The following is a 57402-nucleotide window of genomic DNA, read 5'->3' on the forward strand; positions in this document are numbered from 1 at the left end:
TTGCCGGTCCGCTACGCCATGGCGGTGGATCAGCGCGACGTCGATACCTGGGTGTCGCTGTTCGTTCCGGACGTCCGGCTCGGTCGGCACGGATCGGGCCGGGAAGCGCTGCGTGGGATCATCGAACCGCAGTTGCGCTGGTTCTATCGGTCGATCCATCTGATCTGCGGGCATCGCATCGAACTGGGACCCGAGCACGACGACGGCGGTCCGGTCACCGCCACCGGGCAGGTCTACTGCCGGGCCGAGCACGAGGTGGACGACCGCTGGGTGGTGATGGCGATCCGATACGACGACCGCTATCGACGCGACGGCGGGCAATGGTTGTTCGAGCAGCGCATCGAACGACATTGGTACGCAGCCGATCTGCTCGAACGCCCGCAGCAGGCCGGGTTCGACAGCTGGCAGGTCGGACCACCACCCGCGCTGCCGGGCCATGATCCGGCGTGGGCGGCGTTCTGGTCGGCGCACCACGCAGCTCCCACCGGCCGGCCTGTCGTGAAAGGACCAGCGTGACAGCACAAATGAAGGCAGGTGCGACGAACTCGCCGATCGAGGTGGGCCTGTACTTCGATCTGCGAAAGCCGCAGCACCTCGCGACCAGCGCCGCACGACTGCACGGCTTCACCCTCGAGATGTGCGAGGAAGCGGATCGGCTCGGCGCGGGCTCGCTGTGGTTCTCCGAACATCACCTCTTCGACGACGGCTACCTCACCCAGCCGTTGACCTTCGCTGCTGCCGCGGCCGCACGAACCAGAAAGGCGCGCCTCGGCACCGCGATCCTGATCGCACCGCTGCACTCCCCCGTCGAAGTCGCCGAGCAGGCCGCGCTCGTCGACCTGATCTCCGACGGGCGAGTCGATCTCGGTATCGGTGCGGGGTACCGCAAGCCGGAGTACCAGCTGTACGGAATGCCGGACAGCAAGCGCTACGCCACAACCGACGACATGGTGAGACGGCTGCGACAACTGTGGTACGACGGCGGGGTCACTCCCCGACCGGTACAGGACCCGCTCCCGGTGTGGCTGGGATATCACGGCCCCCAGGGCGCGCGCCGTGCCGGTTTACTGGGAACGCCACTTCTGACACCGAATCACGAGAGCTGGCCCGCATATCGCGAGGGACTGGTGGCCGGTGGGCACGATCCCGCGATCGCACGCATGGCAGGCGGAATCCAGGCCTGGGTCACCGAGGACCCGGAGCGAGATTGGCCGCTCGTCGCGCCCTATATCGGCTACCAGACCGACTCCTATCGCCAGCACATGGTGCAGGGCACCGATGCCCCACCGCCCCGGCCGGTGGATCCGGTGAAATTGGCCGCCCGCGAACCCCGAGGTCCCTTGACCTACTTTTGGTTCGGCACGCCGGAGGACATCGCCGGACGTATTCGCACGATGACAGGTGACGCACCGGTTTCCACCGTCTTCCTCTGGGGTTCGGTCGGGGGCATGCCCGAAGACATGGTCGCCGAGCATGTCCGCGTCGTATGCACCCGGCTGGCTCCGTTGCTGCGATGACCGCCCCGATGACCGCCCCTCACAGCTGTGAGGGGCGGTCATCGGACCACAACTCGATGAAAGCGCTCGCCCGGTGCCCTGGTTCAGCTGCCCGCAGTGGGACCAGGCAGCAGGATGACCGACGGATGCTCTGGATCGTGGAATATTTCCTGGTCGGCCACGTGCAGAGAGGTGCCGGTGAGGCGTTCTCCGATGCTGCCGACGTTGCGGGCGTACACCGGGTGCGCACCGCTGGATATTTGTACACGGATACGGTGCCCTCGGCGGAAGCAGTGGGCGGTGGGCCAGACGGGCCCGACCACCTTGGCCGGCTCCTGCGTGTTCGGCTCGGGTGTCTCGACCACGGAGATCCCGTCACAGACGTTGATCGAACGCCCGCGTGGGTCGACATCGCAGATGCGGACGAAAAGGTCGGTGCTCGGCCGACTGGAGCGAAGCCAGATCTCGGCGGTGACGTCACCGATAACTTCGTAGTTCTGAGTCATCGGGGCAGACGTGAAGGTCAATACGTCTGCGCGGCTTTCCAGTTCGCGGTTGTCGCGCGGGCCGGCCTGCTGGGCGACGAGTTTGGACATGCCGAGCGATGGTGTGGGGTCGGCTGGGTCGTAGCGATAGGTGTCCGGTGCGCTCGGCACCGCGGGGTCCCTGTCGAGCGCGGCGTGCGGGTGCAGGTGCCAACGGTCGGTGATCCGGTCCGGCGGAGGCCAGGATGGGAAATTGCGCCACTGTTCACTGCCGGTGACGAAGAGCCGGACGGGGTCTTGTTCGGCGACCTCACCGCCGCGCGCGAGCGTCAGTCCCCACTCGATGCCTTCTCGGATTCCCGCACCACGGAGGCCGGAATCGATGTGCGTCCAGGGGCCGACCGTCAAGCGTGGTTGCCGGCCGGCATCGACGAGTGTGCGGTAATCGCGCAGTGAGTGCGGGAGGAACAGGTCATACCAGCCGGCGACAATATTGACCGGCACGGTGGTTCCGGCGATCGTTTCTCGATGATCGACGTCGATCGTGGACCAGTGGGGGTCCTCACTGTGGTGTTGCATCACCTCCTGGAAGAACGGCCACGACTGTCCGACGAGGCGTGCTTCGGAATCGACGACGGGCCCTGCGGCGAGCGCTTTTCGGATTCGTCGCACAATCCGTGTTTCGGTGAGCAGCTGGGACCAGACATTGGGGGCGAATCGGATGGCGGTCCAATCCAGCAGATTTTCCACCAGCATGCCCTCGGGACGGTGGAAAGCGTCGATGACGTTCGCCGATGTCGTCACCGGCAGGATGGCTTTGACCTGGGAAGGCACCTTGTCGGCGACCGCCCACTGGGCGTAGCCCATATAGCTGGGACCGGCCAGCACGAGGTTGCCGTCGAACCACGGTTGCTCGATCACCCAGTCGATCGTCGCGAGTCCGTCGGCGCGTTCGTGCCGCAACGGCTCGTACTCGCCACCGGAACCGAAGGTGCCTCGAGTGCTCTGCACGAGCACCTGGTAACCGCGTTCGGCGAAAGGCCTGACATAGAGGCCGAGCATGCCGCGGCGGCCGTACGGAGAACGCACCAGTAGGGTGGGCAACGATCCCGAATGTGTCCCGGGCCGATAGAAGTCGGCGAGCAGCACGGTACCGTCGGGCATCGAGATCTCCAGATCTCGTTGCACCACAATATTTCTGGTCAATGGCTTCGGCAACGACATCTGCTTCTGCGCGACGCGGCTCATGACTCGCCAGCCCAGTCGCCCAGCAATCTCATACATTGATATTCTCCATTGAATTTCGTCGGTTATCGCAGTTGGTCGACCGCAGTGCGTGGTGACGATCGCGTTCGAGGCTGCGACCGTCACCATCAGCCGAAGTGCCTCAGCGCGACGGTGGCGTGAACAACGCCGGATCCGTCTCGAGAATCCTGTAGTCCCCGAGCTTGCCGCCCCGGTCCGCCATCGCCACGATGACATCGGATGCACAGACATTCGGCGACATCGGGAACGCCTTACCGTTGCACTGGAAATCGATACCGTTGGTCAACGGGTACTTCTGCGGCGGGGCCGTGCGGAGGCCTTCCAGAATCGACTGCCTGGTGACATCCGTACCCGGGGCGGAATTCAACGCCTCCGCGAGTGCCAGGACCGGCGCCCAGCCACCGGCCGACGTGGCGTTGACCGGGGTACCGGACGCGTACTGGTCGAGGGCCGCCTGGAACAACTTCACATCGTTGTTCGCCGGATCCAGGTTCGACGTAGTGCCGACCTGCACGCCCTCGAAACCTCCGGGAATCGAGGAACTGATCGATGGACTCACGCAGCGATCATTGACGACCACCGGCGCATCCGGCGCAGCCGTTCTGATCGCCTTCAGCGCACCACCGCAAAAGGTTGTCTCGCCCAGAACGGCCCACATACCCGGGTCGTTGCGCTTCGCCGCCGCGATTTGAGAGGTCATATCGGGCGTTCCCGGCGGGATGGTTACCACGTCCAACGCCGCACCGGCATTAGCGAACGTCAGCTTTCCGATCTGCTTCGCGGTTTCGGTCGCGCCGGGCACATCGATCGTCACCATCGCGGCCTTGGTGATGCCCTTTTCCTTCGCCAGTGCCGCAGGAGTGGCGAAAATGGCGGCAGTCCCGTTCATCAGGCTGAAAACGTTCGGCGCGGACAGCGACTTCGGCGTCGTCCCATAGTTGAGCAGAAGCGGGACACCGGCCGGTGACAGAACATCGATCGTCTGGTCGGCGAGCCCCAGCGCCCCTTCAGCGACGGCAACTGCGCCGCCTCCGACCATCTGATTCGCACAATCGGTCGCGGCTGCCGGATTGCCCTTGGATTCACAGGTTTTCAAGACGACCTTGTGTCCCCGCAAGCCGCCGAGATGGTCGTTGATATACGAAACTGCCGCGTTCGCCGCGGCTATTTCCGCACTCGTGTCGTACGCTGCGGCTTTGCCCTCACTGATGAAGCCGATCGTTACGGGCTCACCGGTGGCCACGTTCTGAGCCCCGAGAATTGCGGGATCGACTTTGGGGGCGCCGCTGGACGTATTGTCGCTGTTCGAACTGCAGCCTGCTGTCGCTGCTGCGGCGACTGCACATGCGGCAACTGCCGCACCGACAGTTCGCCAGGGATGTCCGACCTTCATTTCTCTCCTTGCGTTGACACCGATATGGATCGCGGCTCTCAGGACCCTGCTGGGGCGAGGCCGCATGCGGACCGCCGACTGCCCCGCAGTCGGCTGTCGCGTCAGCCCCCCAGATAGACCTCGCGCAAACGTGCGGGGTCGGTGCGCAATTCCTCGGCCGAGCCGCGCAACCGAACCTGTCCATGCACGAGGACAACGGCTTCGTCAGCTACTTCGAGTGCCAGCTGAACGTGCTGTTCGACGAGCACGACCACCGCGCCCGTAGTCTCGGCTATGTGACGAACCACGGGGAGTAGTCCTTCGACGATGACCGGCGCCAATCCCATGCTCATCTCATCGATGAGCAAAACTTTCGGCTTCTGCACCATCGCTCGCGCGACGGCGAGCATCTGCTGCTCACCGCCCGAAAGATCACCGCCCCGCACCTTCAGTCTCTTGTGCAGGGCAGGGAAGAGATCCAGCGTGGAACCGATCGTCTGATCGTTCTTGCAGGCGACCTTCAAGTTCTCTCGTACGGTGAGGTCGTTGAACAAGGCCCTGTCATCTGGAACCAGCACCAATCCGTGCCGGTTCGCATGTCGCGGGTCACCGTTGTCTAGGTCGGTCGTGCCCACCCGCACCGAACCGCTTCGTCGTTTGAGGAAGCCTGCGATGGTGTTGAGTAACGTCGTCTTACCTGCACCATTCGGTCCCAGAACCGCCAGCACGGTCGACTCGTGCAACGTGATGTCGATATCCCGGGCCACCGTGTTGGATCGATAGCCGACCGCCAGTTCGACGCACTCGAGGACCGGCATCGACGTCGGTTTTTGCAGTGTGTCATGCATCGGCGGGCACCTCGCCTCCCAGATAGGCCGCTACGACCTTCTCGTTGTTCCTGATCTCCTCGGGCGAGCCGACGGCTATGACTTTTCCGAAATCCAGCACGTAGACCAGATCACACGATCCGAAAATGAGATCCATATCGTGATCGACCATCAGGACAGCGATTCCGGATTCGGCGATACGACGCAAACGCGTTCCGAGCCATAGACTTTCGTCGCTGTCGAGTCCACCTGCCGGTTCGTCGAGCAACAGCACCGACGGATTCCCGGCGAGCGCTCGGGCGATGGACACGAGCTGTCGTTGTCCCTGTGACAACTCGCTGACCGATCGCTCACCCGCCGCCGACAAACCGAGCATGCCCAGGATTCGTTCCAACGACGACGGTTGTGCCAGCACCCCCTCGGATCCGCCGGCTCGGAGAGCCACCTTGACGTTTTCGGTCACCGACATGTCGTCGTACAGCTCCAGTGCTTGGAAGGTCCGGCCCAGCCCTCGCCGCACTCTCTGGTACGGCACCAGTCCGTCGACCTTCTCTCCGAGCAATCGAACATTGCCCGTGTACTCGGAGAATCCGCACAGGGCGTCGATGAGAGTGGTCTTGCCCGCGCCATTCGGGCCGATCAGGCCGACGAGTGCGCCTGCCGGGACTTCCAGGGCCGCTTCATCCAATGCGACGACGCCTCCGTAGTGGACACTCACGCCGTCGGCCTGCAACGCCGTCTGCGCATCCCCCGACACGGGTGTGCTCTCGATGTCGAGATCGTCGTCGCGGGTCATGTCCGCCACGACACCTTTCGATCTGCGTCTGGCGATCCAGCTGTGGATGGGCCCGACAATCCCCTCGGGGTTGACGATCACAACGATCACAAGAAGGACTGCGGCGATTGTCGAGTACCAGCCACCAGCTCCGACCGTCTCGTCGATGACGATGTACAACAGGCCGCTCGTGGCCGCCACGCCGGCCAGCACGCCGCCCGACAAGGACGTGACTCCCGCCAGATATACCGTGGCGAAGAATGCGACCGAGTTCATCGCGGAGAAGGGCTCGAAGATCACAGACTGCTGCTGATAGGCCAGCAGCGATCCTCCCAAACCGGCTATGAACGATCCGATCGCAAAAGCGAGCACTTTGACGAAGACAACGTTGACTCCGGCGGCAGCGGCAGATTTCTCGTTGGCGCGAACAGCGAGCATCTGGGAACCGAGCCTGCTGCGTCTGAGCATGGCGGTCGCGAAACATACTGCGGCAAGCACGATTACGCATATGACTCCGAACCGGACCCGCGGGTAGTCCGCGCCGGCGCCGATCCCGAGGTCCCATCCGAACAGGCTCGGCGAAGGCACCGCGACACCGGACGACGTAACGAAATCGGTATTGCGGAACCACACGGCCTCGACTGCGAACGCCATCGCCAGCGTCACGACCGCGACGGAAAGACCACGAATTCGTAGCGCGGGTAACCCGATCAGTACCCCCACAGCGGCAGCGATGAGGGCGGAGACAAGGGGCGATAGCGGAAAGGGCAGATGCCACGCTCGCGTCAGCGGCCCCACGAGGAATGCGGCAACTCCGGCAATTGTCAGCTGCGCCAACGAAATTTGCCCGGCATACCCTGTGACGACCACGATCGACAGAGCGATGACGGCCATGATCGCGCTAGTGATCAACCCGTTCCGCAGCCGGTCGTCGAGGACCGGAAGGAGCGCTATCGCAACGATCGCTACCGCGGCCGCACCGATCAGCGGTCTGGCCGGCCTGGGCGCGGAACCAAGAGTCTGTACGACGACCGCGCCGCGGCTGGGCAGCGGGCGAGCTCTGACTACGAGCACGGCCAGTATCAAGATCAACGGCACGAGTTCGGCGAGACCGGATGTCGGCAACACCGAGAATTGTGTCGTGAGGTATTGAAACCATGATTGGACCATGCCGATCCCCAGACCGGCCGCAACCGCCACCAACAACAGTTCGAAGCGAGCGACTACCGCGGCAGCGAGTGCGGGCACGATGAACAATGTGTAGGAGACGGGAGCCAGCGGCGCGATGGGTGCGATCAAAATGCCGGCGAGCCCGGCGACGACCGAACTGAGCATCCAGTTGTAGGCAGCCACCCGATCGGGCGACATGCCGCTCAGATAGGCGCCTCGCTCCGAGGAAGCAACCGCCCGAGTGGCGAGACCGAATCGACTGAACCGTAGCCAGACCACCAGCGCGACGGCCAGCAAGATGATGGTAATCGCCAGATATACCCGATCGTGCGGCAGTGAGAAGTCCGAGGACCGGTACACGCCCGACGGATAGATCGGATCGACCACGATCGCCGAGGTCCCGAGCCGCGCCGCCAACAATGCTGGTATGAATAGCGATATCCCTAAGGCGGCAACAGCTTTAGCGACCGCCGGCGCCCGCCGCAGCGGCCGGAAAACGAGTAGGTATAAAACAGCGCCCAATACCGCCGAGGCGGCCAGGGCCAACGCTATCGCGGGCCACTGCCCGAGTGGATTACCGAGCTGCACCGTGGCGGGGAACCCCGGTACGAGCACGATGAGCTCACCCTGACGAAGAAATGCGTAGAAGTAGGCCCCGAAGAGCGCAATGGCCCCTGCGGCGAAGTTGACTACTCCTGAGCTCCGATATGTGAGCACTACGGCGAGAGCCAAGGCCCCGAAAACCGCACCACTACCCAAGCCCATGAGCAGAAAGGTCAGGTGCTCCATTCCACTCCATCCGATCGAACCTTGTCGCGATGTCAACCCCGCGTAGACAGTTCGACATCCGCGAATCGGTTAGTTAATTCAGCTGAATGTACGTGAGGTAGGCCACACACACAACGGGTTTGCGACAAGTCGAGTCGGCCGTCATCGAGTCGCCGGGGACCCATCGCTGAACAGCGTTGCAAGGCAGGCTCCTTGCGAATAGACGGACGGGAGACCCGGTCCTGCCACCCAGGGCGGAGACTCCGGCGCGAGCATCGAATCTGGCCGCGTGTGGTGCCGTCGGACGCCTACCGCCGCGACTGGGAAGGCCATTCGATACCGGCGGGACTCGTGCGCCCAGGCGGGCGTTCTCGCTCCACACTTCCCTGGCCGTCACGTCACCGGGGATCGCCCATGCGCCGCAACGCGAGGTTTCCACCACGCCTTCGTCGACAGATCTGAACCACCGAGAGTCAGATCGCTCAGTCAGGCACCTGACCTCAAAATCAGTGCTATAGAGGCAATTATCTGATTATATTGGGAACCTGCCCAGAAGAGGCCACCCATGCTCGACGCGGCGATCGAATTCGATCTGCCAGTCACTTACGGTCTGGGGTTTCCTCGTCGTTCCGGCCAGATGCCGCTTCGACCGGGACGACGAGGTCGGCTGCACCACCAAGCCGCCGGGGCCTCGAATCAGCCTGTGGCCGCTCGCAGCCTGCGGGGCGACCTCGAGCAGGGGAGGTCTCCGGTCTCCCGGTCCCGGGGACCACCGGCGTGCGTCAGATAGCGAACAGCTCGAGAGAGGAACCACATGGGTCTGGTAGATGGCAAGATTGCGTTCATCACGGGGGCGGGTCAGGGATTGGGCGAAGGAGTGGCTCACGCACTGGCAGCGGATGGAGCGGCCGTCGTCCTGGCGGACCGCGTGTTCGCGAAAGTCGAGAAAGTAGCGGGCGACCTCACCTCAGCCGGGTACGAAGCTCTGGCGATCGAATGCGATGTGAGAGACCGAACATCCGTCGACAATGCTGTCGACGCGGCAGTCGCGAGATTCGGAAAGCTCGACATCCTGATCAACAACGCAATGACGCACAACCTCGTGCCTTTCGATGAGGCGACCGCAGAAGACCTGACCGATGCCTACGAGTCCTCCGTGCTCGGGACCTTCAACTGTATGAAGGCATGTTTTCCATATCTCAGGGTGAACGGCGGCAAGGTGGTCAATTTCGGCTCTGCGGCCGGGACCGAAGGCGTCGCCAATATGGCGACGTACGGAGCTGCGAAGGAGGCGGTTCGAGGGCTTACGAAATCCGTAGCAACGGAATGGGGAAAGTACGGAATTACAGTGAACGTCGTCGTGCCGAATGGGTCCTCACCTGCTTGGGAGAAAGTAAAAAGCGAGATGAGCGATGACGACCTCAAGAGGACATTCGCACTGTTTCCGATACAGCGGATGGGCGATCCAGTCGCCGACGTCGGTCGCGTCGTCGTTTTCCTCAGCAGCCCTTACTCCGACTACATGACAGGCCGAACCCTCTTCGCGGACGGCGGTCGATCACACTTCCGGTAGTCGGCGCAGCGCGGATTCTCGTCGGGGTACCCGCGGGCCGTCCCAGCTACCCACTCCCGGCACGTAGTCGAATAATTGCTCTATTTGTAGGAGTTGTAATGCGGTCGTATGACCTCAACGTCGACGTCACCGGAGCCACCGATCTGCCGGGCGAATTGCGCACGGCCGTGACAGTGCACCTACCCGACCGGGTCGACGGTCCGTTGCCAATTCTGTTCGGATTCCCCGGCGGCGGATTCGGCCGACGATACTTCGACATACAGACGTTGCCCGGCTACAGCCAAGCGGAGTATCACACGAGTCATGGCTTCGCTTTCGTCGCGTGCGATCACCTCTATGTCGGTGACAGTGATCAGCCCGACATGTTCAGCCTCACCTACGAGAATCTCGCGGCGGCGAACCACGCCACCGTGGTGGCGGTACTGGACGGATTGTCGACAGGGACCCTGATTGCCGGCGTTCCACCGATGGAGTATGTCGCCGCCGTCGGCATGGGTCAGTCGATGGGAGGCTGTCTGCTGACCGTGCAGCAGGCGAATCACCACACTTTCGACGGTGTCGCCTTCCTGGGCTGGAGTGGGATCTACACCAATTTTCCCGCCCCGGACGGTAGCCGGGTCGATTACCCGATGCCCCCTCGCGGAACCGACCTACGGCCGATCGCGGATCAGGTCCTCGGCCCAACCAGCCCGGACGACTCCCATTACCGATTCTGTTTCCATTGGCCGGACGAAGAGCCGGAACTCCTGGAGGCCGACCTCGCGTCCTTCCGGCCCTACTCCGGGGTGGTGCGAGGCGATGAATCCACGCCTTGGGGTAGCGCGACCATTCCCGCGTGCGCGATAACCATGATGACCGACGGCGCCGTGTCGGCAGAAGCGGCGGCAATCGACGTGCCGGTTCTGGTGGCCAGCGGCGAGCGCGACACCCTGCCTGCTCCATGGGCAGAGCCGACCGCCTATCGCGGAACGCGCGACATCACCGTGAAGATCGTGCCGCGTATGGCGCACATGCACAACTTCGCCCGCACCCGCACCGAATTCTGGGACGCGATCGAGGGCTTCGCCGGAAGGGTCCCACCGAAGAAGACGCGGGCCTGAGTAACTCCTCTGCGATGTCCCCTTATCCTGCCGCCTGGGCCGAGATGACGATGTGGCTCAGGCGGCAGGAGCTGTTACTCCTTGCCCCTTTGCGTCTCGAGCCACTGGTAATGCAGCTCGAAATGGGTGGCCGGACGCTTGATCATGGTCGCGTCGGCTTCGGCCACGATGGCACCGGAACTTTCGAGCTCCAGCGTCGCCCGGACGAAGACCTTGCGGTTCTCCGTTTCCGCAATCCACGCCCGTCCGATCAGCGGCCACCCGACAGGTACCGGACGCACGAACTTGACGGTCAGCGTCCCGGTGACCGCAAATTCGTCTCTCAGTAACAGTGTGTGCCCCACGAGTTCGTCCATCACGCTGGCGGTCCAACCGCCGTGCGCCACCTCCGGCCCGCCCTCGTTCTCAGGCGAGCACACCACGCGGCTCATCACGACACCGTCATCGCCGAGATGTTCGCCCTTGATCCCGAACCGGCAGCGGTTCAGCACACGACACCCGAAACACAGTCGCACCCCATCCGGCGACTCGGGCGCATCCACCGGTGACGGGTCGCGGGAATCCACCGTCGTGGTGGACTGCCCCGTTTCTCTCGTTCCGCTTTCGTTCACATGAGCCCTTTCACGAGAGGGACAGGCAATCCGCCCGACCGCACACTGGCAGCAATACTCTTCGGTGGCCGGCTGCAGCACCGGCCACCGAACCGTCCGGATACATCGGAGCGGACTCGCTACCGTCCGGGATGTCAGGCGGCCGTTACGGCCGGGAAGAGTTCCTCGAACGCACCGTGCAGCACTCGGTCGCGAATCTTCACGTCGACATTGTCGAAGATGGTGTGCAGCGTTTGCTGGGTGTGCCCGTAGGTGCCTTCCAGGTGCGGATAGTCATCGCCCCACATCACGTTGTTGTAGCCGGTGTCCTCGATGACCTGCACGGCGCTGATGTCGTGCTGGAACGAGGCGTACACCTGCTGGCGGATGATCTCGCTGGGCAACCGCGACAGCCGCGGGCGCACGAACATCCCGTGCTGCCGGTACCCCTCGTCCATCCGGTCACCGATGGCGGGCACCCAACCGGCGCCGCCTTCCGCGATCAGCACCTTCAGATCCGGATGCCGGTCGAGCGCACCGCCCGCGACCAGATGCGTGATCACTCGCATCCCCGGGTATGTGGTCTCCATGTAGTTCACGACCGCGCCGCCGGGACCGCGGTAAACGACGTTCGCCGCGCCGGTGCCGATATGCCAGCAGAGCGGGAGTTTCATCTCTTCGGCAGCCGTCCACAGCGGCTCCCACCGATCCAAGCCCCAAGCCCGGTCGTCGTCGATACCGCACGGGAAATACAGCGCCCGGAAGCCCATCTCGGCCGCACGCTCGGCCTCCGCCACGGCCTGCTTGACATCCAGCAGCGGAACAATCGCGGGGGCGAAGATCCGGTCCTGACGGCCCATCACCTCTTCCATCGCCCAGTCGTTCCAGGCGCGGGCGACCGCGACCTCCAATTCCGGGTCGCGGATATTGCAGGTCCAGAAGCCCATCGAGGGGAACGCGAGCTGGTTGCGAACGCCCTCCTGGTCGAGATCTTGCAGCCTGATGTTCAGGTCCTTGAACCCCGGGGGGCGCATGGCGTCCATGAAATCGTTGAGCTGACGATCGATTTGCGTGCCGTCGATGTAGACGATCTCGTATTTCTCGCCGCGTTCCGAGCGAGGTGCTCGGTCGGCGAGACGTTTGGGCAGGCGGGCGGTCCACAGATCTTCCGGCTCCATCAAATGGGAGTCGCCGGAATTTGCCCAGATCTTGCCGTCCTCGTGCTGTTCCTGAACGGCAGCCATCGCCTCAGTCATGGTCTCTCCTCGTTCGAGTGACGTTCGGGTCCGACCGTCGCGGCCCGGCCCGCCTACATACTTTACACTGTAACGAAAAGAAGTCATCCTGTGTAGTGAACGTCGAACGACAGCCTTGGGAGGCGCGATGGAACCCACAACCGGCAGCAGGGGCCTCACCCGCGAACAGCGCGAGGACTACCTCGCCATGTTGAACGCGGAAACCCTGTCCGCACTGATGCGATCCACCTGGACCTGGGACGATCGCGCACTCCGGCGTCGGCTCAGCGAACTGCTCACGGGGCTGACCGCCGTTCGCGAGTTGCGCACCGGCGCAGTCGAGTGCTCCGCGCCGACCCTCGCAGCGGCGGAGAGCCGAGTCCTCGCGTCCACCGGTGAATTCGTCGCCGAAGTGCTGGGCCCGCACCTGCTCGCAGCGACGGGCAACACATTCCGTGCGCGGCTACTGCCGCTCGTCCAGGCCACCGGCCAACTCAGCACCGACGCTTCACGGGCGATAGACGAGCTGGCGGTAGACGTCACCGGACACGTTATCGAGCGCAACGAAGCGCTCTCCGCGATTCTCTCCGAGGATGAGTGGGAAGCCGCCGCGTTCGGCCCGCGGGCCACCGGTCTCGCGCAGGTGGCCTACTCGGCCGGATACACGCTCAGCGAAACCGACTACTTTCCGGCCGCCGGGCTCGCCGCGCAGGCTTTCGCCATCGCCGGTTCGCCGACCGACGACAGCGTGGACGTGCGTCACTCGACACTCGCCGCGGCGGAGAAGTCCGGCTCGTGGGATCCTGCACTGGTCCGAACCCGCGCCACGGCGAGCACTGACGGCTGGCAGCTCACCGGTGAAAAGTGGTTCGTCCCGGGCGCGGAAGCGGCGCGGACCATCTTCGTGGTCGCCCGCAATATCGGTGGCCCGTCGTTGTACCTGGTCGACCGGAATGCACCGGGCATCACCATCGAATCCATGGACTCGCTCGACGAAGCGCGTCCCCTGGTACGCGTCGGCTTCGAGAACACGCCCGCGGTCTTGATCGGCAGAGAAGGAGCGGGCGGCCGCATCATGAACCGCACGGTCGACCGGGCGACGACAGTACTCGCCGGGGAGCAGATGGGGCTCGTCGATCGAGCGCTGAAGTGCTTGTCCGAGGCGCTGCCCTCCTCCGACGACAGCGACTCGTGGCGCGGCTACACCAGGAAGCTGGCGGAACTCGAGCTACTACGGGCCGGCGCGACGGCGCTGTGGTACCGCGCGGTGCGACTCCAAGGCGAAGACGATCTCGACGCAGGCGCGGCGGCCGCGGCGATGGCACACATCGGTTGCTCGAACGCGGCTCGGCAGGTCGCGCTCCGGCTGACCGCGGTGACCGGCGACCTCGATCCCGCTGCCGTCGAAGCCATCGCGACCCGCGCCCGCGGTACCGACCTGTTGCTGGGCGGTCCGGCACTCGCCCACGAACGATTGCTCGAGCGCCTCGGGATCTGATCGTCGTGAGCGACAGGAGCCCGCGGTGACACTCACCGGACCCCGCCGGTCCGGTGAGTACACTGCCCCTGTGGGATCCAGCGATCGGTCGGTAGCCGTCGACGGATCCGTGACGGCATCCCGGCGAGGCAGGGGACGCCCGCCGACGCTGACCGAAGACCAGATTGTCGATGCGGCGTTGCAGATCATCCGGACGGACGGTCTCGACGCACTGTCGATGCGGAGGCTGTCGCAGCAACTCGGCCGCTCGCAGATGGCTGCCTACTCCTACGTCACGGACAAGCAGGCGTTGCTCGACCTCGTCGCGAGACGGACCCTGGCCGACGTCGAGATCCCGGGCGAAGCCGACGGGCCGTGGGATGTCCAACTTCGAGTGCTCATCGACCGCATCGACGCGCAACTCCGTCGCAACCCGGGTATCGCCGGATTGCTGCTGCAACGAATGCTGCACTCCGATCGCCGACTGGTGGATGCGATCATGGCGATCACCGTCGACGCCGGACTCCGAGACAAGCAGGTTCTGCTGGCCTATTCGACGATCCACACCTATCTGTTCGGCCGCTACCAGGTGGCCTTGGCCGACGTGCCGCGCGACGACGCCGAACTGCCGCCCACTCTGGCCCAGGTTGTCCCGCACCTCGGCGAACTTCACGGGGCCGACTATTACAACTTCGGTATCGACATCCTCATCGACGGTCTGCGCGCGCGGGTTGCGGCGAACCGTCGCGACGCGGGCGGCGCCTGACCAGTGCTGGCGAGCGAGGCCTCGATGGCGAGTGCACTATTCGATCGCCAAGCGCCTCTGCCCTCTCGACCGGTTCCGGTGAACGACGAGGTCCGCCACGGGTGTACCCCGTAGCGGACCTCGTCGCTGCCGAAACTTGTGCATGGACCGAGTGATCAGCGGGGGCCGAACCGCTGGGCGCCGTCGAGGCGGACCACTTCTCCGTTGATGTAGCCGTTGGTCAGCAAATGTTCGACGAGGGCCGCGAATTCGTCCGGAGAACCGAGGCGCTTCGGGAACGGAATATTGCTGGTGAACTTCGCCAGCGCCTCTTCACCCACCGATTCCATCATCGCGGTATGCATCGTGCCGGGTGCGACTGTGTTGACCCGGATACCGACCGTGCTGAGGTCACGCGCCGCGGCCAGGGTGAGTCCGACGACACCCGCCTTCGCCGCAGCATAGGCGGATTGGCCGATCTGCCCCTCGTAGGCCGCGATGGACGCGGTGGCGACTACCGAGCCACGCTCGCCCGTCGATTTCGGTTCGCCGGCAGCCATCCGGGCCGCGGCGAGTCGCAAAACGTTATATGTCCCTACCAGATAGAGATCGAGCGTCTTGCTGAAGCCCTCCAGGCTCGCCGGGCTACCGTCCCGATTGACCACCCGCTCGGCAACCCCCCAGCCACCGTGCGCGATCACGACATGGCGCAGCGTGCCCAGTTCCGCCGCCGCGTCGAGCGCCGCCAGCACCGATTCCTCGGAGGTCACATCGGTTCGCGCGTAGTGGGCGCCGGAACCCAGGTCCGCGACCAGCCGACCGGCGCGGTCGTCGGCGAGGTCGGCCACGACCACCGCGATTCCTGCCTTGTGCAGGCGACGGACCACGGCTTCGCCGAGCCCGCCCGCGCCGCCGGTCACCAGTGCCACTTCAGTCGCCGACGTGCTCATATCTTCTCCATTCGGTATGTCTGCTGTGGGGATGCGTTCCGGGTGCCGCTCACTCGCCGGTCCACACCGGTTCGCGTTTCTGCGCGAAGGCTTCGGCGCCTTCGCGGGCGTCCCGGGATGCGAAGACCGGCTCCAGCAACGTGCGCTGCCGGTCGAATGCCTCGGCCTCGGTCCAGTCGGCGGACTCGACAAGAATTCGCTTCGTGGCGGCAACGGCCAGCGGACCGTTACGGCAGATGCGCGCCGCGAGGTCGAGTGCGCCGTCGAGCGCGGCACCGGGCTCCACCAAGCGATTGACCAGTCCGTACCGGTGGCCGAGTTCGGCCGAGAAGGTCTCTCCGGTCAGTGACAACTCCATCGCGATCTGGTACGGAATGCGCCGCGGTAGCCGTAGCAATCCGCCGCCGCCCGCGACGAGCCCGCGCTTGACCTCGGGCAGACCGAAGGCCGCAGTCCGCGACGCGACGATCAGGTCGGTCGCCAATGCCAGTTCGGTGCCCCCGGCCAGAGCGAATCCCTCGACCGCGGCGATAACGGGCTTTCTCGGCGGCGCCTCGGTGAAACCGAGGCCTCGACCTTCGACAGCGATATCTTCACCAGCAAGAAAGGCCTTGAGATCCATACCAGCGCAGAAGTTTTCGCCGGCGCCGGTCAGTACGCCCACCGAGAGATCGGCACTTGTGTCGAGCAGCTCCATCGCGTCGGCCAGACCGTGGCTGACCTCGGCGTTGATGGCATTACGGGCCGCGGGCCGGTTGATGGTGATGACCAGGACACGCTCGCGCTGCTCGACGAGGAGGGCCGCCGTCCGGGACGGCGCGGACACGTCGGAAGTTCCCACGGTCAGATCCGCTCGTAGATCGTCGCGTTGGCGGTCCCGCCGCCTTCGCACATCGTCTGCAAGCCGTATCGCCCACCGGTCCGGATCAGGTGGTGGATGAGTGTGGTCGCCAGGCGAGCACCGGAGCAGCCGAGCGGATGCCCCAAAGCGATCGCGCCGCCCACCGGATTGAGTTTCGCCTCGTCGGCGCCGGTCTCGATCTGCCAGGCCAGCGGGACAGGTGCGAAGGCCTCGTTGACCTCGAAGGCATCGATATCGCTGATGCTCAGCCCGGACCTACGCAGGGCCAGCGCGGTGGCCGGGATAGGGCCGGTGAGCATCTTGACCGGATCATCGCCGGTGACCACCGCGGTGTGGATCCGGGCGAGCGGGGTCAGGCCGAGACGCGCGGCGTTCTCCGAGGTCGTTACCAGCACGCCGGCCGCCCCGTCGGAGATCTGGGAGGCATTTCCGGCGCTGATGACCCCGCCCTCCTTGAAGGGCGTTTTCAGAGTGGCGAGTTTGTCGACGGTGGACCCTCGACGGATCCCCTCGTCCGATTTCACGGTGCCGGCCCCGGTGTCGACCGCGACGATCTCGGTCTCGAAATAGCCGGCGTCCTGCGCGGCGGCGGCCCGCTCGTGCGAGCGAACGGAGTATTCGTCCAGCTGCGTGCGCGACAGTTTCCATTGATCGGCGATCACCTCGGCGCCGTAGCCCTGGTTGAACGCACCACCGAAGCCGGGGTCGGTCAAACGGTCGGCGTAGCGGGTGACCGCAGGTCCTCCCATCTCGCCGGTCCCCGGCACATTGGAGGCCCCCATCGGTATGGCCGACATCATCTCGACGCCGCCGGCAACCACGACGTCGGCTTGGCCGGAGATGACGGCCGCGGCGGCGGTGGAGATGGCCTGCTGCGACGAGCCGCACTGTCGGTCGATGGTGAAGCCGGGGACGGATTCCGGCCAGCCGGCGGCGAGCACCGCCATGCGGCCGATGTTGCCGGACTGCTGGCCGACACTCATCACGTTGCCCCAGTGCACGTCGTCCACGACGGCGGGATCGATACCGGTTCGCTCGGCGATCGATTTCAGTATCAGGGCCGACAACTCGACGGCGTGCACATCGGCAAGGCCACCCCTGCGTTTGCCGATCGGTGTGCGCAGAGCCTCGACGATTACAGCGTCACGCATCTGGAAGTCCTCTCGTGTCCGATCATCGCCCGGAACCCGGCCATGGCATCACAGGTCCGAAACTATTAATTAAATAATTACACTCTAGCCCGCTCGCCTGGCAAGCGCGTGGACCGACGAGCCAACCGCTTACACCCAGGACAACCCCATAGGAACGTTGCCGGGACAGGGTGGGTCCAGCGGTGAGCGCAGTTCGCGGCACCTCTCGGAAATCGAAGCGCCGGCGGGGGCAGTCGAGCTCGGCGTCGACCGGAGCATGTGTCTACGCTCGACGGCGCAGCCCTTCGGCGGTGGCCTCGCCAGTCCGCCGGATCGCCCGGGAAGCGGTGGTCGCACCGCTCTCGGGCAAGCCGTCCCGGCTGTACACCAACCGAAGCGCACCGGGGCGCGGGGCGGTGAGTGGACACCGGTCGACATCGAGTGTCGCCCGAACCAGGGCGTGCGGCTCCGCCGGCAGCAGCACGTCCGCACCGGGCAGCGCGCCCAGCTCCAGCAGGGCCCGCCGGGCCGCATCTACGGGCACTTCGAGCCACTCCGCCAACTCGTCCGAACTGATCTCCAGGACCGGAAGGTCCCAATCGAGCATCAGGTTCACGATCGCGATCACCGGTGCCGGACAGTCCTCGGCGGCACAGAAGGACGATTCCTGGGCAGAGACGTGGTTCATCAGCATTGATTCCTCTCGCAGACCATGATCCCGGTCACATGTCCACGGTGCCCGACGGAACGCCGGGCCGACCCCGTGAAAACACCTGGAATCACTACCCGGTCGGTCGAAGAGGGTGACCGCAGCCGGAATCAGCCCGCCGCTGGGACTGCCGACACCGCCCCGGTGCCGATCGCCACCGCGACGACCACTCCGTCCGGCCGCAGGACCTCGGTGCGCAGCGTCCACAACCGCCTGCCCTTGCGCACGTATGCGGAGCGGAAGCGCAGAAAATCTTCCCCGGGCGCGGGTCGCAGGTAGGAGACGCTCAACCCCAGTGGCCGCAGCGTCGCGCCGGCCGCGCGATGGCAGCGCTCCTGCGCGAGCTGGGCGAGTGCCATGACGACACCACCGTGCACCACACCCCGAGAGTTGAGCATGTCCCCGACGACATCCACCCGCGCCGAGCCATCGGCCTCGGAATGGACCCGGAGAATCGACGGGTCCATCGGGGACGACGGGTTCTCGTCGCCGTAGCAGGGTGGGGGCTTACCGGCGGTGTCACCGACCATCACGCCCACCGCATGAGCGATCAGAGTTCCCCGGTCGTCCCGCAATTCGGCACGCCCGGTTCCGAATTCGCGGGTCGCACCCAGCGCGACGGCGCTGACGTCGAGGTGACGGGCACCCGGCGCGACCGGGGCCAGCTGGTCCACCCGCAGTTCTACGGTGACGCCGGTGGGCGAGCCCGCCGGATGAGCGAACACCGCGGTCGCCACCGCGCTATCGGCCGCCACCGCCAGCAGCGCCGGCGACAGCCGGCCGGCGTCGAGCGAACCCGGCGGCAACGGCGCACGAAGTTCCGTCCGGCCGGGACCGACCCTCCGCGCGGTGAGCCCGACGCCGGCCTCGACCGAGCTCAGCGGCAGAAACTCCCCCGCCATGGTCCCTGCGGTCATGAACGGCACCGCGTGGCCGTCGCACCCACGATCACTACAGGCCCATCGAGCGGCCGATGAGATCCTTCATGATCTCGTTGGTTCCGCCATACACGCGTTGAACGCGTGCGTCCCGCCACAGCCGTGCGATCTCGTACTCGTTCATGTACCCGTAGCCGCCGTGCAGCTGCAGGCACCGGTCCAGGATCTCCCATTGGGTTTCGGTGGTCCACCACTTCGCGCCCGCCGCTTCCTGCGCGGTCAGCTCACCGGCGTTCAGCGCGGCGATGCACTGGTCGAGATATGTCCACATGACCTCGAGCTTGGTCTGCATCTCGGCCAGGGCATGGCGGTTGACTTGGAAGGCGCCGATCGGCTGGCCGAATGCCTGGCGTTCACGCGCATAGGGCAGGGTCAGGTTGTAGGCGCGCTGCGCACCGGCCACCGCGTGGACGGCGATCCCGAGCCGCTCCTTCGGCAGGTTGCGCATCAGATGGTAGAAACCCTTGTTCTCCTCGCCGATCAGGTTCTCCACTGGCACTCGGACGTCCTCGAAGTGCAGCTCGGCGGTGTCGGCGGAATGCTGGCCGATCTTGTCCAGCTTGCGGCCTTTGGTGAAGCCCGGCGTGCCCGCCTCCACGACGATCAGGCTGACGCCCTTGTGCCCGGCCTCCGGATCGGTCTTGCACGCCACCACCACCAGGTCGCACAGCAGACCGTTGGAGATGAACGTCTTCGAGCCGTTGATGACGTAATGATCTCCGTCGCGCCGGGCCGTGGTGCGTATGCCGCGAAGATCCGAACCCGCGCCGGGTTCGGACATCGCGATGGCGGTGATGAGCTCACCCGAGACCATGCCCGGAAGCCAGCGCTGCCTCTGTTCCTCGGTGGTCAGCTCGAGGAAGTACGGCATCAGGATGTCGTTCTGGACGCCGAAGCCCACACCGACCGAGCCCGTGAGCCAGTACTCCTCGTTGAGCACCGCATTGAACCGGAAGTCCTTGATTCCCGCACCGCCGTACTCTTCGGGTGCCTCCCAGCAGAGCAGACCCAACTCCCCTGCCCGCAGCCATACATCACGACTCGTGTGACCGGCCTTCTCCCATTCGTCGACGTAGGGCACGCATTCCTTCTCGTAGAAGGTGCGTGCGGTCTGCCGAAACTGCTCGTGCTCCGGTTCGAGAATCGTGCGTCGCATAATCTGGCCGCCATCCTTTCATTCAGTTAACTCATTATACTGTCCGATGTGAGGAGTGAGGAAGATACCCATGTATGTCGACGTAAAACTGGCAAAGCCCGCACCGGGGACGGACAGCCTGGACGCACTGGCCGAGGAAGGCCGTAGGGCCGAGCGCGAGGGATACGACGCGCTGTGGAGCGCAGAGTCCTCAGGCGACCCGTTCCTGCCGCTGGTCCCCATGGCACAGAGCACCGGACACCTGAAACTCGGCACGGCGGTCGCGGTAGCCTTCGCCCGGAATCCCATGTCGCTGGCCTACACGGCACATCATCTGCAACTGCTCAGCGGCGGCAGGCTGCTGCTCGGACTCGGCACTCAGATCAAACCGCACATCGAACGCCGATTCGGGATGCCGTGGAGCAATCCCGCACGGCGCATGCGGGAATTCGTCGATGCGCTGCACGCGATCTGGACCTGCTGGCAGACCGGTGGCCCGTTGGATTTCCATGGTGAGTTCTACACCCACACCCTCATGACCCCGTTCTTCGCACCCGAACCGAGCCGTTGGGGTCCCCCGAAGGTCTACCTCGCGGCCGTGGGCGACCGGATGACCGAAGTAGCCGGCGCGGTGTGCGACGGCCTGCTACCGCACCCGTTCACCACCGAGCGGTTCCTGCGCGAGCGGACTGTGCCGACGCTACAGAAGGGACGGCAGAACGCCGGGCGCGACCTGCGCGACTTCTCCATCAGCCTGTCCGGATTGGTGGTGACGGGCGCGACCGAGGAAGACATGGCTCGTGCCGCCGCAGCGGTGCGCGACCAGATCGCCTTCTATGGCAGTACCCCCACCTATCAGCCCGTCCTCGCCCTGCACGGATGGGAAGAGCTGGGCCGTGAACTAACGAGGCTGTCCAAGGGCGAGGACGATGATCGTTGGCGACGCATGGGCGAACTCATCGACGACGAGGTGCTCGACACCTTTGCCGTGGTGGCCGAGCCCGACCGGCTCGGCGCGGCCGTGCAGGCCCGATTCGGCGACCTCGTGGAACGCTTCAGCTTCTACGCCCCTTACGACCACGACCCGGCAATCTGGCTGCCCGCGGTTGCGGAACTGAACGCGCGCTCCTGACAAGGCGACAGCACGCGGAGTCCACCGAACGCTCGCTCCGCGATGCCGCCATGGTGATCAGCTCCGCGCGGCACCTGCCCCGGTCACGAACACGGGAGCACGCTTCTCGAGCGCGGCCGCGGCCGCCTCGCGCTGATTCGGTGCGCCGGTAACGGTGCGCAGCGCGGCCCGTTCGGCAGCCAGCCCCTCAGCGAACGACCGCGCCGCCAGAATCGTGGTCAGCGCGCGGACCGCGTCCGGGTTTCGAGCGGCCACGGTGCGCGCCAACTCCATTGCGGCAGTGAGAGGTTCGGCGACCGACCTGGTAGCCAAACCGATTCGCTCGGCTTCTACACCGTCGACCCGCCGGGCGGTCAGGATCATCTCGGCGGCGACATCCGATCCCACGAGGCGCGGCAGCAATTGTGTGCCACCCATATCGGGCGCGACCCCCCAGTTCATCTCCAGCAGTCCGAGCGTGGCAGTGGGAGCCACGAACCGGATGTGCGCGGCGAGCGCGAGCTGGAGGCCACCACCGAGCGCCGGGCCGTGCACCGCCGCGATCACCGGGACCGGAAGGTTGCGGAATCCGAGCACCGCGCGCTGTCCGCGGGTCAGCTCCGGGTCGCCGTCACCGGCGAGCTCCGCGGCCTGGACATCGGAATCCGCCGGGCGGAACGCACGCCCCTCGGCCATAGCGCGGAAGGCGTCCAGGTCGAGGCCGGCGCAGAAGCCACGACCGCGGCCCGAGAGCACTACGACCCGCAGATCCGGCTCCGCGCGCAGCTCGGCGGCTGTACGGATCAGCGCGGTGAACATCTCGTCGTCGAGAGCGTTCAGTTTCTCCGGGCGATTGAGCCGCACATCCGCGATCCCATCGGTGATCGTCCACTCGACCCGCGCTGCAGCCTCACTCATGTCGGTCCTCCTCGATCGGGTGAGTGCGGGATTTGTCACGCATCCACCAGCCACCACGAATTAATAGTTATATCATTTAGTCCTCAACATATGAGGAGGAAAAATGCCCGGGACTCCCTTCGGCAGCGCCGACCCCGCGCAGCCCGCGGTCGTCGTCGAACCGGCCGGTCAGGTCGTCACCTACGGCGAGCTGGAGGCTCGGTCGAACCAGACCGCACATCTGTTCCGCGACCGTGGTCTGACAGCGGGAAGTTGTGTGGCGATCCTCGTGGACAACCGGGCGGAGTACTTCGAACTGGTTTGGGGCGCACAACGTGCCGGGCTGTACTACGTCGGGATCAATACCCATCTCACCGACGACGAGGCCGCCTACATCCTGCGCGACAGCGGCGCTCAGCTGGTGGTCGCCTCGGACGCGCTGGCCCCCCTCGCGGATGCGCTGCTGGCCGACCCCGCACTAGCGCCGCGCGGTCGCCTGATGATCGGTACCGCGCACGACGGGTGGGAAAGCTACGAGCAACAGCGCTCGTTACGGCCGCACACCCCGATTCCGGACGAGTCCGAGGGAGATTTCCTGCTGTACTCGTCGGGCACCACGGGTCGTCCGAAAGGTATCCGCCGACCGTTGTCCGGCCTGCCCCTGGGCAGCCACCCCGACGTGCCAGGACGGTGGCTGCGTGAGCTGCTCGAATTCGCGCCGGGCGATGTCTATCTGTCCCCCGCCCCGCTCTACCATGCCGCGCCACTCGCCTGGACCATGGGCGTACACCGCAGCGGAGGCACCGTGGTGGTCCTCGAACGTTTCGACGCCGAGCGGGCCCTCGCCGCGATCGCCACCCACCACGTCACCCACAGTCAGTGGGTGCCCACCATGTTCGTGCGCATGCTGAAGTTGCCCGCCGAGATGCGCGCCCGATACGACCTGTCGAGCCTGCGCCATGCCGTCCATGCCGCGGCCCCGTGCCCGGTCGACGTGAAACGAGCGATGATCGACTGGTGGGGGCCGATCTTCTTCGAGTTCTACTCCAGCACCGAGGGGGTGGGCGCCACGACCATCACCTCACAGGAATGGCTGCGCAAGCCAGGGTCGGTCGGCAAGCCGATACTCGGGCGGCCGTATATCACCGATGACGAAGGCAACGAACTGCCCGCCGGAGAAGTCGGCACGGTCTGGTTCGCCGACAGCGGCGAGTTCTCCTATCACGGCGATCCGGGAAAGACCGCGGCCGCCCGCGACGCCCGCGGCGGGGCATCCGTGGGCGATACCGGGTTCCTGGACGAAGACGGTTACCTTTTCCTCACCGACCGCCGGACCCACCTCATCATCTCGGGCGGGGTCAATATCTATCCCCGCGAGATCGAGGACGTCCTGTTGATGCATCCCTCGGTCGCCGACGTGGGGGTCGTCGGGCTGCCCGACCCGGAGATGGGCGAACGCGTCACCGCGGCGGTGCAACTGCAGGACCCGGAGGCGGCCGGCCCGGACCTCGCCGCCGAACTGATCTCCTTCGCCCGGGCGAAGTTGGCGGGTTTCAAGGTGCCCCGCGACATCCGGTTTCCCGAGGAATTGCCACGCACCCCGACGGGTAAGTTGCGCAAGCACGAGCTCAAACAGCAACTGATGAATTCGTGATCGACGCGAACGTCGGCGACGGTGAAGCCACCGCCGCCGACGTTCGGGCAATCCGTTTCCGAAGAACCGTTCAGGCCACTTTCTCGAACACCGCGGCAAGGCCCTGCCCGCCGCCGATGCACATCGTCTCCACGCCGTAGCGGGCGTCGCGGCGAACCATCTCGCGCGCCAGTGTGGCGAGAATCCTGCCACCGGTGGCACCGACGGGATGTCCGAGCGAGATCCCGGACCCGTTCACGTTGAGGCGATCGAAATCGGCTGGGGTGAAACCCCATTCGCGAGTGCAGGCCAGCGCCTGCGCCGCGAAGGCCTCGTTGAGCTCGATCAGATCGATCTTCTCGAGCCCGAGTTCGGCCGCCGCGAGCGCACGTTGTACGGAGGGAACCGGGCCGATGCCCATCGTCGCGGGGGCCACGCCGGCCACCCCCCAGGACACCAGGCGCACCAGCGGCCGGAGGCCCAGTTCTGCCGCCTTGGCGGGATGGGTGACGACGCAGACGGCCGCGCCGTCGTTCTGCCCGGAGGAATTGCCCGCGGTGACCGTCGCCTCGGCGTCGCTCGCGCCGAGTACGGGCCGCAGCCGCGCCAGTTGCTCGACCGAGGAATCGGGGCGGATGTGTTCATCGCGGTCGACAACGGTGTCGCCTTTGCGGCCCCGGACCGTGACGGGCACGATCTCGTCCGCGAACTTGCCCGCGGTCTGCGCCTGTGCGGCGTTGTGATGACTGCGCACGGAGAACTCATCCTGCTCCTGCCGGGAAATGCTGTACTGCCGCCGCAAATTTTCGGCAGTCTCGAGCATCCCGCCCGGAACCGGGAAATTCACCCCGCCGGCGGTCACGCGCCCCCTCGCGAGCGAATCATTGAGCAGCACACCGGGACCCGACTTGGCGCCCCACCGCATCGAGGTCGAGTAGAACGGCGCGAAGCTCATGGATTCAGCACCGCCGGCCAGCACGACCTCGCTGGCGCCGGAAGCAACCTGACCGGCCGCGTACAGCACCGCCTGCAACCCCGAGCCGCACCGGCGGTCGATCTGTAACCCGGTGACGCTCACGGGGAGACCCGCGTCGAGCGCTGCGACCCGCCCGATCGCGGGAGCATCCATCGACGGATAGCAGTTGCCGAGCAGCACATCGTCGACCGCTTCCGGTGGAATACCGGTCCGATCGATGATCGCCCGGATCACCGTCGCCGCCAGCTCGTGGGCCGGCACATCTTTCAGCGCACCGCCGAACCCGCCGACCGGGGTTCGCAGCGGTTCGCAGATTACGGCGTCACGCACCGTCGATCCTCGATTCTTGTCGGTTTGTCGATCACCGGGAGAAAATGGACACCGCGGACGCTCCCGGAGAGCCGTACAGGTGGGTATAGCCGGTCTTGGGGTCACCGGGAACCTGCCGATCGCCGGCACGGCCCTGCAGCTGCAGCACGATCTCGTAGACCTGCCGCAATCCGGACGCGCCGATCGGCTCACCGTTGGCGATGAGTCCGCCGTCGGTGTTCACCGGAAGCCGGCCGGTGATCTCGGTGGCGCCGTCTGCGATCCACTGCTCCTGTTCGCCGTCCTTGCAGAACCCGTTCTCCGCCATGTGGATCAGTTCCGATCCCGCATCGGTGTCCTGCAACTGCGCGACCCGGATCTCGTCCGGCCCCAGACCCGCCTGCTCGAAGGCAGCCTTGGCTGCGTCGACCGTCGGGCTCGGCGCGCCGTCCAACGGCATCGACGGGCTGTTCACGTCGAACGCGCCCGAGCGCCGGCTACGCAGCACCGAAGAGCGCAGATACACCGGTGTGGAGGTGAACTTCGAGGCCAGATCCGCCCGGCACAGCACAACAGCCGCCGCGCCCTCGTCGGGGCTGCAGTACATGTACTGGGTGAGCGGATGGTTCACCACGGGTGCGGCCAGGATCTGCTCGGGCGTCAACGGCTTGCGGCGCCACGCGTGCGGCGTGATCGAGCCGTTGCGCAGGTTCTTCGCCGCGATCCGGGCGAGGGCCTCGGTGGAGACCCCGTGGTCGTGGAGGTACCGGGTGGCCTTGGTTCCGAAGAAGTGAGTAGTCATGAACATACCGGTCTGGCCGTACCACGACGGCAGCCCGAGCACCGAGGGGTCCGCGGCGAACGCGCCGCGCGGGTGTTTGTCCATCCCGATCGCCATCGCCACGTCGGCCTCGCCGTGCCGGATCGCCTCCGCGGCCATCTGCAGCGACGTACCTCCCGTCGCGCAGCCGTTGAACACGCCGCGCACCGGAATCCCGGTCAACCCCAGCCAGCCCACGATCGCATCCGGGTTGGATACTTCGTGGCTTCCGACGTAGGCCGTCTGGACCTGCGACCACTGTGCGTTGGCATCGGCCAGGGCCGCACGCGCGGCCTCCGCACCCATCAGCAGAGCCTGTTTGTCGCCGTGCCTGCCGAACGGATGCAGGCCGACACCCACTATCGCAATGTCGGTCATTCGGTTTCACCTCCAGTGGTATCGGCGGGAGCGAAAGCGTAGGTGAGCAGTTCGGTGCCGTCGGCGCGAACCGTGTACGGCACGACCACCATCTCCATCGGCTGACCGATCCGCAGTTTCGCCGGGTCCGACTCGGTGAGCCTGGCCTGCACCAACAACTCCCCGGGCAGCTCGATGTAGCCGAGGGCGTACGGCACGAACGTCTCCGAGGTGTCGTTGCCGTCGTAGGGCGGCGACGGGGGCCGGAACTGTTGTGTGGTGAAGCTCCACAACGTCCCGCGGTTGCCGAGGAGACGTTCCGGCGCACCGGGCTCCGCGGGAAAGGACAGGACGCCGTCTCGTTCCGAGGCGATCAACCGTGGATCGTCGGAGGGCCAGGTGAAGACCCCCTCAGCGACAAGTACTTGCGTGGTCATAAAGGTTATCGTAACAATTGTTTACCTATTTATCTACCCATTCGGCCCCCGTGGCCGCAATCGACAGCCCTATATGGTGCAATGTGATACCTACTAATGGAAGGCGCAACCCATGACCGCACTCGATGCAGGCGCACTGCTGTTGCGGGTGATCGCAGGACTTACCATGGCCGCTCACGGCTATCAGAAGTTCTACTCCGGCGGACGGATCCCGGGAACCGCTCGATGGTTCGACAGCATCGGAATGCGGCCGGGACGGTTACACGCCGTCGCGGCGGCCGGCACCGAGGTCGGGGCCGGCATCATGTTGGCGCTCGGTCTGCTCACCCCGCTCGCCGGCGCGGGATTCGTCGGATTGATGCTGGTCGCCGCGTGGACGGTGCATCGCGCCAACGGGTTCTACTCGGTCAACTCCGGCTGGGAATACAACCTTGTGCTCGCGGCCATCGGCGTCGCTCTCAGCACCACCGGCCCCGGGGAGTGGTCGCTCGACGGCGTGCTGGGGCTCACCGACCCACTGTCGGGCCTGCCCGGATTCCTGATCTCGGCGGTTGGTGGTTCGGCCGCGGGGGCAGCGCTGTTGTGGGCTTGCTATCGGCCCGTACCAGCGGAGGCCCGGTGAACGACCGACTACAGATCGGCGACGAAGCGCCGGCCGCGCGCTCGGGGCCGCTGGCCGGGCTCATGGTGGTCAGCCTCGAGCAGGCGGTTTCCGCCCCGTTGTGCACCCGCACCCTGGCCGATCTCGGCGCCCGGGTAATCAAGATCGAGAATCCGGCGGGGGGTGATTTCGCCCGCGACTACGACGAGGTGGTCCACGGAATGGCGGCACACTTCGTCTGGCTCAATCGCGGCAAGGAATCGGTCACGCTCAATCTCAAGTCGCCGGAGGGGCTCGAAGTCCTGCACCGGCTGCTGGCCGATGCCGACGCGTTCGTCACGAATCTGGCTCCGGGGGCCACGGCCCGGCTCGGGCTGGACGCCGAATCCCTAGAACTGACGTACCCCAGGTTGGTGACGTGCGAGATCTCCGGCTACGGCAGTGGTGGTCCGCTGTCGGACAAACGCGCCTACGATCTGCTGGCCCAGGCGGAGTCCGGCGCATGCTCGATCACCGGACTCCCCGGGGAGCCGGCCAAGCCCGGTCCCCCGATAGCGGACGCCTGCACCGGGCTCTACGGTGTGATCTCGATTCTGGCAACACTTCAGGCCCGGGGCCGAACCGGGCACGGCGGGAAGACTGCGGTAAGCCTGTTCGACACCATGACCGAGCTGATGGGCTACGCCTTGACCTGGAGCGGGTACACCGGCCAGGACCAGGAACCGGTGGGTATGGGGTCGCCGTCGGTCGCGCCCTACAGCTCCTACGCGACGAGCGATGGCCAGGTCGTCGTACTCGGCACCACGAACGACCGCGAATGGCAGCGGCTGGCCACCGAGCTGCTCGGCCGCCACGACCTGGCAACCGATGAACGGTATCGGGACGGTCCAGGGCGGGTAGCCCACCGCGCCGAGCTGGACCGAGTGATCGGCGACTGGTGCGCCCGTCACACGCTGGCCCACATCCAGAAATCCGCCGACGCCGCCGGGATCGGCAACGCGCGCTACAACACGACCACAGATGTCGTGGCCCACCCGCATCTGGCGGCCCGGGGCAGGTGGCGGGAGGTGAGCTCACCGGTAGGCCCGGTGCGCACATTGCTGGCACCCCCGGTGCTCGGCGGATACGATCCGGTCCTCGGCCCGATTCCCGCTCTCGGCGAGCACACCGACACCGTTCTGCGCGGTCTCGGCCTGGCCGGGGAAGACCTCGCTCGACTCCGCGCCGCGGGCGCGATAGGTCCCGCCTACGCCGGTTCGGCCGACTGAAGGCGCCGACCCGGCGCCCGGAGTAGGAAATGAAGGGTACTTGATAAAGTTACTTGCGCTAGAAACCTTCATTTCGAGAACTTCTATCAAGGCAAAGTGGGGCACGACGTGAGCACGCTCAGGGAACGCAACCGCATCCGGGCGCGCAACGACATCACCGCGGCGGCGCTCGTCCTGTTCGCGGAGCAGGGGTACGACGCCACCACGGTCGAGCAGATCGCCCGCGCCGCGCGACTGTCGAGCGCGACGGTGTTCCGGCATTTCCCCAGCAAGGAGGACATCCTCTTCGGGGACGAAGACGACTCCGCGAGGACCATGGTGGAGTACGTGGCAGCGCGCTCGGATTCCTCGGTCGACGTCGCCGCACTGGAAGAACCGATTACGAAGTTCGCGGCCGAACTCCAGGACGAACGCACGCAGACCCTGACTCGGCTGGTCATGACCACCCGATCGCTCGAGGCCCGCAGCCTGCGTACCCGACTGCGATGGGAACGCGAGATCGCTCGGCAACTCGCCACTGAAGAAGGCGCGGCGACGCCCACGCTTCGACACACCCTGGTCGCGTCGATCGCCGTGTCCTGCCTCAGTGCGGCATTGCGCTACTGGGACAGGTCCGATCCGTCCTCGAGCCTCACCGATCTCGTCGAACTGGCCTTCCAGCAGCGAGTGTCCTCGGATCGGTCCCGATGACACCGCGCCCCACCGGTCCGGCCGGCCGCATGTCGATTCGGCCGGCCGGACCGGCCGCGGTTACATGTACCGGCCGCCCGTTACCTCCAGAACCGTGCCGGTGAGGTAGCTGGACAGATCGCTGGCGAGGAACAACGCCACCGAAGCCACCTCGCGCGGCTCACCCGCCCGCTTCATCGGAATCTCCGCCAGTTTCGAGTCCCAGGCGTGCTGTGGCATGGCCTCGGTCATGGCGGTCCGGATGAGTCCGGGCTGGATGGCGTTGACCCGTACCCCCGCACCGGCGAGTTCCTTCGCCGCGGCCTTCGTCAGGCCGACCATGCCCGCCTTGGCAGCGCTGTAGTTGGTCTGGCCGAAGTTGCCGACCTTGCCCGAGATCGACGACATGGTGATGATCGAACCGCGGCCCTGCTCGCGCATCACGGCGCCGGCCGCCCGGGTGCCCAGCCACGCGCCGTAGACGTGGACGTCCAGGACCGTGCGGAAGTCCTCGGAAGTCATCTTCCGCATGGTCTTGTCCCGCGTGATTCCGGCATTGTTGACCATGATGTCCACCGATCCGAAACGTCGTACGGTGTCGTCGATCAGGGCGGTCATCCCGTCTTCATCCGTAACATCGCACCGTCGCGCCGCTCCACCGAGGCGCTCGGCCGCACGCTCAGCGGCTTCACCGTCGAGATCCGCGAGCATCACCTGAGCGCCGTGCTCGACGAACGTCTCCGCGATCGCCAAGCCCAGTCCTTGGGCACCGCCGGTGACAACGGCGACGCGCCCCTTCAACAGGGTCATTTCGGTTGATCCTCCCTCGCATTAAGCACTTATTCATTGCACTATATACGGGGTTACAGCGAGTGACGCGCGGCACCGTGCTCGGCTATCCACACCGCGACCTGCACCCGGGACGAGAACCCGAGCTTGCCGAGAATATTGACCACATGCCCTTCGACCGTCCGCGGGGAAATCACGAGCTTCGAGGCGATATCGCGGTTGCTGGCGCCGTGCGCGAGCAGGTCGGCGATTTCCCATTCCCGCGGCGTCAACCGCACGTTCTCGGAATCCGCCGACTCGGCGGACGACGCCGGAACTTCGCCCAGTGCGAAGGCGATACTTTCGGCGACCGGTGCCCGGACCCCCGCCTCGAATTGCGCCCGGAACGCCCGCTCGCCCAACGCTCGGACCGCCTGATCGCGGCATCTCTCGTGGTGACGCACCGACTGCGGGTCGAACAGCGCATCGGTCGTCCGCCACAGCGCATCTGTGCTGCCGAGCAACCTGGCCGCCCGCGCATGCTCGGCGCGTGCCTCGGCGATCCACGCCAGGGTTTCGATACACCGGGCGATCCCCACGGGGTTGCGGAATTCGCGGTTCAGTCGCAGGCTTTCCAACGCCCGCACAGCAGCCTCGTCGGTCTGGCCTTCGTACAGGCAGAGGTTGGCCAGTTCCCACAGTGCCTCGGCCCGATGCCAATGCTCGTCGTGCCGCTCGCACACGGCCAGCGATTCCCCACACAGCCGCATCCCGGCCGCCGGGTCGCCGAGCTGGTAGACCGCCTTGCCCTTGTGCAGCAGGAGCAGTGCGAGAGCCAGCGGGTCGTCGTGCACCAGCGACTCGAGCGCCTGGTCGAAGAGCTCGATGGCCTCCGTCGAGGCGCCCAACGACATTCGGAGCGCACCGAGGAAAACAGTGGCCATTGCCTCTTCGTGGCGAGCGCCGATGAGCTGCGCGGTCTGCTGCCCGCGGCGTAGGAGCCGCTCGGCGGACTCGAAATCACCCTGATTCCCCGCACACTGGCCGGAAATCCACAGCAGGATCGCGCGTTCGGTGCAGTCCTCGTCGAGGACGGCCAGCACGCGGTCGATCCACAGCCTTCCCTCTCCGAGCCGGCCGGTCAGCAATGTCTCCCCGCCGAGGCCGCTCGCGATAACCGCGGCGGCGCGAGCATCCGTAGGTTCGCCGAGACAGAAGTCGATCGCGGCTCGGAGGTTATCGCGTTCGGCGCGAACCCACGCCATGGTGTCGTATTGGCCCGGACCGAACCAGTGCGGGTAGCGTTCGACGAGCCGGTCACGGAAATAGTCGCGATGCCGCCGACGTAGGTTCTCCTCGTCCCCGCTCGCGGCGATACGCTCCTGACCGAAGGCCCGGATGGTCTCCAGCATCCGATAACGCACCTCCGACGACTGGCGTACCGTAACGACGATCGATCGATCGACGAGCCGAGCCAGCAGGTCGAGAACATCCTCTCGCGCGACGATGGTTCCCGCGCAGATCGCCTCGGCCGCAGGGGCGCTGAAGGACCCGGAGAAGACCGTCAGCCGCGACCACAACTCTCGCTCGGCGGGGGTGCAGAGGTCGTAGCTCCACCCGATCAACGAATGCAGACTGCGCTGGCGGGGGGCGGCGAGCGCGCTATCGGTACGCAGCAGCTGAAATCGTCCATCGAGTCGGCTCAGGATCTGTTGCGGAGACAGATGGCGGATCCGCGCGGCAGCCAGTTCCAGAGCCAGCGGCAACCCGTCGAGACGCCGGCACAACCCGGCAACCGCCGCGGCATTGTCGGCCGTGAGCGCGAAGCCGGGTTCCACAGCAGTAGCGCGCTCGAGAAACAGGCGCACCGCATCGCAGCGCGCCAGCTCATCGAGGTTTTCATCCCCCGCAGCCGGCACCCGCAGCGGCTGCACGCTCCGAATATGTTCACCTTTGACCCCGAGCGGCTGGCGGCTGGTCACCAGCATTTTCAGGTGCGACGCCGCCTTGAGCAACGTGTCGACCAGTTCCGCGCATGCCTCGCTCAGGTGCTCGCAATTGTCGAGGACCAGCAACATCGCCCGATCCGCCAGTTGCCGTCCGAGCAGCCCCGGCGCCCAGCGCGAGGATCCGGTGGGCAGCTCGAGCACCGATGCCACTGTGGAGGCAAGCAGTTCCGGGTCCTGCAACGGTGCGACGTCCACGAACCACACGCCGTGCGGGAACGCGCGCTGGAGGTCCGCGGCCACCTGCAGCGCAAGCCTCGTCTTGCCCACCCCTCCCGGCCCGACCAGAGTGACGAGTCTGGAGGATTCCATCGCGTGGCGGACGTCGCCCAGTTCCAGGTTTCGTCCGACGAACTCGTCCAACCGGGCGGGCAGATTGCCGACTGGTCCCTTTCGTGCGGACACCACCCAGAAGCCTCCTCATGAAGCCCGATCAGATCGGTGACGGATGCGCCGGCACCCGACACTGTGACCTTAACCTCTCAATTCGAGAGAAGCTATCGATCCAGCGGTCACCGCACCCGTCCCCCATGCAACTGCCACCGTCCGACCGGACCGGTCGAGAATCACGGTACGCACGATCCACAGGCGGCGCCCACGCCGTTCGAGCGAAGAGCGCAACACGAGGTGCCAGTCATCGAGTGCCGGCCGGAGATAGTCGATGGTGACCCGCAGCGGCCGGCAACGAACCCCGTGACACTGCTGGAACCACTCCTGAGCCTTGTGCACCAACCCCAGCAGAACGCCCCCGTGGACCGTGCCGCGATCGTTCAGCATATCGCGACGGATTTCCACCTGCACGGAGTCGGAATCGAGCGGCACCAGCCGGGCGTCCGGAGGATCGAAGGATCGTGGGCGTACCCGCGACTGCACCGGTCCACCGTCAGGATCGACGGCCACCACACCCATCGCTTGGGCTACCACGGCCCCCGTGTCGTCTTGGATCGTCGCCCGGCCGGTACCCGTATCCGGCCCGGTCTCGAGCGCCTCCGCAAGTATGTCGAGCGCGGTGGCGCCGGAATCCGGGATGCCGACGTGGTCGATGCACAGCTCGGCCATGACCCCGGCCGCCCGTCCCCTGAGCACCGCGGTCCCCACCGCGGCATCCGCGATGATCGCCAGCGACATCGAATCGACGCGAGACGTATCGGCCGTGGCAAGCGGTCCCAGGGGGAGCCGGAACATCACCCTTCCGGAACCGGAGCCGGTATTCGGCTCCGCAGATGGCATCGACGTGCCGGACGCGCCCGCACAGCCCCCGCATTCCGAATTCGTCAGCTCTGTTCTCATGACCACCCAACTACTAGAACTCGTGCGCCGGAGGCATGTCGAGGTAGCGTCGGCCGGCGATATCGACGACTCTCGGTTCGATGGTCACCAGTGGCCGCGCCGCCGACGCGACCGCCAGTTCGTCCACGTCGGCGAGCCCTGCCAAGCTCCGGCAGGTGTGACTCGTCGGCGCCATCATCGCGAGTTCGCCGGCACGCGCAGCGTCGGCGGCCGCCCGAACCGGGAGCCACAGTGTTCGATCCGCTTCGCGCGGCAGCGCCCCGATCCGCTGGCCTTGCGGCAGTGCCGCGACGAAGAAGCGGGTATCGAACCTGCGGGGTTCGTGCGCCGGGGTGATCCAGTGCGCCCACGCGTGCAGCAGATCAGCGCGCAGCATTAGCCCTTGCGCCAGGAGGAAGTCCCGCAACGACAACTGTTTCGCTTCCAGAGCGATGCGCGCATCCTGCAGTGCCGCGGTCGACGCGTCTGCAACAACGGTGACCTCGTCCGGACCGGCGAGCAATACTCCGGTTTCCTCGAATGTCTCCCGGACCGCAGCGACAACAAGGGAACGGGCGAGTTCCGGCGAGCACCCCAGAATGTCCGACCATTTCTGCGCAGAGGAGCCTGCCCACGGCACGCCGGCCTCCCTGTCGGACTGCTGCACTCCCCCACCCGGAAAAACGTGCATCCCGGCCGCAAAGGCCATGCTGGGCTGCCGACGCAGAAACAGTGACTCCAGCCCGCGTGGGGCGTTCCGCAGCAGCACGACGGTTGACGCGTCACGGGCCTGGACGGCGTTGCCGTCGAATTCCGCCAGCTGTTCGACACCACGTGGCGACAGCGGGCGTAGCGAATTCGGTCGTTCACCTGTCGCAGCTCCATCCTCCGTGTTCATGTACCACCCACTCCACCAGTCGCGGCCAGTTCGTTCGTGCTGTCCGAGGCGCGTTCCCCGAACCCACACCCAGGCGACTATATAGTTATATAATAGATCTATACCATGCTTGCGCGCTCGCCCGAGGCGCGCACGCGGAAAGGGAGCCGTATGTCCACAACGCGATCCGGCCGGGGCCCTCGGGCATGAACCTCGAATATCCGCCGGAGATGGCGGACTTCCGCGCCGAGATCCGAGCCTTCCTCGCACGCGAGCTCCCCGACGACTGGCGTGGCCTGGGTAACCTGGACGAAGACGACGCACGCTCGTTCACAGCGTGGTGGCGTACTCGGCTGGCCGAATGCGGGTATCTCACCCCGAGTTGGCCGACCGAATACGGTGGTGCCGGCCTGACCCGGCTGCAACAGGTCGTGCTGGCCGAGGAGTTCGCTACCGCCGGCGTGCCGTTGAACGGTAAGAACGACGTGTTCTCGATCAAGATGATCGGCAATCTGCTGTTGCGCTATGGCACCGAGCAGCAGAAGCGGCAATTCCTGCCGCGCATCGTCAGCGGTGAAGACCGCTGGTGCCAGGGCTTCTCCGAACCCGGCGCCGGCTCCGACCTCGCCGGTCTGCGGACACGCGCCCGATTGGACGGCGACACCTGGGTGATCGACGGCCAGAAGATCTGGACGTCGGACGCGCGCACCGCGAACTGGATCTTCGTGCTCGCCCGCAGCGACCCGGACGCCTCCCGGCACCGGGGTATCACCATGCTGCTGGTGCCGATGAACCAGCCCGGTATCACGATCCGCCCGATATCCATGCTCAGCGGCGGCGACAACTTCAACGAGGTCTACTTCGACGGTGTCCGCACCGCTCGGGAGAACGTCGTGATCGGCCCCGGCGAGGGCTGGAAGGCGGCGATGGCTCTGCTCGGCCTCGAACGCGGCGACGAGGCGGCGACCAACCCGATCTACTTCCAGGCCGAGGTCGATCGGCTCATCGCGCTGGCGACCGAACACGGTCGCCACCGAGACGAGGCCGTCCGCGACGATCTCGCCCGGGCCTACACGCGAGCGCAGATCATGCGGTATCTCGGAATGCGAACCCTGACGGGGTGGCTGGCCGGCCGGACGCCGGGCCGCGATTCGTCGATCTCGAAGCTGTATTGGAGCGAGCATCACCGCAAGACGACCGATCTCGCGGTGAATCTGCTGGGCGCCGACGCGCTGGCCCCGACCGGCCGGCGGCCGATCCGGCACTACCGCGCGGACGACCCCGACGCCCCCAATTCGTCGGCTTCTTGGGCCGGCACCTGGATGATCGCCATATCCGGGACGATCTACGCCGGCACCTCCGAGATTCAGCGCAACATTTTGGCCGAGTCCGTGCTCGGCCTGCCGAAAGAACCCCGGCCGACTTGATCAGGTTCACCAGCATTTTTCGCAAACCCGTCGCCCCATCCGGAGAGTCCATGTACGAGGATTACCAGCCTTCCCCACTGCAGACCTGGACCCAGCGCGTGCTGGGCCACCTCCGGCAGGACCCGGAGCGGATCGCCTTGGTCGAGGCCACCCCGGACGGTCCACAGACCTGGTCGCGAGCTCGGTTCAGCACGATGATCGCCGGTGGGGCCGAGTTGCTGCGCGGAGAATCGGATACACCCGGCGAGCTGGTACCGGCGCTGCTGACCACCCGGCCGAACTCGATCGCCCTACTGGTCGCGGGGGCGGTGGCGAACCGCCCGCTGGCACCCATGGCACCGCGGATGACCGAGCCCGAACTGGCCGCCTGTCTGGTCCGGCTGGCCGGTGATCTGCTCGTCACCGAACCCGAGTACGCCGACCTCGCCACCCGCCTCGCGGCCGAAACCGGTCGGCGAGTGGTCGTGGTCGAGGGTGAACTCGCTGGGGACGGCCCGCTGGAACCGAATATCGACCCGGACCGGGTCGTGCTGGCGATGCACACCTCCGGCACAACCGGGCTGCCCAAGCGCGTCGAGGTGAAGGAATTCCCACTCGGACGCCGGGCCGACGTCAATGGCTATCTCCTCGGTCTGGCGCCGGAGGACCGAGTCGTCACGACGTCGCTGTTCCATCACGTCGGTGGTCTCGGAAATATCGCGGTGGCACTCGGCAACGGCGTCTCGCTGGCGGTGTTCCCGGCGTTCTCGGTGGAGGCGTGGAAGGCGCTCGAAACCGCGCGTCCCACCCACGCGGTGACGATCCCGTCGGTTTTCGAGATGTTGCTGTCGGCCGGCGCCCTGGCATCGAGCAGTCTGCGAGTGCTCGCCTATGGTGGCGCGCCCATCCACCCGGAGACCATGCGGCGGGTCCAGCACGTCATGCCGGACGCGGAATTCGTCAATCTGTTCGGTCAGACCGAGGGCTCCCCCGTGGCGGTGCTACTTCCGGAGGACCATCGGCTCGCGGCCGGCCCGCGCCCGGAATTGCTGACGTCCGTGGGCCGCGCGGCGCCCGGGACGGAACTGCGGATCAATGATCCGGACGAAGACGGCATCGGCGAGGTGTGGGCGCGGGCTCCGCACTCGTTCCTCGTCGATTCCGAGGGCTGGCAGCACACCGGCGATCTCGGCCGGATCGACGACGATTATCTGTATCTGGTGGGACGGCGCGGCGACAAGATAATCCGGGGCGGCGAAAACGTGTACCCGCTCGAGGTCGAACAGGTGCTTCTCACCCACCCACAGGTTCAGGAGGCGATTGTCGTCGGGGTGCCGGACCGGCGGCTGGGTGAAACCATCAAGGCCTATATCGTCGCCGCCGAAACCGAACCCGACCCTGAGGCGCTGCGCGCCTACACTCGTGCCCGGCTCGCCGGATTCAAGGTGCCCGCGGCATGGGAGTTCATCTCCGACATGCCGCGCAACCCGAACGGCAAGATTCTGCGCCGCGTACTCGCCGAACGCGCCGCAGCGGAGGTCCGCATCTGATACGAGGTCGACGCCGCGCCCGTCGTGTGACTTCGATGCGCGCGGTGCGGTAGCCGGATTCGGGTTCGTCCGGACCGGCTACGACCGAGTAGTGCTTGTCGCCTACCGGCCCCGCCACACAGGCGCCCGTTTCTCGGCGAAGGCCCGGGCCCCCTCCTTCGCATCCTCCGAGAACAGCACCGGGTCGGCCACTGCCCGCTGCCGCTGCCAACGGTCGGCGCCGACCCAATTCCGTGCTGACACAAGGATTTCTTTGCTCGCCTGAACGGCCAGCGGGCCGTTGGCGGCGATCTCCGCGGCGATCTCTCGGGCACCGGCGAGCGCCCCGCCGGGTTCGGTCAGCCGGTTCACCAGGCCCCACCGGGCGGCATCCTCCGCCCCGAACGATCGACCGGTCAGTGCGTACTCCATCGCGATGCCGGCCGGGATCCGCTCGGGCAACCGCAGCAGCCCGCCACCGCCCGCGACCAGTGATCGTTTGACCTCGGGCAGACCGAACGAGGCGTCACGCGCAGCGACGATCATGTCGCACGCCAGGGCGATCTCGCAGCCACCCGCCACGGCATGCCCCTCGACAGCCGCGATCAGCGGCTTACGTGGCGGGGTGATCGCGATGCCGGCCAGCCCACGTCCTTCGATCCGGGGAATTTCACCGTTGAGAAAGGCCTTCAGATCCATTCCGGCGCAGAAGGTACCTCCCGCTCCGGTAATGATGCCCAGAACCAACGACGGGTCCTCGTCGAGCAGATCCGCCGCTGCTGCCACCGCGTGCGCGGCGGCCTCGTTCACAGCGTTGCGAACCTCCGGCCGGTTCAACGTGATGATCAGTATGTTGCCCGCGCGTTCGGTCACAACCTCGTCCGACACCGGTACACCGTCCCTTCGCAGCCGGAGAATAGTGAGCTAATGTATTTAGTTAATATACCTATATTGTGCGCCACAGTGCGGCGATGAGAAGCGTCGTCGAAGGAAGGACAGCCATCCATGCCACAGCCGCAGGAAGTCACGGACCCGATCCCTCCGAACTGGTGGCGCAGCAGGACCACTCCGGTACCGCCCGCCGGCTACGCGGAGATGATCGACGCGGCCCGCGAGCTGCAGGACCGGATCGCCGCCGCGGTCCCCGACGAGCACGCCGCCACCGAAGCGACAATCGGCATCAAGCGCGTGGCCGATCTCCTCGCCCGCTTCGAGCGTGACGAATGGTCGCAGATCAGCGGGTTCTCGGCCGATCTGCCAGGCCGGGGTTCGGTTCTGCTACCCCTGGTCCGCGACGTCGTCATGGACGACAAGAGCGTCCGCGGACGCGTTCGTTTCGGCCGCTTCCACCTCGGCGGCAACGGCGCCGCCCACGGCGGCACGATTCCGCTCGTCTTCGACGACTTGCTCGGCCGGCTGTCCGGGTCCGGCGGGCGCACCGTGGCCCGCACCGCATATCTGCACGTCGACTACCGCAGCATCACGCCGGTCGAGAAGGATCTCGACATCGAGGCATGGTTCGTCAGCGAGGAGGGCCGCAAACGGATCCTGCGCGGCACACTCCGGGACGGCACCACGCTGTGCGCCGAGGCCGAGGGGTTGTTCGTCCAGCTGCGCCCGGGCCAGCACTGACCGCCCCTTTTCAGCACCGACCGCCCCGGGTTGGTGCTGAAAAGGGACCGCTGGACCGGTAACTCACTTACCGCCGGTCAGCATCAGGGTGTCACCGGTCAGATAGGAGAGATCGTCCGATACGAGGGCAACGACGGCGCGGCCGATATCGGTCTCGCAGTCGCCCACCCGGCGCAGGGCCAGCGATTTCTGCACCGCCTCGAAACGCTCGGGGTGCTCCTCGCCGAATTCCACGGATGCCGGCGAATTGGCCACGGGCACAATGACGTTCACTCGAATGTTGTAGCGCCCCCATTCCCGCGCGGCGACCCGGGACAGCCCGCGAATCGCCTCCTTCGCCATGGCATAGGCACCGAAGGTGGCGTTGCCGTCGACCGCCGTGCTCGAACCGAAGTTGACGATCGAACCACCGCCCGCGGCGCGCAGGTGCGGCAACGCCGCCTGCATTCCGTAGAGGGTGCCCATCGCACCGGAGCGCCAGCACAACTCGACGTCGGCGTCGGTGACCTGTGCGAGTGGCTGCTGGACGCTGGAGACGGCGTTGTTCACCAGCCCGGTCAAGCCCCCGAAATGCTCGACCACGTCCGCTACCGCCCGGTCCACCTGGGACCGCTCGGTCACATCGCAACCGAGCGCGAACGCGGTCCCGCCGAAGGCCTCGATCTCCTTCGCGACGACCTCGCACTTCGCCTTCGTCCGACCGGCGAGGGCGACCTGCGCCCCTTCTTTCGCCAACGCGAGGGCGGTGCCCCGCCCGATGCCCTGCCCAGCCCCGGTAACCAAGATGGTCTGTCCGGCTAGTCGTGTCCCTGTCATGAAGCACTCCGCTCTCGGAAAACAATTAGTTGAATATTACGCCTCTTTATGGAAGGCCCTTCCCGGAGGCGCCGTCTATCTCATGCCGTCACGGGAGCAGGTCGGGGACCTCGAGGTGCGGCAGCACCTCCGACTCGAACAGCCGCAGGCTGGCCCACGCGTTTTTCGGTTCGGTCCCACCGAAGAGGGGCCGCAGGACCAGGTGCCCGTCGGGGCCGAGTTCGCGCCCGATCTCGACGCAACGCTCGGGAGTGACGATCTCGTAGGCATTCCCGACACGCAGCTCGTCCACCGACGAGATCGGGGGGTACCACTCGCTTTCCCGCATCGCGGACTGCGCGATCCATCGAGCGTAGGTGTTCGCAGCGTGCAGAAGGTTCGGGCCGACCTCCGCCCATGCCGCGTCGGGATCATGGGTCACGTACAGGAATGTCGGGCTGCGGGGCACCCACGGCCCGGGGTCGCGACCCAGCTTCAGGCACTCATCCCGGTAGAACTCCCATGCCTTGGGTTCCGCCGGGTCGAAGCCGTCGGCCAGGTGGGCGGCCCGCCGGGAGGGCGCCTCCGCCGCCCCGCCCATGATGATCGGCGGGCGGGGATACTGGGCGGGCCGGGGGGTGACGGTGACCGTGGTGCCACGGAAGTCGAACGGCTCGCCGGTCCAAGCGCGCTTGCAGACCTCCACGGCCTCGAGCAACCGCTCGCGCCGCTCACTCAGTTCGACGTGGTACATGTCGAATTCTTGCTTCCGGTAGCCCGCGGCGAAGACCGGGCTCATTCGGCCATTACTGACCAGGTCGGCCACCGCGATGTCCTCGGCAAGGCGGATCGGGTGATAAAGCGGAGTGAGCAGGATGGGCCGGAACCGCATCCGCGAGGTACGCCCGGCAGCCGCGGCCGAGGCGATGAGCGGTGAGGGGAGGTAGTGGTCCTCCGCACCGTGATGCTCGCCGAAGTAGGTCATGTCGAAGCCGAGGCCGTCGGCCCACTCACAGATGTCGAGCATCGTCGCTGCGAGCTCCGCCGAACTGGCGGTGACGAACTCCGGTCGGCGAAGATCGAACGAGAGGCGAAGATGGGGCATACCTATGTGTTCCTTGCGATGTCGGAGGGTTGTGCGCCGGGAAGAGGCTCATTGCGCGGCCGGCGCGCCGACCACAAGGGGCAAGGTCGTCATGCGGACCGCGACCGACACCTCGTGCGTGAGTTCGGACAGATCGCCGACGTAGTAGTCCGGGATACGCCGATGCCATTCCTCGACGAGAACGCGGAGCTCCATCTGCGCCAGGAGCGAACCGGCGCATCGGTGCGGGCCGGCACCGAACCCCAGGTGACGTACCGGCCGGCGGTCCGGATCGAATTGGTCCGGCTCCGGGAAGACGTCGGGATCGGCGTTCGCCGCGGACAGCAGCAGCACCAGCCGGTCGCCCTCCTTCCACGGGATCCCCTGGAAATCGCGGTCGGACCGAACGGTTCGCGACACGATCGGAATCGCCGGGTAGCACCGCAGCGCCTCCTCGACGAGACCTTTGACGATCTCCGGCGTTTCGTTGATGCTCCGTCGCAGCTCGGGTTCTCCGGCGAGCCGTTGGAACATGAATGTCATGGTCGACGCGGTCGTGCCCAGCGAGGTACCGAGCAGGGTGTGGCACAGCTGCAGTACTTCTTCGTCGGTGAGCGGCTTGCCGTCGACGGTCTGGGACAGCAGATAACTCGGGATGTCGTCGGCGGGCCGGCGGCGTCGCTCGGCCACCACCTCCTCGAACATGTCGCGCACTGCGGCTACCGCCGCGGCCAGCTGCGTGCCGTCGGGGTCGTTGCTGGCGTTGAGTTTGCCCGGCAGCAGCCGGGTAGCGGTGATCTCGTCGGCGCGGTCGAGGGGCAGGCCCATGTGCTCGAGGAAGACCTCGGCCGGAATCCGCAGTGCCACATCGGCCATGAAGTCACACTCGCCCCGTGCGATGACCTCCTCAGCGATCCTCGCGACCGAAGCCCTGGCCCGCTCCTCGAGCTTGCGCACCACCGCGGCCGAGAGCAGTGGCCCGATCAACCGCCGGATCTTGCCGTGGTCGGGCGGATCGAGGTTGGCCGGGATATGGAAGATCGGCGGCGGATTCCGGTAGAAGGTGAATGTTTCCTGGTTCGAGAACGCGTCCAGGTCCTGGCTGATCATCCGGCACAGTTCGTGCCGGGTGACGACCCAGAAACCGCGTGCCGCGGTGCTGTAGAAGACGTCGCCGTACCGCTGCGCCGCCAGGATCGTGCCGAGCGGGTCGGCCTTGAATGCCGGATCGCTTTCCGGGTCGAAGTCGACGATCGGCACGTCTGCGGCACGTGCCCGTGCCTCCGCGTCCGCCGACGTCACGATTGCTCGAGTCATTTGACCTCCTGTGAGACCGGCGCGATGACGGGCGGCAACTCGCCGTCGCGCAGTGCTTCTGTGTGGGTGACGAGCATCGCCGCGTCCGCCGGGTCGGTGAAGATGCAGAAACGACGCTCGTCGAGGGCGTGCCGCAGAACGTCGTCCGCCATCGCGCGCGGATCGGCCCCGAACCGGTCGAGGAACGCGCGGCTGGCGCGGGTCACGTCCTCCGGAATCGACGCGCTGCCGTAGTCAGCCGGCCGATGGCGCAATGCGTCCGCCATGCCCGAACGGATCGCGCCGGGCAGCACGACCGAGACTCCGACGTCGGAGCCCACCTCGCGCACATCGTGCTGCAAGGTCTCGGCGACGGCGACCACGGCATGCTTGCTGGACACGTAGGGCGCGAGCGCCGCGAGGGTGGTCACGGCGCTGTTCGACGCGGTGATCAGGACGTGGCCGGTCCCCGCCTCCAGCAAGGCCGGAACGAAGGCACGGATCCCGTGGACGACACCGAAAACGTTGACGTCGTAGACCCAGCGCCAGTCCGAGATGGACAACTCCCACGCCCGCCCGCGCATGGAGACTCCGGCGTTGAGACACACCACGTCCACCCGGCCGAAGCGGTCGAAGGTGCGCGCGGACAGCTCCATCACCGACTCCGCCTTGGTGACATCCGTGCGGACGGCGAGTACGTCTGCTCCTTCCGCACGCAGGCGTTCCTCGGCCGACGCCAGCGCATCGCCGTCGATATCGGCGATCACCACACTCATACCCCTGGACACGAGACTGGCTGCCAGCCCGTATCCGAGACCACCCGCGGCCCCGGTCACGACGGCGACTGCACTGTCGACCACATCAACCTCCACGTCTGCATCGACGAGCTGTAAATAGGTAAATAAATTAATTGGACTCTTAACTAGTAACATGGGCCAGATGGTGACGTCAATCACTCGGATGCAGAAACGCACTCAGGCGCAACGCCGCGGCGCCGCCCGCGCGGCCATCATCGAGACCGCCGTCCGGTTACTCGCCGACAGCGGATACGCCAACATGACGCTGGCAGACCTGGGCGAACGCGCCGGCTACAGCAGAAGCCTGGCCACCCACTACTTCGGCACCAAATCGAAGCTGCTGGCAGCAGTCGTCGAGCACGTGCTGGCACAGAATCCTCTGGACGAAACCCACCGGGGATTCGCGCGCATCGAAGCCGATATCGCCGCGGTGCTCGACGGCTTGGACCGAAATCCGGACGCATGCCGCGCCTACATCGTCATCACCTTCGAGGCGGTGACGGCGTTGCCGGAGCTGCGGCCCGTCGTTCATGCGCAGAACGTGGCGTTCCGGCGCCGGATCGAGGCCGCGCTGCGGGAGGGGACAACACTCGGCACCGTGCGCCGCGACCTGGACACCACCTCGGTCAGCACCGCTGTCATGGCGATGATTCGGGGCGTCGTCTGGGAGTGGTTCACCGACAGTTCACTCGACCTGGACGTCTGCCGGCGGGCGCTACTGAGTCAGGTCGCCACCCTGTGCGCCCCACTCCCGCCCCTGTGACCGACCACTTGACCAGGAAAGGTCAAATCATATTCCGAATAACTGGGCCGATTCCGGCCGCTACAGTGCGGGCCCCCGCGTCATTCCAGTGCGGCCGCCTGTTCGCGCAGCACGTTCTTGAGAACCTTCAGGCTGGAATTGCGCGGGAGGGCATCGAGGGCGATCATGCGGCGCGGACGCTTGAAGTTGGCGATACGCTCGGCCGACCAGGTCAAGAACTCCCCCTCGGTCAGCGTCGCACCGTCGCGGACAACCACATAGGCGACGGGTACCTCACCCAGCCGCGCGTCGGGCGCACCCACGACCGCGATCGACTCCACGGCAGGGTGCTCTCCGAGAATGCGCTCCACCTCCGCCGGATACACATTGAACCCGCCCACCAGAATCATGTCTTTGATCCGGTCGGTGATTCGGAGGTAGCCATCGGCGTCGGAGGTCGCCACGTCACCGGTATGCAGCCAGCCGTCGGAATCGATCGCCTCGGCGGTCAGCTCCGGATCCTCCCAATAACCGGACGTGACGTTGTACCCGCGCACCCAGATTTCCCCGGGCGAGCCCACCGGGACGTCGGTTCCGTCCCCGTCGACGAGCCGCACCTCCACCTCCCAGGCCGGGCGACCGACCGTATGCGCGATGTGGTCGAGGTCGTCGGTCGGGGTCGTCGTCGTCACCAGGGCGGACGCCTCGGTGAGCCCGTAGCCGCTCCATAGCGTCTCGGGCCGCAGCTCCTCCTGGATGCGGGTGATGAGGTCCGGGGTGACAACGGTCGAGGCGGCCATGACGTTGCGGATCGAGGAGAGATCGAACTCGGGCCGTCGCGGTGAGTCCAGAATGGCCTCGAACACCGTCGGCGGTCCGAAAAGGATCGACACGCGTTCCTGCTCGATTCGCCGCATCACTTCATCGACGTCCAGTGTTGCCTGCGGCAGGATGGCGGCGCCGTGCACCAGACAGGCCATCCACCCGGCCTTGTACCCGAAAGAGTGGAAGAACGGCGGGATGATCAGGTACCGATCCGAGCGGCGAAATCCCATCAGCTTCGAGTAGTAGCCGTGAGCGCGCAGGGACTGTCCGTGCGTGAGGGCCACTCCCTTCGGGTGACCGGTTGTCCCCGAGGTGAACATGATGTCCGACACCGACTCCGGGCCCACCGCGTCGATGGCGGCCGTCGCCTGCTCGATCGGCAGCGCCGCACCGCCGGCGAGGAACTCCTCCCAGCCGATCCGGTCACCGCGCGGGGTCCCGGTGAGCAGTACCGTCGCCCTCGGACGCAGCACGGCACTGTCCGGATCCGCGCGAGCCAGCATATCCAGGTAGTCGTTGCCGAGGAATCCATCGGCGACGAAAAGCAGGCGGGCTCCGCTCTTGCGCAGAATGTAGGCCGCCTCCGCCCCCTTGAATCGAGTGTTCATCGGTACCAGGACGGCACCGGCACCGAGGGCGGCGAGGGCGGCGAGAATCCACCGGCCGCAGTTGGGACCCCAGATCGCGACCCGATCCCCTGGCCGCACCCCCAACGCTTGCACCGCCCGTACGGCCAGCATCATGTCGGCCTCGAGTTCGGCGAAGGTACGGTGGCCGTCCTCACCGACAAGCGCAAGCCCATTCGGATAAGACACCGCAGTCCTGCGCAATGCATTCGGGATACTGCGGCAGATGAGGTCGTAGCGGATCCGCAACTCCTGCGGGATGTACCACCAGGGGTCCGGTGCCGTCGTGCGATCGGGCATATTTCCTGTTCTCCCTCACGAACCGATAGGAGCCTAGGGTCGCGCCCCGATTCCGGACTTGGGAACGAGCTGGCTCCCTGCGGCCCGGCGTGCCTCCCGCTCGGCGAATTCGTGCGCCAGCGCCTCAGGCAGCGAGTGCTCGCCGCTGTACCGGTACAGCGACAGCAGTTCACGTACCACGTAGGGATCGTGCGCGGCGATCGCCTCGGCGATTTCGCGCGCGACCGGCATCAGATTTCCGTGCGGGACGACTCGGGACACCAATCCGCTGCGCAACGCCTCCTCAGCGCCGAGGACGCGCCCGGTCAGCGACATATCCAGCGCCAACCGCCGCCCTACCGCGCGCGGCAGCCGGGCACTCATTCCGCCGCCGGGGAGGATCCCGACCTTCGCATGGGTGTCGGCGAAGCGCGCCCGGTCGGAAGCGATGAGAAGATCCAGGCCCAGCGCGAGTTCGAGCCCGCCTGTCGCAACAGCGCCGTTGATCGCCCCGATTGTGGGCTTCGCGGAGTCCGCAAGGGCGGTGATCGCGGCTGTCGCCCCCTGCGGCGGTCGCTGGGTGCGGGTGAACTCTTTGATGTCGAGACCGGCGCAAAAGGCCGGGTCGGCGCCGGTCAGCAGGATCACGCGAACCGACTCTGCTGCCAGCGCCCTGCCCAGGCCGGCGGAAAGGGCGGTGGCCAACGCCGAGTCGATGGCGTTACGCGCAGCCGGCCGGTTCAACGTTATGGTCGCCACCCCGGCGGCCTCGCTGTAGATCACCGCATCGTCGGTTGTTGTCACGCAGTCCTCCTCGCCGGATAGAATATTATCAGATAGATAATTAATCACTTTGCCGGTAGCTTCGCACTCCACGCGCGAGCGGCTCGAAGGGCCCCGGCAACCCGACGGCGCGACGATGGGGAGAGAATTCGTGGGCAAACTCGCTGGGCGCGTTGCCTTCGTGACAGGGGCGGCGCGCGGACAAGGCCGCGCGCACTGCGTGCGTCTGGCCGAAAGGGGTGCCGACATCATCGCGGTCGATGTCGCGGGCGCGGTTGATTTCGCGATAACGGTGCCTGCCACGACGGAGGAGCTGGAGGAAACGGGGCGGCTGGTCGAACGGACCGGACGGCGGGCCCTGGTCGCACGGGCCGACGTGCGCGACCTCGAAGCGCTGACGACGGTCGCCGACGAGGGCGTGCGTCGCTTCGGCCGGCTCGACATCGTCGTCGCCAATGCCGGAACGACCGCGCACGGTCGTATGTGGGAGCTCACCGAGCAGCAGTGGGATATCGCGATCGAAGTGAACCTGAACGGCACGTGGAAAACGATCAAGGCGACCGTGCCACATATGATCGCGGCCGGCAACGGCGGCTCGATCATCATCACCAGCTCCGCGGCAGGCTACCGCGGCTACCCGCAGTCGGGCGGTTATGGCGCGTCGAAGACCGGACTCGTCGGCCTGTGCCGCACACTCGCGGTGGAAGTGGCGCATTACAACATCCGCGTCAACACGATCCACCCGAACGGCGTCAACACCGCGATGGCGGTAGGTCCGTTCGTCGACGGCGCCGCCATCCCGACGCCGACCGACTACGAATCCTGGCTCTTCAAGCAGGTCACCATTACAGCTCTCCCGGAGGGCATGCAAGAGCCGGAGGACGTCGCGGCCACGGTCGCCTTCCTCGCTGGCGACGAATCACGGTTCATGACCGGCACCCAGCTACTGATCGGCGCCGGGAACCAGCTCATGTGACGTGCCAGTCTCGCGCTCAGTGGCGATCGAACCCAGGCTGTGCGCGACAACAGAGCCAAACGTCGTGCGACAAGAGAGAAAGGACCGGTCGATGTCTGATGGAGGGCGCGGCGACATATCCCGCGTTGCCCTCGTGACCGGAGGCACCCGAGGTATCGGTGCGGCCATCACGAGGCGCCTGGCGACACGCGGCATCCGGGTTGTCGCCGTCTACCGTGGCGATACCGCCGCCGCGCAGCGCATGCAGGAGGAACTGGACGGCGTCAGCGTTGTGCGGGCAGACCTCGGCGATCCGGACACATGCGTGCGGCTCGTCGAGGACGTCCACAGCCAGTACGGCCGCATCGATCACCTGGTCAACAATGCGGGCCTGCTGCTCGAATTCCGCTCCTCGGATACGAGTGTCTCCGAGTGGGAGCGCATCGTGGCGGTGAATCTCTCGGCCGCATTCCATCTGTCCCGCGTCGCGATCGCGCTCATGCGGCCTGCCGGCTACGGCCGGATCGTCAACGTCAGCTCGGTGACCGCGGTCATGGGCAGTCCCAGCGAAGCCGCGTATGGCGCCGCGAAATCCGGACTGCACGGATTGACGCGGTCGCTCGCACGAGAGACCGCTCGACACGGCATCACAGTGAACACCGTGGTGCCGGGCGTATTCGAGACCGATATGACCGCCTCGATGCCGGAGAAGACTCGCGCGGCCATTCTCGGAATGATCCCGGTCGGCCGACGGGGTAATCCGGACGAACTCGCGGCCGCGGTCGAATTCTTGCTCGACGCCGGGTATTGCACCGGCTCCGTTCTCACGGTCGACGGCGGCCTGAGTATGGGCGGTTGAGCGCATGACCACGCAGTGGTGGACGGCCCTGCCACCGGTCCCGGCGTTGACCCGCCTCGGCATTCGCAGCTCGCCGACAACCGACGGGCGAGTGCAGACCGCCCTCGACCTCGGCCCCCAGTGGGCCGGAACAGGTGTCGCGGGGCTGGCCGCACTGCTGTGCGACGCCGCGACCGGGCTGGCGGTCGGCGCGCTGGAACCGGACCGAGCACTCTCCACGGCAATGCTCGGTGTACACGTCACCGGCCGCCCACAACACGCCGGGCAGATCCGGGCCGTGGCCGCGCCCGCCGCTCGGCGCGGCGACTACGTACTGGCAACGGCGCACGTGCTGGACAATTCGGATACCGAATTCGCTCGGGCCACCAGCTGGTGGGCGATCCGCGGGCCGCGGACCCCTGATCGCGGCGATACCTCGCCCACGCAGTGTCCGGACCCGCCCACAACGCGCGGGGCGGCCACCGATCCGGCCGATCCCACGAGCACTCCGTTCGGCCGCATGCTCGGCCTCACCCGATTCCGCAAGGACCTCGGCGGCACGTCATTCGAGCTCGCCGATCCGACACCGTTTCACAACCGTTCGAGCACGCTGCACGGTGGTCTCGGCGCGCTGCTGGCCGAAATCGCCGCCGTATCGGCCGTAGACGACGGTGTGCGCACGCCGGAGGTGCTGTCCCTGAACTGCCACTACCTTCGCAGCGCGGGCCCGGGGCCTGAACCGGTGCCGGTGCACGGCATCCGCATACGCAGCGGCCGGACATCCGGGGTAGCTCGCGGAGAGGTCGCGGCGCCCGACGGCCGACCGGCCGTGATCGCGGACGTCATGATGTCGTTCGCCCCGCGCCACTCCCACTACGCCTAAAGCAAAATTAATTACCTCATCATGCCGAACACGCCGCGTCGATCCCGTCAAAAGATGTACACCAGACCACGGAAGCGTCTATATAGTTAACTAATGCCCGTTAGAAGTGGAGCGCATCACCCCGCAGACAGCCAGGGCCGACCAGCCCTGGCACTGATAGAAAGCTCGGTCGGAGCACGGTTCCGTGACATCGCCCGCCACCGTGGCAGTGCCACGGCACTGCTCTGGGAACAAGACGGAAACCTGCATCGCTTGGACTTCATGACGATGCTCGGCCGGGTCGAATCGACGGCAGCGCGGTTGCAGCAGGTGGCCGACCCCGGAGACCGAGTGGCACTGTGGGCTGCCAACTCCGTCGACTGGATTCTGGCCGAGTACGGCGCCGCACTGGCGGGAATGGTTCTGGTGCCGATGAACCCGGCACTGACCACCGCCGAAGCGGCGCATATCGTCGCCGATTCCGGCGCGCGGGTTCTGCTGGCCGGGCCGGTATGGCGCGGCCGCGACTTGCTCGAGTCCGCCGAGGCACTGGCGGTGATCCCGCGGCCGGCAATTCTGCCGCTCGAGGCGGTGACACGCCGTGATCTGGTCACCCCGGCGGCGCTACCCGACGTGTCGCCCGAGTCGGTACTGCGGGTCCAGTACACCTCGGGAACAACCGGTGCGCCGAAGGGAGCGGTTCTCAACCACCTCGTCGGCGCCAACGTCGGGCCGCTGTCCCACGTGACCATCGGCCTCGACGAGGACGATGTCGTCTGCTCCCCGCTCCCCTTCCACCATGTCGGCGGGTCAGTGTGCACCAGCTCCGCGGCGCTTCTCCGCGGTTCCGCCTTCGTCGTACTGCCGAGCTTCGATCCGGCGGCCACGCTCGCTCTGTTGCGGCGCGCGGAGGTCACCTACTTCGGCGGGGTGCCCACGATGGTCCTCTCGATGCTGGAAGCCTGCGATGATTCACCCGACCTACCGCGATTGAAGTGGATGATGCTGGGTGGTTCGGACATCGCCCCGGAGCTGATCACCCGGGTCGAGCGGGCATTCGGCGGCGAAATCCTCAATGGCTACGGACAATCGGAAGCTCCTTCGGCAATACAGACCCGGGTGGGGGACCCCGCGTGGGTCAAGGCAACGACGATCGGCAGAGTCAACCCGCACCGCGAAGTCCGGATCGCCGATATCGACACCGGGAAGTCACTCGAACCGGGCGTTGCCGGCGAACTGTGCGTGCGCGGCAGGCTCACCATGAGCCGGTACTGGCACGAGGACGAATCACGACGGTCGGGCGTGGTGGACCCGGAGGGCTGGTTACACACCGGCGACCTCGCCGAGATGAACTCCGACGGCATCATCACACTGCGCGGCCGGTTGCGCGACCTGATCATCAGAGGCGGAGAAAACATCTACCCGGCCGAGGTGGAGGCGGTGCTCGTCCAGCACCCGGCTGTCGCCGAAGCCGCTGTCGTGGCCGCACCGGATAAGAAGTGGGGCCAGGTGCCGGTCGCATTCATCCGGCCTGCTGCGGGGTTACCGGAGCTCGCGGACCTCGAAGGATTCGCCCGCGAACGCCTGGCCGGATTCAAGGTCCCCCGGGAGTGGCGCATCGTCGAGTCGTTCCCGCTGACACCGTCGGGCAAGGTTCAGAAGGTTCGGCTGGCGCGGCAACTGCTCGAGGATCAGTAAGCGCAGCCGCCCGTCGGCACCACCACATCAACGGGTGCGATGGCCCGTGGCGGCCTACCCCACGCCAGGTCGGCCGCGACCTGGCCTACTTGCCGGGCATGTAGCATAATTATAAAACTGATTCCGCCTTACGATGAGCACACGATCTCAGGAGGTCCCATGCGTCTCGTCACCGTCGGTGATGTTATTCGCGAGCACCGTCGTAGCTTTCCGGACAAGACCGCGGTCATCGACGGCGACCTGCGCCTGACCTGGCCGGAGTTCGACGACCGGGTGAACAGGCTGGCGCATGCCCTCGCAGCACAGGGCGTCGAGTCCGGTCACCGCGTCCTGTGGCTGGGCCAGACTTCGGCGCGAGTCTTCGAGCTTCTCGGCGCCTGCGCGAAACTCGGCGCCATGGTGTGCCCGGTCAACTGGCGAATGTCGGCCTACGAGATGGCGTTCGTGATCGACGACTTCGCACCGACCGTGGTGGTGTGGCAAGACGAGGAGATCGGCGAAACCGTGCGCGCCGCCAGGGAGCTCACCGACGGCGGCGCCGTCTGGTGGCAGCACGACCTGCCGGGGACGGACAACGTCGACACCGTTCTCGCGGCACAGCCGGCGATCGATATCTGGGGCACCGTCGACGCCGACCTGCCGTTACTGGTCATCTACACCGCGGCGATCGACGGGCGTCCCAACGGCTCGATGATCACCCAGCACAACCTCATCTGCATGGGCATCGAATCGTCGTATCTCAACTCCACCACGAGCAAGTCGGTATTTCTCAACTCCGGGCCGCTGTTCCACATCGGCAACTTTCAGTGGGAGGCGATGGCGGCATTCGTCCAGGGCGCGACGAACGTGTTCGTCCGCCGTGCCGACGCACAGGAACTGCTCGACATCGTGACGCGGGAGAAGGTCACCGCCGCCTTCTTGATGCCGCCGACCATCATTCAGATGAAGGAGAAATACGATCCGGCCCGGCACGATCTGACGAGTCTGAAGGCCGGTGTGTACGGCCAGCTCTGGGGAGACGGCCTGGTCGGTACCGAGCAAGCGCTCTGGGGACTGTTCCCTGGGGGCTTCGGGCAGACCGAGGTAACCGGACTGGCGATTTTCAACGGCCACGGCGGACACGGCACGGGCAATTCCGGCCGTCCCGGCCCGTTCTCGCGGGTACGAATTGTCGACGACGAATGGAACGAGGTCGGTGTCGGCGAGGTCGGTGAGATCGCGATCGGCGGCGAGATCGTGCACGCCGGCTACTGGAACCGGCCGGAGACCAACGCCCGGCGCATGCGCGACGGCTGGTGGCGCACAACAGATCTGGGCCGCCGCGAAGCCGATGGCACCATCGAGTTCGTCGGCACCAGCACCCGGATGATCAAATCCGCCGCCGAGAACATTTTCCCCAAAGAGGTCGAGTTCTGCCTGGAGACCCATCCGGCGGTGCGTGAGGCCGCTCTGATCGGAACGCCGGACGAGCGCTTCGTGCAGTCGGTGGTGGCCGTCGTCGTCCTGCAGGAAGGCGCCACCGTGACCGAGGACGAACTGATCACCTATTGCAAACAGCGCATCGCCTCGTACAAGAAGCCGAAATCCGTTGTCTTCGTGGACGAAATCCCCCGCGACGGCGAGGAGAAGGACTATCCAGCGCTGGATCTGCGCTTCGGTGGCGGCGGATACCCCGGCGGGGATGTCATCCGGGTGTAGCCGGAGGCCCTCACGTATACATCGCGCGGCACGCAACGATGCCGCGAATCAGCCGGTCTCGCACTGTGAGACAGACCATCGTCCGGTGACGTCCGGACCGGAAGAGACGGAGGATCGCCGTGGCGACCGACCTGGCCGACTTCACCCGCGAAGCGCGGGAATTCCTCGATGCCCATGCCCCGCGGCGCAGCACCGAGCAGTTCCACTGGGGACAGGGCAGTGACCGTGTCGGCTATTTCAGCACCCTGCCGGCCGAGGAGGAGGCGGCCGCGGTCCACGCGGCGCGAGCTTGGCAGCGCACCCGGTTCGAGAACGGTTTCGGATGGATCACCGGACCGGCGGAGTTCGGCGGCCGCGGCCTCGGCCAGCTGCACGATCTCGCCTACGATGCCCTCGAAGCCGAGTACGAAGTCCCCGACACCGGCGTACTCGCTGTCATCGGGCTCGGCATGATCGGGCCGACCATCCTCACCCACGGCACCCCGGCGCAACAGGAGCGGTACCTGCGGCCGATGTACTCCGGCGAGGTCATTGCCTGTCAGCTGTTCAGTGAACCGGCCGCTGGTTCCGATCTGGCGGGCGTCACCACGCGCGCGGTCCGCGACGGTGACGAATGGGTGATCAACGGGCAGAAAGTCTGGACCTCGGTCGCCCAACACGCCCAGGTCGGCGAGCTACTCTGCCGGACCGATCCCGACGCGCCCAAACATCGCGGCATCACCGCATTCCTGCTCGATCTGGACACCCCGGGCGTGGAAATTCGCCCGCTCCGTCAAATGACGGGCAGCGCCGAGTTCAACGAGGTCTTCCTGACCGACGTGAGAATCCCGGACAGTCAGCGGCTCGGCGCCGTCGACGAGGGGTGGAAGGTCGCCATGACCACACTCATGAACGAACGGGCGACCGTCGGCGGGGAGAGCGGCGGCGCAGCCGCCGGTGCGCTCACCGCCGACCGGCTGAGCGGGCTCCTGCGCGCCGTCTCGCGGGCCGACGACGGCGCGCTGCGCCGCGACCTCGCATCGCTGCTCGCCAGTGTGCAGGCCGCGAAGTCACTCAACGAACGTGCAGCCCGCAGGCTGCGCGCCGGCAGCGCACCCGGCCCGGAAGGGTCGATCTCGAAACTTGCGCTCGCCCAGAACCTGATCCGCGGATCCCGATTCGCCGCCGATGCGCTGGGGCCGCGAATCATCGCCGACACCGGCGACTGGGGCACCTTCGCCTGGGCAGACCTGCTGCTGAGCGCGCCGGCGCTGCGCATCCTCGGCGGTACCGAGGAAATCATGAAGAACATCCTGGCCGAGCGCGTGCTGGGCCTGCCGAAGGAGGGCGCCCGATGACCGGCGACAGCGTGAACGACAGGGTGGATACCAACAGTGCGGGAGCCGAGGAATTAGCGGACCTGCGCGCCACAGTGCGCGATTTCCTCGCCGAGCACTCCGGAGAGGAAGCGGTCCGCAAAATCGCCGAGGATCCGGACCGGATCGGCCACGACCCGCAGGTATGGCTACAGATGGCCGAGCAGCTCGGGTTGATGCAACTGGCGATCCCCGAGCGATTCGGCGGCGACGGCTTCGGATTCCCGGAACTGCGCGTGGTCCTGGAGGAAATGGGCGCGGCACTGCTGTGCTCACCCTTCGTACCTTCGCTCGTCTTCGCCGCCCAGGCCCTGCTGGCTTCGGGCGACGAGCAGGCGTGCGCCCGCTATGTGCCCGGCATCGGAGCCGGCACCACGATCGCCACCCTCGCGGTCGCCGAGGCGGCGGGCAGCTGGGACGCCGATGCCTGTGATACCGCCGCGGTCCCGTCCGACGCGGGCGACTGGCTGCTCACGGGAACCAAATCCTTTGTGCCTTATGCCGTTACGGCCGACCTGCTCCTGGTGGCGGCGCGAACAGCCCAGGGGCCGAGCCTGTTCGCCGTGGAGCGGGGTGCCGCCGGCCTCGCCGTGCGTGCGTTGGAAACTCTCGACGGCACCAGGCCGCTCGGCGAGGTGGTTCTCGCGGATACGCAGGCGGTCCTGGTCGGCGAGGCCGGCACGGCGGCCTCGGTGCTGCGGCACGTCGTCGACCTGGGCGGGCTCGCACTTGCCGCCGAGCAAGTGGGCGGGCTGCGCCGCTGCCTGGAGATGTCTGTCGCGTATGCAAAGGAACGTGTCCAGTTCGGTCGGCCCATCGGATCATTCCAGGCGATCAAGCACAAACTCGCCGATATGCTCGTGCGCGCCGAACTGGCCGACGCTGCCACCGAGGCGGCGTGTACGGCCGTCGCCGAGCAGCAGCCCGACGCCTCCTCCGCGGCTGTGGCCGCCTATATCACCGCCTCGGAGGCCTTCGAACACATCGCCGCGGAGACGATCCAGGTTCACGGCGGTATCGGGTTCACCTGGGAACATCCCGCGCATCTGTACTTCCGCCGCGCCCGTGCGGCACAGAACCTGCTCGGTGGCCCTACCGCGGCGCATAACCGACTACTCGAACGGATGGGTGTCTGAAAACGTGAAAACCTCTACTCCGGCAACAGAATTCGGTGCCGTGTTCGCGGCATATCCCGGGATTCGGCTCGATCAGGTGAACGCCCCGTACTACGCGGGTCTGCTCGAGCGCCGACTGTTGGCCGGCCACTGCGACGAATGTCTGGCCTGGCATCTGCCGCTACGCTCACGCTGCCCCTTCTGCTGGTCCCCCGCTGACGCGCCGCGGGAAGTGACCGGGCGCGGCCATGTACACGTGCTGACCCTGCTCCATCAGGGCCCACCGGGCGTGCCCTACTCACCACCCTGGCCGCTGGCCGCGGTCGAACTGGCCGAGCAGCCCGGACTCCGCATCGCGGCTCCCCTGGTCGATACCCTGCCCGAACAGCAGCGGATCGGCCAGCCGGTGGAACTGACCTGGATCGAACGCGACGGCGCGCCGTGGCCCGCCTTCCGGGCGGTGGCACGATGACCGCGTTGAAGGACACCGTGGCGATCAGCGGTATCGGCCGCTCTCCGTACGCACGCGACCGGGATACCACCGAGCTCTCGATGGTCACCGATGCGGTGATCGAGGCGATCCGGGATTCCGGGCTCCGCCGCGAGGACATCGATGGGGTCGTCGGAAGTGGCGTCATCACCGGCGGCGTCGATGCGGCTACCGTGGTTTCAGCCCTCGGACTGCCGAACGTCACGTTCTGGGCGCCCGCAAAACCACCGATCGTCAACGGACTCATGAGCGCCGTGCACGCGGTGGCGTCCGGCACCTGCCGGGCCGTGGTCGTCTATCACTCGATGTACCGGCTCGGCGCCGGCGCGTTCCGTGCGCGCGCGGCGTTCGGACTTCCCGACGGCCGCGCCTCGACCGGTGACGGGCACACCGACACCGAGCCGTGGGGCATGTTCGGATCGACCGGCTACGCCGCCTGGGCGGCCCGTTATCTGGCCGAATTCGGCCGCACCCGCGAAGATCTGGCTCTGATCCCGCTCAACGGCCGCCGCAATGCGGCGGACAATCCCGGAGCGGTCATGCAGGCCCCGATGAGTCGCGAGGACTATTTCGGCGCCCGAATGATCCGGGAGCCCCTCTGCCTCTACGACATGGATATACCGATCGACGGCGCTGACGCCTTCGTGGTCACCGCGGCGGATCTGGCCGCGGATCTGCCGACGGTCCCGGTGCTGGTACACGCGCTGGCGATGGGAATCACCGCGCATCCCGAAGAACATCTGACCGCCGGTCTGCGCGACACCGGGCAACAGGTCACCGCCGCCGCTCTGCGCGCGCGCAGCGACCTCTGGATCGACGACGTGGACGTCTTCCTGCCCTACGACGGCTTCTCGATCATCACCCTGCGCGCCTTCGAGTCCTACGGATTCTGCGCGGACGGCGAGGCCGGCGATTTCCTGCGCGACAACTGGGATGCCGGAGAAGGCAGGATCCTGCTGCGCGGTCGAGTGCCGGTGAACCCGCACGGCGGCAGTCTGTCCGAAGGCGGCTCGCAGGGCGCCGGGCACCTGCGGGAGGCGGTCGTCCAGTTGCGCGGAGAAGCCGGAAACAGGCAGGTCGACGGTGCAGCCTCGGCCATGCTCACACCCGGTGGCTTCTTCTTCAACGCCCAAGGTGCGGTGTTGCGCCGCGAGGCTCCTGTGCCGGCCTGAACAGTGGCCACGCCCGCCTCATATATAGAACGAAAATCGGAGGATTCATGACCGTCACCGAACCACAACTATCCAGCGCCGAGGTCGAACCGCTGGTGCGCGGGAAGACCTGGGAGGAGATGATCCCGGGGTCGGTTTTCCGCACCGCGCGCCGCACGGTTACCGAAGCGGACCTGGTTCAGTTCATCACCTGGGGCGGGTTCAACGAACCATTGTTCTACGACAACTCGCATGCGTCCGCCGGCGGCTACACCGGCCGGCTGATCCCCGGCGCGATGATCTACTGCATCGCCGAAGGCCTGATCCTGCAGACCAATGTCCTCAACGGGACAGGCCTTGCTTTCATGCACATGGAGCTGTCGGTCAAGCGCCCGGTGTACGTCGGCGACACCCTGCACGCCCTGGTGCGGACCACCGAATCACGGGCTTCGAGCAAACCCGGCCGCGGGGTGGTCACCGCTCACGTGAGCGTGCGCAATCAGCGCGACGAAGAGGTCTTGGTCTTCACCCCGGTCCGACTGATCCGCGGAGCCGACTACGTCGAGCCCGAGGCGACACGGTCCTGACAACACGACAGGCCGATCCGGTGCTGCTTCAGCGCACTGGATCGGCCTGGCCGATTGCAGAGAGCCCGAACTTCACGGACCGAATGTTCAGGGAATATCGCGCCGCGCCAACCGGGGCTGCCCCGCGGTGCGCCAATCGGGTGCATCCACTCCCGGCTTCGCGGCCGGGTAGCCCTCACCGTTCACATCGCGCCAGTGCGCGTGGTTGAGCTGATGCAGGTAGAAATTGCTTTGCAGCGCGGTGCTGAATCCCATCGC

The 57402-nt window shown here is 66.3% G+C and carries 53 protein-coding genes (2 of these 53 cut by a window edge); 25 read left to right on the forward strand and 28 right to left on the reverse strand.

Annotated elements, in window-relative coordinates; translation table 11 throughout:
* Together ACFYOW_RS06995 and ACFYOW_RS07000 are read left to right on the forward strand one after the other, a co-directional pair.
* Positions 1-516, forward strand: partial view of a nuclear transport factor 2 family protein gene (locus tag ACFYOW_RS06995; RefSeq protein WP_387285258.1) — the 3' portion only. It extends 66 nt beyond the left edge of the window; 516 of the gene's 582 nt are visible here — the last part of the coding sequence; its start codon lies beyond the left edge, outside the window; the stop codon is at positions 514-516.
* A complete protein-coding gene (locus ACFYOW_RS07000) occupies positions 513-1517 on the forward strand; it encodes an LLM class flavin-dependent oxidoreductase (RefSeq protein ID WP_387285260.1) in 1005 nt (334 codons plus the stop codon). Before ACFYOW_RS06995 ends, ACFYOW_RS07000 begins: the two co-directional genes overlap by 4 nt.
* An 83-nt stretch (positions 1518-1600) precedes the next feature.
* Here the strand turns inward: ACFYOW_RS07000 and ACFYOW_RS07005 are convergent, their stop codons facing one another.
* The 4 genes from ACFYOW_RS07005 to ACFYOW_RS07020 all read right to left on the reverse strand — a co-directional run bounded on the left by ACFYOW_RS07005 (position 1601) and on the right by ACFYOW_RS07020 (position 8180).
* Entirely contained in the window at positions 1601-3265 is a 1665-nt protein-coding gene (locus ACFYOW_RS07005) for a CocE/NonD family hydrolase (protein WP_387285262.1), read from the reverse strand.
* A gap of 103 nt (positions 3266-3368) precedes the next feature.
* Positions 3369-4490 (reverse strand): ABC transporter substrate-binding protein, encoded by a 1122-nt coding sequence (locus ACFYOW_RS07010; RefSeq protein WP_387285264.1) that lies wholly within the window; start codon positions 4488-4490, stop codon positions 3369-3371.
* 251 nt (positions 4491-4741) lie between these two features.
* Positions 4742-5437, reverse strand: a complete 696-nt coding sequence (locus tag ACFYOW_RS07015; RefSeq protein WP_387286053.1) for an ABC transporter ATP-binding protein — start codon at positions 5435-5437, stop codon at positions 4742-4744.
* A gap of 22 nt (positions 5438-5459) precedes the next feature.
* Positions 5460-8180, reverse strand: a complete 2721-nt coding sequence (locus tag ACFYOW_RS07020) for an ATP-binding cassette domain-containing protein (protein ID WP_387285266.1) — start codon at positions 8178-8180, stop codon at positions 5460-5462.
* Positions 8181-8973: 793 nt separating this feature from the next.
* Here ACFYOW_RS07020 and ACFYOW_RS07025 point away from each other — a divergent pair.
* Positions 8974-9732 (forward strand): SDR family NAD(P)-dependent oxidoreductase, encoded by a 759-nt coding sequence (locus ACFYOW_RS07025; RefSeq protein ID WP_387285268.1) that lies wholly within the window; start codon positions 8974-8976, stop codon positions 9730-9732.
* 98 nt (positions 9733-9830) lie between these two features.
* Entirely contained in the window at positions 9831-10832 is a 1002-nt protein-coding gene (locus tag ACFYOW_RS07030) for an alpha/beta hydrolase (protein ID WP_387285270.1), read from the forward strand.
* A gap of 74 nt (positions 10833-10906) precedes the next feature.
* On the opposite strand, the gene ACFYOW_RS07035 is transcribed toward ACFYOW_RS07030, so the two are convergent.
* Both ACFYOW_RS07035 and ACFYOW_RS07040 read right to left on the reverse strand, forming a co-directional pair.
* The gene (locus ACFYOW_RS07035; RefSeq protein ID WP_387285272.1) at positions 10907-11524 is read right to left on the reverse strand and encodes a PaaI family thioesterase; all 618 of its coding nucleotides are present in this window, start codon (positions 11522-11524) and stop codon (positions 10907-10909) included.
* Positions 11525-11577: 53 nt separating this feature from the next.
* Positions 11578-12678, reverse strand: coding sequence for an amidohydrolase family protein (locus tag ACFYOW_RS07040; protein WP_387285274.1), 1101 nt, complete (start codon positions 12676-12678; stop codon positions 11578-11580).
* A 127-nt stretch (positions 12679-12805) separates the two neighbouring features.
* On the opposite strand from ACFYOW_RS07040, the gene ACFYOW_RS07045 reads away from it, so the two are divergent.
* Both ACFYOW_RS07045 and ACFYOW_RS07050 read left to right on the forward strand, forming a co-directional pair.
* Positions 12806-14155, forward strand: coding sequence for an acyl-CoA dehydrogenase family protein (locus tag ACFYOW_RS07045; protein ID WP_387285276.1), 1350 nt, complete (start codon positions 12806-12808; stop codon positions 14153-14155).
* A 70-nt stretch (positions 14156-14225) separates the two neighbouring features.
* A complete protein-coding gene (locus tag ACFYOW_RS07050) occupies positions 14226-14900 on the forward strand; it encodes a TetR family transcriptional regulator (protein WP_387285279.1) in 675 nt (224 codons plus the stop codon).
* Between the two features lie 155 nt (positions 14901-15055).
* Here ACFYOW_RS07050 and ACFYOW_RS07055 read toward each other — a convergent pair whose 3' ends face one another.
* The 6 genes from ACFYOW_RS07055 to ACFYOW_RS07080 form a co-directional block, all read right to left on the reverse strand.
* Positions 15056-15829, reverse strand: a complete 774-nt coding sequence (locus ACFYOW_RS07055; protein WP_387285281.1) for an SDR family oxidoreductase — start codon at positions 15827-15829, stop codon at positions 15056-15058.
* A gap of 49 nt (positions 15830-15878) precedes the next feature.
* Positions 15879-16670 (reverse strand): crotonase/enoyl-CoA hydratase family protein, encoded by a 792-nt coding sequence (locus ACFYOW_RS07060; protein ID WP_387285283.1) that lies wholly within the window; start codon positions 16668-16670, stop codon positions 15879-15881.
* Positions 16671-16672: 2 nt separating this feature from the next.
* On the reverse strand, positions 16673-17842 hold the full coding sequence (locus tag ACFYOW_RS07065; RefSeq protein ID WP_387285285.1) for a thiolase family protein: 1170 nt from the start codon (positions 17840-17842) through the stop codon (positions 16673-16675).
* Positions 17843-18104: 262 nt separating this feature from the next.
* On the reverse strand, positions 18105-18509 hold the full coding sequence (locus ACFYOW_RS07070) for a hypothetical protein (protein WP_387285287.1): 405 nt from the start codon (positions 18507-18509) through the stop codon (positions 18105-18107).
* Positions 18510-18640: 131 nt separating this feature from the next.
* Positions 18641-19447: a hotdog domain-containing protein gene (locus tag ACFYOW_RS07075; RefSeq protein WP_387285289.1), complete on the reverse strand. Its 807-nt coding sequence runs from the start codon at positions 19445-19447 to the stop codon at positions 18641-18643.
* Positions 19448-19481: 34 nt separating this feature from the next.
* Positions 19482-20624, reverse strand: coding sequence for an acyl-CoA dehydrogenase family protein (locus tag ACFYOW_RS07080; RefSeq protein WP_387285291.1), 1143 nt, complete (start codon positions 20622-20624; stop codon positions 19482-19484).
* A gap of 70 nt (positions 20625-20694) precedes the next feature.
* On the opposite strand from ACFYOW_RS07080, the gene ACFYOW_RS07085 reads away from it, so the two are divergent.
* Complete coding sequence (locus ACFYOW_RS07085; protein WP_387285293.1) at positions 20695-21735, forward strand: TIGR03617 family F420-dependent LLM class oxidoreductase; 1041 nt, start codon at positions 20695-20697, stop codon at positions 21733-21735.
* Between the two features lie 57 nt (positions 21736-21792).
* On the opposite strand, the gene ACFYOW_RS07090 is transcribed toward ACFYOW_RS07085, so the two are convergent.
* Positions 21793-22632 (reverse strand): crotonase/enoyl-CoA hydratase family protein, encoded by an 840-nt coding sequence (locus ACFYOW_RS07090; protein WP_387285295.1) that lies wholly within the window; start codon positions 22630-22632, stop codon positions 21793-21795.
* A gap of 103 nt (positions 22633-22735) precedes the next feature.
* Here ACFYOW_RS07090 and ACFYOW_RS07095 point away from each other — a divergent pair, with 103 nt between their 5' ends.
* Entirely contained in the window at positions 22736-24265 is a 1530-nt protein-coding gene (locus ACFYOW_RS07095; RefSeq protein ID WP_387285297.1) for an acyl-CoA synthetase, read from the forward strand.
* A gap of 70 nt (positions 24266-24335) precedes the next feature.
* Here the strand turns inward: ACFYOW_RS07095 and ACFYOW_RS07100 are convergent, their stop codons facing one another.
* Genes ACFYOW_RS07100 through ACFYOW_RS07110 form a run of 3 tightly spaced genes read right to left on the reverse strand, consistent with a single transcriptional unit; the run spans position 24336 to position 27143 of the window.
* Positions 24336-25550: an acetyl-CoA C-acetyltransferase gene (locus tag ACFYOW_RS07100; protein ID WP_387285299.1), complete on the reverse strand. Its 1215-nt coding sequence runs from the start codon at positions 25548-25550 to the stop codon at positions 24336-24338.
* A gap of 31 nt (positions 25551-25581) precedes the next feature.
* On the reverse strand, positions 25582-26727 hold the full coding sequence (locus ACFYOW_RS07105; protein ID WP_387285301.1) for a thiolase family protein: 1146 nt from the start codon (positions 26725-26727) through the stop codon (positions 25582-25584).
* Positions 26724-27143, reverse strand: coding sequence for a Zn-ribbon domain-containing OB-fold protein (locus ACFYOW_RS07110; protein WP_387285303.1), 420 nt, complete (start codon positions 27141-27143; stop codon positions 26724-26726). The genes ACFYOW_RS07105 and ACFYOW_RS07110 overlap by 4 nt, the downstream gene beginning before the upstream one ends.
* A 112-nt stretch (positions 27144-27255) precedes the next feature.
* Between ACFYOW_RS07110 and ACFYOW_RS07115 the strand changes: the two genes are divergently transcribed.
* The 3 genes from ACFYOW_RS07115 (at position 27256) to ACFYOW_RS07125 (ending at position 29702) form a co-directional block, all read left to right on the forward strand.
* A complete protein-coding gene (locus ACFYOW_RS07115; protein ID WP_387285305.1) occupies positions 27256-27765 on the forward strand; it encodes a DoxX family protein in 510 nt (169 codons plus the stop codon).
* A gap of 62 nt (positions 27766-27827) precedes the next feature.
* Complete coding sequence (locus tag ACFYOW_RS07120) at positions 27828-29012, forward strand: CaiB/BaiF CoA transferase family protein (protein ID WP_387286055.1); 1185 nt, start codon at positions 27828-27830, stop codon at positions 29010-29012.
* A 108-nt stretch (positions 29013-29120) separates the two neighbouring features.
* Positions 29121-29702, forward strand: coding sequence for a TetR/AcrR family transcriptional regulator (locus ACFYOW_RS07125; RefSeq protein WP_387285307.1), 582 nt, complete (start codon positions 29121-29123; stop codon positions 29700-29702).
* Positions 29703-29762: 60 nt separating this feature from the next.
* Here ACFYOW_RS07125 and fabG read toward each other — a convergent pair whose 3' ends face one another.
* From fabG to ACFYOW_RS07145, 4 genes are all read right to left on the reverse strand, one after another.
* The gene (gene fabG / locus ACFYOW_RS07130; protein ID WP_387285309.1) at positions 29763-30491 is read right to left on the reverse strand and encodes a 3-oxoacyl-ACP reductase FabG; all 729 of its coding nucleotides are present in this window, start codon (positions 30489-30491) and stop codon (positions 29763-29765) included.
* A gap of 53 nt (positions 30492-30544) precedes the next feature.
* Positions 30545-32860 carry an ATP-binding protein gene (locus ACFYOW_RS07135; protein ID WP_387285311.1) on the reverse strand — a complete coding sequence of 772 codons (2316 nt, stop codon included), beginning with the start codon at positions 32858-32860 and terminating at the stop codon, positions 30545-30547.
* Positions 32861-32929: 69 nt separating this feature from the next.
* Positions 32930-33745, reverse strand: coding sequence for a PaaI family thioesterase (locus ACFYOW_RS07140; RefSeq protein ID WP_387285313.1), 816 nt, complete (start codon positions 33743-33745; stop codon positions 32930-32932).
* A gap of 13 nt (positions 33746-33758) precedes the next feature.
* On the reverse strand, positions 33759-34622 hold the full coding sequence (locus tag ACFYOW_RS07145; RefSeq protein WP_387285315.1) for an NUDIX hydrolase: 864 nt from the start codon (positions 34620-34622) through the stop codon (positions 33759-33761).
* 185 nt (positions 34623-34807) lie between these two features.
* On the opposite strand from ACFYOW_RS07145, the gene ACFYOW_RS07150 reads away from it, so the two are divergent.
* Both ACFYOW_RS07150 and ACFYOW_RS07155 read left to right on the forward strand, forming a co-directional pair.
* Positions 34808-36028: an acyl-CoA dehydrogenase family protein gene (locus ACFYOW_RS07150; RefSeq protein WP_387285317.1), complete on the forward strand. Its 1221-nt coding sequence runs from the start codon at positions 34808-34810 to the stop codon at positions 36026-36028.
* Between the two features lie 50 nt (positions 36029-36078).
* Positions 36079-37557, forward strand: a complete 1479-nt coding sequence (locus ACFYOW_RS07155; RefSeq protein ID WP_387285318.1) for a class I adenylate-forming enzyme family protein — start codon at positions 36079-36081, stop codon at positions 37555-37557.
* Positions 37558-37659: 102 nt separating this feature from the next.
* Here ACFYOW_RS07155 and ACFYOW_RS07160 read toward each other — a convergent pair whose 3' ends face one another.
* A complete protein-coding gene (locus ACFYOW_RS07160) occupies positions 37660-38424 on the reverse strand; it encodes a crotonase/enoyl-CoA hydratase family protein (RefSeq protein ID WP_387285320.1) in 765 nt (254 codons plus the stop codon).
* A 117-nt stretch (positions 38425-38541) separates the two neighbouring features.
* Between ACFYOW_RS07160 and ACFYOW_RS07165 the strand changes: the two genes are divergently transcribed.
* The gene (locus tag ACFYOW_RS07165; RefSeq protein ID WP_387285322.1) at positions 38542-39168 is read left to right on the forward strand and encodes a PaaI family thioesterase; all 627 of its coding nucleotides are present in this window, start codon (positions 38542-38544) and stop codon (positions 39166-39168) included.
* Positions 39169-39231: 63 nt separating this feature from the next.
* Here the strand turns inward: ACFYOW_RS07165 and ACFYOW_RS07170 are convergent, their stop codons facing one another.
* The 4 genes from ACFYOW_RS07170 to ACFYOW_RS07185 form a co-directional block, all read right to left on the reverse strand.
* Positions 39232-39984, reverse strand: a complete 753-nt coding sequence (locus ACFYOW_RS07170) for an SDR family NAD(P)-dependent oxidoreductase (RefSeq protein ID WP_387285324.1) — start codon at positions 39982-39984, stop codon at positions 39232-39234.
* 88 nt (positions 39985-40072) lie between these two features.
* Positions 40073-41068, reverse strand: a complete 996-nt coding sequence (locus ACFYOW_RS07175; RefSeq protein ID WP_387285326.1) for an LLM class flavin-dependent oxidoreductase — start codon at positions 41066-41068, stop codon at positions 40073-40075.
* 48 nt (positions 41069-41116) lie between these two features.
* The gene (locus ACFYOW_RS07180; RefSeq protein WP_387285328.1) at positions 41117-42364 is read right to left on the reverse strand and encodes a cytochrome P450; all 1248 of its coding nucleotides are present in this window, start codon (positions 42362-42364) and stop codon (positions 41117-41119) included.
* Complete coding sequence (locus tag ACFYOW_RS07185; RefSeq protein ID WP_387285330.1) at positions 42361-43275, reverse strand: SDR family NAD(P)-dependent oxidoreductase; 915 nt, start codon at positions 43273-43275, stop codon at positions 42361-42363. The genes ACFYOW_RS07180 and ACFYOW_RS07185 overlap by 4 nt, the downstream gene beginning before the upstream one ends.
* A gap of 7 nt (positions 43276-43282) precedes the next feature.
* Here ACFYOW_RS07185 and ACFYOW_RS07190 point away from each other — a divergent pair, with 7 nt between their 5' ends.
* Entirely contained in the window at positions 43283-43903 is a 621-nt protein-coding gene (locus tag ACFYOW_RS07190; protein ID WP_387285332.1) for a TetR/AcrR family transcriptional regulator, read from the forward strand.
* A gap of 80 nt (positions 43904-43983) precedes the next feature.
* On the opposite strand, the gene ACFYOW_RS07195 is transcribed toward ACFYOW_RS07190, so the two are convergent.
* Both ACFYOW_RS07195 and ACFYOW_RS07200 read right to left on the reverse strand, forming a co-directional pair.
* Complete coding sequence (locus ACFYOW_RS07195) at positions 43984-45633, reverse strand: AMP-binding protein (protein WP_387285334.1); 1650 nt, start codon at positions 45631-45633, stop codon at positions 43984-43986.
* 33 nt (positions 45634-45666) lie between these two features.
* Positions 45667-46416, reverse strand: coding sequence for an enoyl-CoA hydratase (locus ACFYOW_RS07200; protein WP_387285336.1), 750 nt, complete (start codon positions 46414-46416; stop codon positions 45667-45669).
* Positions 46417-46546: 130 nt separating this feature from the next.
* Here ACFYOW_RS07200 and ACFYOW_RS07205 point away from each other — a divergent pair, with 130 nt between their 5' ends.
* From ACFYOW_RS07205 to ACFYOW_RS07250, 10 genes are all read left to right on the forward strand, one after another.
* Positions 46547-47371: a mycofactocin-coupled SDR family oxidoreductase gene (locus tag ACFYOW_RS07205; RefSeq protein WP_387285338.1), complete on the forward strand. Its 825-nt coding sequence runs from the start codon at positions 46547-46549 to the stop codon at positions 47369-47371.
* A 91-nt stretch (positions 47372-47462) separates the two neighbouring features.
* Positions 47463-48209: an SDR family NAD(P)-dependent oxidoreductase gene (locus ACFYOW_RS07210; RefSeq protein WP_387285340.1), complete on the forward strand. Its 747-nt coding sequence runs from the start codon at positions 47463-47465 to the stop codon at positions 48207-48209.
* Positions 48210-48213: 4 nt separating this feature from the next.
* Positions 48214-49071, forward strand: coding sequence for a PaaI family thioesterase (locus tag ACFYOW_RS07215; RefSeq protein ID WP_387285342.1), 858 nt, complete (start codon positions 48214-48216; stop codon positions 49069-49071).
* A 93-nt stretch (positions 49072-49164) separates the two neighbouring features.
* Positions 49165-50748: a class I adenylate-forming enzyme family protein gene (locus ACFYOW_RS07220; protein ID WP_387285344.1), complete on the forward strand. Its 1584-nt coding sequence runs from the start codon at positions 49165-49167 to the stop codon at positions 50746-50748.
* Positions 50749-50787: 39 nt separating this feature from the next.
* Complete coding sequence (locus tag ACFYOW_RS07225; RefSeq protein ID WP_387285346.1) at positions 50788-52446, forward strand: AMP-binding protein; 1659 nt, start codon at positions 50788-50790, stop codon at positions 52444-52446.
* A 119-nt stretch (positions 52447-52565) separates the two neighbouring features.
* Entirely contained in the window at positions 52566-53783 is a 1218-nt protein-coding gene (locus ACFYOW_RS07230; RefSeq protein ID WP_387285347.1) for an acyl-CoA dehydrogenase family protein, read from the forward strand.
* Positions 53780-54937, forward strand: coding sequence for an acyl-CoA dehydrogenase family protein (locus ACFYOW_RS07235; protein WP_387285349.1), 1158 nt, complete (start codon positions 53780-53782; stop codon positions 54935-54937). The genes ACFYOW_RS07230 and ACFYOW_RS07235 overlap by 4 nt, the downstream gene beginning before the upstream one ends.
* The gene (locus ACFYOW_RS07240; RefSeq protein WP_387285351.1) at positions 54930-55388 is read left to right on the forward strand and encodes a Zn-ribbon domain-containing OB-fold protein; all 459 of its coding nucleotides are present in this window, start codon (positions 54930-54932) and stop codon (positions 55386-55388) included. Before ACFYOW_RS07235 ends, ACFYOW_RS07240 begins: the two co-directional genes overlap by 8 nt.
* Positions 55385-56578, forward strand: coding sequence for a thiolase family protein (locus tag ACFYOW_RS07245; protein WP_387285353.1), 1194 nt, complete (start codon positions 55385-55387; stop codon positions 56576-56578). The genes ACFYOW_RS07240 and ACFYOW_RS07245 overlap by 4 nt, the downstream gene beginning before the upstream one ends.
* Before the next feature lie 47 nt (positions 56579-56625).
* Positions 56626-57144 carry a MaoC family dehydratase gene (locus tag ACFYOW_RS07250; protein ID WP_387285354.1) on the forward strand — a complete coding sequence of 173 codons (519 nt, stop codon included), beginning with the start codon at positions 56626-56628 and terminating at the stop codon, positions 57142-57144.
* An 87-nt stretch (positions 57145-57231) separates the two neighbouring features.
* Here the strand turns inward: ACFYOW_RS07250 and ACFYOW_RS07255 are convergent, their stop codons facing one another.
* Positions 57232-57402 carry the 3' end of an enoyl-CoA hydratase gene (locus ACFYOW_RS07255; RefSeq protein ID WP_387285356.1) on the reverse strand. The gene runs 738 nt beyond the window's last position, so the window shows 171 of its 909 coding nt (coding positions 739-909); the start codon falls outside the window, past its right edge — the gene reads right to left on this strand; the stop codon is at positions 57232-57234.

Source organism: Nocardia sp. NPDC006982, from assembly GCF_042869435.1.
Lineage (GTDB): Bacteria > Actinomycetota > Actinomycetes > Mycobacteriales > Mycobacteriaceae > Nocardia.

Bases quoted from the DNA above. Each gene is read 5' to 3' on its own strand.
- ACFYOW_RS07005 (WP_387285262.1), bottom strand. From the start codon at position 3,265: ATGTATGAGATTGCTGGGCGACTGGGCTGGCGAGTCATGAGCCGCGTC.
- ACFYOW_RS07015 (WP_387286053.1), bottom strand. From the start codon at position 5,437: ATGCCGGTCCTCGAGTGCGTCGAACTGGCGGTCGGCTATCGATCCAAC.
- ACFYOW_RS07020 (WP_387285266.1), bottom strand. From the start codon at position 8,180: ATGGAGCACCTGACCTTTCTGCTCATGGGCTTGGGTAGTGGTGCGGTT.
- ACFYOW_RS07025 (WP_387285268.1), top strand. From the start codon at position 8,974: ATGGGTCTGGTAGATGGCAAGATTGCGTTCATCACGGGGGCGGGTCAG.
- ACFYOW_RS07030 (WP_387285270.1), top strand. From the start codon at position 9,831: ATGCGGTCGTATGACCTCAACGTCGACGTCACCGGAGCCACCGATCTG.
- ACFYOW_RS07040 (WP_387285274.1), bottom strand. From the start codon at position 12,678: ATGACTGAGGCGATGGCTGCCGTTCAGGAACAGCACGAGGACGGCAAG.
- ACFYOW_RS07045 (WP_387285276.1), top strand. From the start codon at position 12,806: ATGGAACCCACAACCGGCAGCAGGGGCCTCACCCGCGAACAGCGCGAG.
- ACFYOW_RS07055 (WP_387285281.1), bottom strand. From the start codon at position 15,829: ATGAGCACGTCGGCGACTGAAGTGGCACTGGTGACCGGCGGCGCGGGC.
- ACFYOW_RS07065 (WP_387285285.1), bottom strand. From the start codon at position 17,842: ATGCGTGACGCTGTAATCGTCGAGGCTCTGCGCACACCGATCGGCAAA.
- ACFYOW_RS07070 (WP_387285287.1), bottom strand. From the start codon at position 18,509: ATGAACCACGTCTCTGCCCAGGAATCGTCCTTCTGTGCCGCCGAGGAC.
- ACFYOW_RS07075 (WP_387285289.1), bottom strand. From the start codon at position 19,447: ATGACCGCAGGGACCATGGCGGGGGAGTTTCTGCCGCTGAGCTCGGTC.
- ACFYOW_RS07080 (WP_387285291.1), bottom strand. From the start codon at position 20,624: ATGCGACGCACGATTCTCGAACCGGAGCACGAGCAGTTTCGGCAGACC.
- ACFYOW_RS07085 (WP_387285293.1), top strand. From the start codon at position 20,695: ATGTATGTCGACGTAAAACTGGCAAAGCCCGCACCGGGGACGGACAGC.
- ACFYOW_RS07090 (WP_387285295.1), bottom strand. From the start codon at position 22,632: ATGAGTGAGGCTGCAGCGCGGGTCGAGTGGACGATCACCGATGGGATC.
- ACFYOW_RS07095 (WP_387285297.1), top strand. From the start codon at position 22,736: ATGCCCGGGACTCCCTTCGGCAGCGCCGACCCCGCGCAGCCCGCGGTC.
- ACFYOW_RS07105 (WP_387285301.1), bottom strand. From the start codon at position 26,727: ATGACCGACATTGCGATAGTGGGTGTCGGCCTGCATCCGTTCGGCAGG.
- ACFYOW_RS07110 (WP_387285303.1), bottom strand. From the start codon at position 27,143: ATGACCACGCAAGTACTTGTCGCTGAGGGGGTCTTCACCTGGCCCTCC.
- ACFYOW_RS07115 (WP_387285305.1), top strand. From the start codon at position 27,256: ATGACCGCACTCGATGCAGGCGCACTGCTGTTGCGGGTGATCGCAGGA.
- ACFYOW_RS07120 (WP_387286055.1), top strand. From the start codon at position 27,828: ATGGTGGTCAGCCTCGAGCAGGCGGTTTCCGCCCCGTTGTGCACCCGC.
- fabG (WP_387285309.1), bottom strand. From the start codon at position 30,491: ATGACCCTGTTGAAGGGGCGCGTCGCCGTTGTCACCGGCGGTGCCCAA.
- ACFYOW_RS07140 (WP_387285313.1), bottom strand. From the start codon at position 33,745: ATGAGAACAGAGCTGACGAATTCGGAATGCGGGGGCTGTGCGGGCGCG.
- ACFYOW_RS07145 (WP_387285315.1), bottom strand. From the start codon at position 34,622: ATGAACACGGAGGATGGAGCTGCGACAGGTGAACGACCGAATTCGCTA.
- ACFYOW_RS07150 (WP_387285317.1), top strand. From the start codon at position 34,808: ATGAACCTCGAATATCCGCCGGAGATGGCGGACTTCCGCGCCGAGATC.
- ACFYOW_RS07155 (WP_387285318.1), top strand. From the start codon at position 36,079: ATGTACGAGGATTACCAGCCTTCCCCACTGCAGACCTGGACCCAGCGC.
- ACFYOW_RS07165 (WP_387285322.1), top strand. From the start codon at position 38,542: ATGCCACAGCCGCAGGAAGTCACGGACCCGATCCCTCCGAACTGGTGG.
- ACFYOW_RS07170 (WP_387285324.1), bottom strand. From the start codon at position 39,984: ATGACAGGGACACGACTAGCCGGACAGACCATCTTGGTTACCGGGGCT.
- ACFYOW_RS07175 (WP_387285326.1), bottom strand. From the start codon at position 41,068: ATGCCCCATCTTCGCCTCTCGTTCGATCTTCGCCGACCGGAGTTCGTC.
- ACFYOW_RS07180 (WP_387285328.1), bottom strand. From the start codon at position 42,364: ATGACTCGAGCAATCGTGACGTCGGCGGACGCGGAGGCACGGGCACGT.
- ACFYOW_RS07185 (WP_387285330.1), bottom strand. From the start codon at position 43,275: ATGTTACTAGTTAAGAGTCCAATTAATTTATTTACCTATTTACAGCTC.
- ACFYOW_RS07190 (WP_387285332.1), top strand. From the start codon at position 43,283: ATGGTGACGTCAATCACTCGGATGCAGAAACGCACTCAGGCGCAACGC.
- ACFYOW_RS07195 (WP_387285334.1), bottom strand. From the start codon at position 45,633: ATGCCCGATCGCACGACGGCACCGGACCCCTGGTGGTACATCCCGCAG.
- ACFYOW_RS07210 (WP_387285340.1), top strand. From the start codon at position 47,463: ATGTCTGATGGAGGGCGCGGCGACATATCCCGCGTTGCCCTCGTGACC.
- ACFYOW_RS07215 (WP_387285342.1), top strand. From the start codon at position 48,214: ATGACCACGCAGTGGTGGACGGCCCTGCCACCGGTCCCGGCGTTGACC.
- ACFYOW_RS07220 (WP_387285344.1), top strand. From the start codon at position 49,165: ATGCCCGTTAGAAGTGGAGCGCATCACCCCGCAGACAGCCAGGGCCGA.
- ACFYOW_RS07225 (WP_387285346.1), top strand. From the start codon at position 50,788: ATGGCCCGTGGCGGCCTACCCCACGCCAGGTCGGCCGCGACCTGGCCT.
- ACFYOW_RS07235 (WP_387285349.1), top strand. From the start codon at position 53,780: ATGACCGGCGACAGCGTGAACGACAGGGTGGATACCAACAGTGCGGGA.
- ACFYOW_RS07245 (WP_387285353.1), top strand. From the start codon at position 55,385: ATGACCGCGTTGAAGGACACCGTGGCGATCAGCGGTATCGGCCGCTCT.
- ACFYOW_RS07250 (WP_387285354.1), top strand. From the start codon at position 56,626: ATGACCGTCACCGAACCACAACTATCCAGCGCCGAGGTCGAACCGCTG.